Genomic DNA, 57,671 nt, shown 5'->3' on the forward strand with positions numbered 1-57,671 from the left:
CATTCTCTTCGCGCCGGATCAAAGCGATTGCATGTATCCCTACAGCCCATTCAGTTTGCGGGCATTGCTGGAGAATCGGGTGGTGGACAGCAAGATAGACTGCCAGAAGCTGGACCTGGAGGCCTTCCCGAAGTTGGGGAAGGCAAAGGGTATTACCGGCTGGCTGGAAGAAGGGCAGGCGCTTTTTATTCCCGCCGGCACCTGGCACTTCATTGAAGCGGAAGGCCGTAATGTGTCCGTCAACTACTTCTGGCTGCAGAACCGTGTCAGGGACTGGCTGCAGCAACCATTGCTTGATTTCTGGCTGAAACGACGCGCTATTGATGTGCTGGACCAGCTTCGCAAGGTTAAACACAAGTTGTCTGCAGCTGCTTAGGAAACACTAATACTGTGGAACTAAGAATTATCAGAACTGAGGAGGCATTCAACCGGATTAGACCACAGTGGGACGAATTGCTGTCGACCCTGGACCCTATTCCCCTGCCATTAACGCATGCCTGGCTGCAGGCTTGGTGGCGCGCCTTTTCGATCAATATGCAGTTGGAATTCCGGTGTGTCTATATCGAGGGAGCCTTGGTTGGCGTTGCGCCGCTTGTCCGGGTTCGTGAGCGCTATCGGGGAGTTCCGGTAACACTCCTTAAGCTTGCCGCCAACGGTCACACCCCCTATTCGTCCATCGTCGTTGATTCAGCGGTGATTGGTCGGGACAGGGAAGCAGTGTTGGGGTTGCTCACACAGCTAAGCGGTGACGAAGTCGGTCTCTTCTTCAAGATACACCAGAACAGCGACTTGAAGCGCTTTTTGCTGGACCGCTCTATACCTGGGCACAATCGGGTCGGTGAAAAACCCAGCCTATACACGCCTGTTATTCGCATTGATCAACCCTGGGAAGCCTTTTACCGGTCCCGACCGAGGAAGTTGAAGAAAAGTCTCAACCATAAATTGAACCGGTTTGGAAAAAATGCCGGTTTTTCCATTCATGAAGAGGTCATTTCAAGCCCGGATCAGGACACTGTCCGGGAGTTGGTGGAGATTTCCGCCAACAGCTGGAAGGCAACTGTTGGCAATGATCTGCGCTCGAACGAACGAAGCCGCCGATTTCTGTACAACCTGATCGAATCGTTTGGGCCTCCCGGTCTGGTGTCGGCCTGGATCGTTCGTGACGGTGAGCGCCCGGTGGCATTCGAAGTGCACCTCAAATACGACGACATTGTTTATCCGATCCGTGCAGATTTTGACGAGTCTTATAAAGCCTATTCACCAGGCTCTGTTCTTGAGTACACGGCGCTGAAGCGGCTATTTGAAAAGGGGCTGGCAAAAGAGTACTACACCTGTGCGGACGACTACTGGTATCTGAGTAACTGGACATCAGAGTACCAGTCATATTGCACCGTTGAGCTTTTCGGAGCTAGCCCAAAGCTTCGTCTTTTGTACCTGCTCGAATACCGACTCATTCCCATATTAAAGCGCTTTCTGGGGAAGCGCGCTAAACAACGCCGCCGTCCCGATGGACAGAAAGGAGAGTGAATCAATGAGGACGCTGGTGATTGTCAGTCCTGACAAGTCTGATATCTATTTTGCCAATCAGTTGGCCAATGCCTTGAATGTAGTGGGGATTGTTGTTGAGAATCAGACGCCGGATAAAGATCGCTCTTCGCTGGCTACCAAAGCTATAAAGTACCTGTCCACGCCCGGTCAGTTCTTTCGCAAGGTGCTGGAGGTTATGGACAGGCGGTTTATTGAACCGCGCCAGCCCTACAATGATCCTGCGAATTCACTGGATTTTGGCGAAGAAGGGCGTGTTCTGGTGGTGAAAAAGGGTGTCGAAATACTCCGTACGCAAGGGGTGAATGCGATTAACAGCCCCGAATACCAGTCCTGGATTCGAGATCGGCGGCCTGATGTCATTGCCGTTTGTGGTGCCTCAATTCTAAGAGCGGATCTACTTGCGATTCCGGAATACGGTGTCCTCAACCTGCATGGGGGGCTCTCTCAGTTTTACCGTGGTCTGTTTACAACAGACTGGGCGATACACAATCGCGAGCCGGAGTGCGTTGGTGCCACCGTGCATTTTGTGTCTGAAGGGGTTGATGATGGCGATGTGGTATACCAGGGTCGGCCACGTATCGAAGTAGGTGACCATCCCAACAGTCTGTATGAGAAAGTGGTTCGCCTCGGAGTGCAAATGATGGTGCGGGCGATCTCGGACATCGAACAGTCCCGATGCGTGAGAAGCAGGCTTGAATCGAAGGGGGATCTATACCTCCACAATATGTTCCATGTCGCGGCAAAGCGGACTACCTGGCGCCAGATTGAAACGGGCGCGATTACTGATTATCTGGCCAATCAGATCGAACGCGACCAGAGGGTGAGGGGGGCGCTCATCAACGAGTTCAGCACTCCGACGAAAGTGAGTTAAGGCAATTAAGGTCGCGAGTTTTCAAGAAACCGGCTGAACGCTTTTCGTTGCTGGTCGCAATCAGCGATTTCGTTACCCTCGCAGCGCCCTGCCAAGGCCCATAGCGCGCCGCGGCTGTCGCCGGTGATTTTGTTGAAAGCTCCGGTGATTTTGGCTTTGATCCGCGAGTCCGTAAGGGTGTCGCCGACGCCATACCATGACCAGATGATGATCTGTTCTCCACCTGTCTGGCGCTTGATGATGGTTTCGTTAATACGGTTCAGACCGGGATACGAATCGATATCCAGTTTCTGACCGCTCTGGGATACGAGTGTCCATTCATCCCCGTTGAAAAGCCGGTTACGGTAATAAATCAGTTCTTTGTCCTGGGACTGGAGACGATAGCCGGTGATTTGCAACTGTACCTGTTGCAGATCATCGGATACGTATACCCCACCCAGGTTTATGTCCGGATTTTGATAATCGGGTTGCCAGATGTTGGCGTGTTTGAGCGGCCCCCGCCACTCTGGTAAGGATTCCGGCAGGGATGGGTTCCACTCCACAGCCATCCTCTCGGTTTTCGCTTGAACGGCGAGTGGCACCAGGGAAGGCCAGACAACAAGCACAGAAGCAATGACCGGCCAGGCGATGGATGAGCGCACCCGTTCCGGAGTGCCGGCTGAGGCCGGCGTGGCTGCAGTGTCTTCAGATGGCTTATCCAGCCTCGCTGAAATATAGAAGAGGGGGACCAGGGTGAAGATCACAAACACCACCCAGCCAAAGAGTTCATGGTCTTCAACCAGTGAAGTTTCCATATTGGTGTAATGGCCGGCCGCAATAATGCCGAAGACCCGAACCCAATTGGCCAGCATCGACAGCAACGCGGAGATGAGTACTAGCTGAACCGTGGCCCTGTATGAGCGGTAATGGAGCTGCCCGTAAAAGCTGGCGAGAAAGAGCGCGACCATAAGGTATCGCACACCGCTGCAACCGTCCTCGACCAGGAAGGTGCCCACTTCCAGCATGATATAGAATTCCTTGATGGTGGCCTGTATCCCGGCCAACTGAAGGAAGATATTGTTGAAGAAAACGGTGATGTGCTGAAGCAGCGGAGACAGGTCATCCCAAACCGGTACCGCGAATATGAGCAGCATGATGGGGCCACCGGCGGCTTTCAGAAAACCCTTGCCCCAAATGGACCAACCCCAGAGAGTAACAATCAGGGGAACCAGCAGCAGACGGAACACCCGGATGTCCGCAGCCTGGGACAGCAGCAGGACGACACTCGCACCGGCCAGCAGGACCAGAGGCAGTGGCGCGGCGTTGATGCTGAGCTTTGCCAGGGACTCCTTTCTCAGGTAGAGCAGAAACAGGGTGCCGGCCAGCACCAGGAACCCGTGGTTGTAGATGATGGAGTCATACCAGAGGCTAAAAAAGGCCTGCCATTCGGCCCAAAGCCCAAAGACGAGCAAAGGCACCGATAGCAACCACAGGTACTGCCGGGAGAATCCTGTAACCGTTTGCATAAAGTCCTTTTATCCCTGGCCACCAAATTTTTCCAGCACCTTCCTTGCTGCAGAGTTCTTGCCCACGCTTCGATACGCCTCTGCCAGATGCAGTGCGATTTCTTCCGACTCTGGTTGCAGTTCATGAGCCTTTTCGAGAATCGGTACGCTGGCTTCGTGGTTGCCAGCCTTGAGCATGATCCATCCATAGGTGTCTGCCACTGCTGCGTTGTCAGGGCTAAGCTCGTAGGCTTGCTTTGCCAGACCGATTGCACGCTTGTCTCCACCTTCGTGATAAATCCAGGCCAGGTTGTTCAGCACCACAACGTTGCCAGGTGAGGTTTCAAGCAGGGTTTCGTAATTCGATTTGGCGCTTTCCTGCTGCCCCTCGGATTGCTGCAGCAACGCCAGGGAAAGAAGCAGTTGATTGCTGCCGGGATACGTTTTACGGGCAGTCTCAAGGAACGAGAGCGCTTCCTGCGTCTTACCGGATCGTTGCAGGTTTGTCGCGTATCCATTTGCGAGTTCGGCACTGGGTCGCTTGTTGAGGGCGAGCTGGTAGAGTTCAGCCGCTTGCTGGTACTCCTGCTGTCGTTCAAAATAAGCGGCTTCCGTCACGTAGGGCGCGGCTGACTCCGGGTGTTGTTGTTTGGTCTCTTGAATAATTCGTCGCGCTTCGTCTTCCTTGCCTTCGTTGAAGGCTTGTTGCGCGGCTTGAAGAGCGATGTCCTGGTTGTCAGGGAACAGTGCTCGTGCACGATCAAGGAGAGCGACTGCGCGGGCTGTTTCCCCCGAGTTCTGGAATGCGGACGCCGTGCTGCTATAGATGCCGGCGACAAAGGGCGTTGCTGGTGACGGTGTCGTTTGCTCTTTTCGCTCCAGTAGGGAGGCGGTTAAATCGTCCGCTTCCTGCCGTTTGTTATCCATAAGGGCAGCTTCAAGCAGGATCAGGCGGGGGCCAGTCGCTTCCGGATTCTCTTTGAGAATCTCCCGCATGAAACCTGTGGTTTCTTCGCGGCCCAGAACGGTCGCCAGCCCCTGAAGTGCCTGACGACTATCCGGGGCGAGCCTGACCGCAGCCCGGAACTGCTTCTGCGCTTCTGCCTGATCGTCCTGAGTCAGCGCCAGTCTACCAAGCGAGATCAGCGGGGCCGGCGATTCGGGCGCTTTCTCCCTGGCCTTGTTGAAATATGTTTTAGCCGCGTCCGCATTGCCTGCGGTGGCCGCAAGGCTTCCCCTGGTCATCAGGGCATTGATGCTATCCGGAACCTCCTCAATCCACTGAGAGGCGGTTTTCACAGCCGCATCCATATTGCCCGAGCGTGCCTGGGCTTCAACGATGACGCTGCGTGCCTGCTCCAGCTCCGGAGCGCTCTCAAGAACCCGGGTTGCCTCGGCGATCGCCCGGTCATGTTCACCCCGCTGGTTGAGGTAGGTCGCATACCGTAGCCTCAACTGGTGGTTGTCTGGGTTGCTTGCCAGGGCCTTGTCCATAAGCGTTTCGCCCGTTTTCAGGTCGCCACTGGCAAGCGTGGCAATGGCCACCATGGCAAGAGTTTCCGGATCGGAATCCTTGTCTTCCAGGTTGGAAAGTATCGCCTGTGCGCCTTCCGGGTTACGCATTTGCAGCCGTGCGGCGGCCAGTAACTTGCTGGCGGTCTCTGAATTTCCCGCTTCTGCGATGGGGGCCAGCAGCTTTTCAGCATCCTCGACCCGGCCTTGCCTGAACCGGACAAGGCCGAGCATCAGCGATGTCTGTTCATGGTTGGGAGCTTGTGTCAGGACTTCTTCCAGATAGCGCGCGGCCTCGTCGAGGTCGCCCTGTTCCACGGCCGCCTGGGCTGCCATGAGGTTGCTTTTGATCGTACCGGGGGCGGACTTGGCCAGTATTTCTTCATACACGAAGGCTTCTGACTGCTTTCCCTGGGCTCTAAGGACGCGAATGAGGGATGAAATCGTGGCGTACTTGCGCTGGGTCATCACATCGTACTGCCCGATGTCTTCAAGGGCCTTGATATAGGCATCTTCCGCTTTTTGCCACTCTTCCTGAGAAGCGGCGAGCTCGGCTTTCCAGAGCCACAATTCACCACTTTCACCATCAATACCTTCCGCCTCGCTGACCAGCGTTCGGGCCTTCGAAACGTCTCCGCCAGCGAACGCTGTTTTCGAGAGTCCTATCACTGATTCAACGTCCCCGGAGTCTATTTCCCGTGCTCGGTTGAATGCAGTGCGGGCTTTATCGAGTTCATTGGCTGCCAGGTAAATCTGGCCTTCCAACAATGCCGCCTGGGTTTCCACGGGCCGATCTGGCGAGGTGATGTCATCGAGAGCTGCCAGCGCATCGTCAAAGTCTTCCTGAAGAAGGTTGGCTTCTGCGAGGATCAGGCTGGCGCGGTTCCGCACCTTCGCATCGATTTGCTCTGCGGGGAGGCGTTCCAGGATCTGGTTAAGGTGCCGTTCGGCGTTGGCTGCATCGCCTGCCTTGAGGAGATTGTTGACGATCAGGAAATACGGTTCGATTTTTTCCGGCTGAAGTTCGATCGCGCTTCTGGCTTCCAGTGTGCTGGCCTTGAGCTCACCCTGACGCTGGAAAAAACGCGATTGGTCAATGTGACTCAGGTACTGAATGTCGTCCTGGCTCATCTCATCGTTGTCGCCACAACCGACGAGAGCAAACGAAATGGCGACTGAGAGGAGGGTGGCGCGTACTGCTATAACTGGCTTCATGGCCCTGTTCCTTTTCCTTATCGGGTCTTGTTCTGGATTCCTTGCCTGCTATTCAGGCACCTGAAGATTCGGGAGATGTTTCAATCCGATATTTATCAGTCAGGTTATACAGCGTTGGGCGGGTTACGCCGAGTAGGCGTGATGCCTGCGCCATATTGAAACTGCATGACTGCAGCGCCTGTACGATGGCGGCACGTTCCGCGTTTTCCCTGACCTGCCTGAGATTCAGTTGGCTTTCGGGGCCTTCAAAGTCGCAGTTTAGCTCAAGGTCAGCGGCGGTAACACGTTTGCCATCGGCCATGATGGTGGCCCGCTTCACCTTGTTGATCATTTCACGCACGTTGCCAGGCCACGGATGAGTCTTGATGGCTTTGATGGCATCTTCGGTAAAGGCCAGGTTGGGCCGGTCCATCTGTTTTCCCAGCGACTGCAACAGCGACTGCGCAACAACGAGGGCATCGCCTTCGCGCTCACGGAGTGCGGGGACGTCGAGGGTAATTTCACTGATACGGTAATACAGATCCTCACGGAATGTTTCCTGATCAATCAGTTGCTGCACGTCCCGGTGGGTTGCACAAACCACGCGGACATCGACAGGAACCGGCTTGACCGAGCCAACCCGATCGACCACGCGCTCCTGGAGAAAGCGAAGCAGCTTGGCCTGGAGCGGCATGGGCATGTCACCAATCTCGTCCAGGAACAGGGTGCCGCCATTGGCACTCTCGATCTTGCCTTTCTTGCTCTGGGTGGCGCCGGTGAAGGACCCTTTCTCAAACCCAAAGAGTTCGCTTTCAAGGAGATTCTCAGGAATTGCAGCGCAGTTAATGGCTGCGAAAGGCTTTTCGAAGCGGTGGCTCAAGTCATGAAGTGCCCGTGCCAGAAGCTCCTTGCCCGTACCGGTTTCACCCGTAATCAGTGTGGTGACGTCGGTGGGTGCTACTTTTTCAAGGGTTCGACAGATGGCAAGCATCTGCGGGCTGGCCGCAACGATACCTTTGATGTTGGTGCCATTTCGCTGGCGGGCCAGCTCACGGTTGTCACGTTCCAGTTCGGCTAATCGAAACGCCCGGTTAACCACGAAGGTCAGGATGTCCGCATCAAGTGGCTTCTGGTAGAAGTCGCTGGCACCCATGCCGATGGCTTTGACGGCGTTTTCCTTGTCTTCCCGTCCAGTGACCACAATGATTTTGGTCATGGGCGACAACCGAAGAATTTCTTCGAGCAGCAGGAAGCCTTCTTTCGCGCCACCGGGATCCGGTGGCAGGCCCAGATCCAGAGTAATGACATCGGGTTCGCTTCGACGCAGTGCCGCCAGAGCTGACTCCCGGTCAGCTGCAACGCTCACGTCCAGATCTTCGCTGAAACACCAGCGCATCTGGCTCTGCAAACCCGGATCATCTTCTACGATTAGCAGTCGTCTACTCACAACGGTTACAAATCCCTTTCTGTAATGGTGACGGTCTTGCGATCAATCCTCTAAACCATGATTCTTAACCGAAGATTGACACTTTGCAATGATAGTGTTCGCTGTATTTCGGTTTCGCCAATTATTTGGCATTCTGCTGCGGCTGTGGGTCGCCGGTAATCAATCGTTCGGGTTCTTCCGGGGCCTGTTCCGGTTTGAGCCGCACAAGCGGGAATCGGATTGAGAAACAGGAGCCCAGCTCCGGCTCGCTGGTAACATCGATATTGCCCCCGACATTGCGCACATATTCCCTGGCCTGATAGGCGCCAATGCCCATGCCTGTCAGCCCCTTGGTGCTTTCGAACGGCTTGAATAGCTGGGTCTGGATAAAGTCTTCGGTCATGCCGGAACCGGTGTCCTGGATGAACAGCACGACGTTGCCCCTGGCGGTTTTCAGGGTGAGGGTTACTTCACCATCGGGTGGTGTGGCATCCTGCGCATTCTGAATCAGGTGGCCGAGAATGCTGTAGAGCTGCTCCTTATCAGCATTGATGAAAATTTTTCCGGGATTATCGGCAACCCTCGGCGCGGGTTGGCGACGGGAGTAGTGCTCCGCCAGTTGGCTGACAACCTCCGTGATGTCGATCACCTCAGTCACCAGGGTTTCGTCCGCCGGTTTACGGATGTGATCCACCAGGTTCGACATTTTGCGCACGGCGTGGTCGGTGGTGTGAATCATATCGTCGATAAAGGCCGGGTTATCCCGGTGTCTGGGGGCGTTCTTTACCAGCAAGGATAATTGAGCAATCAGGGTTTTCAGGTCATGCACCATGAAGGCGGACGCCTTGCTCACCGCCTCAAACTGCATGGCTCTGGAAAGCCGGTTCTGGGCGTCTGTTTGAGCAAGCAGGTTACAGGTCTGCCGGGCGACGACCTTGATCAGGTCAAAATTCTCCCAGTTGAGTTCAACGCGTGCGTAAGGGTTGCCGACCATGGCAATACCGTATAGATCGTTACTGAGGTAAAGGGGAATGACCAGCCAACCATCCGGGGTATGTGAAATCGGGTCCGGGATCTCCAGCAGGTTGTAGCTGACCGGATCACCACGATATTCATGAAGGTCGATGATCCACTCCCGTTCCCCCAAAAAGCGGACAAGCTCGGAGTTGGCGTCGATGGTCGTGTACTTTGGCGTGACCATGTTGACGGCATTCTTGAGGATGAAGTCGCCCCTCTCTTCCCGTATCCATAGTGCCCCGGCGTTGCTTTCAACCAGGCTGGAAAGAATACGGATGACCCGTTCCGGCAGCGGTGGGCTGTCGCTGAGGTCGGCCATTTCCCGGGTCATTTTCAGCCATTCGTCGCGGTAGTCGTATTTGTAATCGAAGAAGTTCTGGCTGATAAACACCATCAGTCGTGAACGCACACGGCGGGAGACCAGCAGGGTGACGAGAAACACCAGTGCAATGGTGAGGAAGAGTACTTGCAGGGCGTCACCCCATTCGCCTCCCAGGGTTTTGACGTAGTAGCCACCCAGCGAAAGGAACAACAGGTAACCACCGGCGAGTATCAGGGCCCCGGCATGGAAAACAGCTGAGCGGGAGAGTTGGAAATCCACTGGCTGTTTGCGGGTGTTGATCACGTTAACCGCAAACAGAGGCACCAGGGCGGCGTTTACCAGACCACGGGCGTTCCAGAACGCCTCTGAGACCTGTCCGAAGAGTAGGGCGTCGGCGTACATGAAGAAGTCAAAGGCAAACAGGCTGCCAACGGCAATGCAGACATACTTCATACTGGAGCGGCCGAACGACACGGAGTTACGCCATATCTGCTCGATCAGCGATAAGCCGAGTAGCGATAGCGCTATCTGGCCAACCACTTTGGTTTTTCCGTCCAGAATATTGAGCCCGAAAAAATATTCCAGGGCGCCGCTACCGAGCAGAAGGGCGATCAGAATAAGCGTGGCTGCAGCCAGCACCCGTCGCAGGCGACCGACGAGGTTGGCAGACCGAAACGAATCCCGAAGTAAGGCGAAGAGCACAGTGATCCAGGCGGCGTCACGCAGGAGTTCCAGCAGGTAACGAATAAAGAAGCTTGGCTCGCCCCAAAGGCTTTGGGTAATTAGCGAGCCCGCCCACAACATGGTGACCAAGGCAGCGAGCAACAAGGACCGGTCAATGTCACGGCGCAAGTATCGTGTGGCAATCAACAGGGACAACAGCCCAAAGGCAATGGCTGCCGTAGAATGACTGATCAGGCTGAAATTATTCAACATGCCTCGCTTCCTGCGCTATGCGCCACTTTCCATAACGGCACCGAGCTCGATCCTGTGCCGTTCACACCGGCTTCTTGTTCTCCCGGTAGAACCGGAATATCTCTTTCAGCGGGCGCTTGGGGCTGAAACCGAACTCCCTGGCGAACGCTCTGCCGTCGATGACTACAGGATACTTGAAAAAGTGCATCAGGTACGAAGGAAAACTTCGCAGGTTAAGTGTGCGCAGTATCATCCGGGGCAGCAGGGGGGGAATGGATGGAATTGGTATACGGGCGCAGCCGCAGAGTTTCAACGCATGCTGGTAAGCCACCCAGTCTTGCGGCGCAACATTGAAAATCCCCCGCTGGGTCTTGTTGTAAGTCAGCACGATGGCGTCGGCCATGTCATCAATATGGATAAATTGCATCATCGGTGAAAAGCCGGCCAGCACAGGTGCCCGCTCCATACCCAGCAGGGTGCTGATGGAGTTGCGCACACCGGGGCCGACGATGTTGCAGGGGCGCAGAATGGTGATATTCAGGTCGGGGTAGCGCCACAGGTAGATGTTGGCGAGGTTCTCCAGTTCCACGGAATCAATCAGGTCTGCGCTCAGGCCGGCGCTTTTAAGCGGCGCTTCCTCATCAATCAGCGCCGGGTTGTAGGCCACTGCACCATAGACGTGAAAGGTGGACAGGACCACCACTCGCTTGATGTGGTATTTGTGGCTCAGGTCCAGCAACTTCTGGGTGCCGAGCACGTTGGCATTGTAACGGCGCATTCGGGTGAGCTGGCTCGACATGATGCGGCCGAGGTGGATGACGCCATCAAATTGGTAACGCCGGAAAAGGTCCTCGAAGGAGCGCTTGTTGAAATCGATGCAGTAGCTGGGGATATCGTCGCCAAGGTAGACCTGTTCACGGAAATCCACGGCAACGAGGTTGCAGGTATCCCGCAGTCGGTTGATCACCTGTTGGGCCAGGGCACCGGCTGCGCCTGTCACAAGAATCTGGGGTCTGTTTTTTTCAACCATCAGAACAGCCTTTTCCTTTCGCTCAGTCCGGTATCGATCAATTCACTGATCGCTGCTTTCACCTGTTCCACTCGTTCGGTCACCTGCTCTTCGGGAATTTCCAGGTCGTCAAACATCATTGGGTCGCCAAAGTTCAGGTGGACCTTGGCCGGCAGGACAAACGGCATGGCGACCGGAGCGTAGGGAATGCCCAGCCATCGAGCCAGTGGTTTGATGTTGGCGATGGCCGGTATGGTTTCCTCACATCCAACCACGCCCACCGGCACAATGGGGGCTTTGTATTTCATGGCCAGGTGCATGAAACCATTGCCGAACCGCTTGAGCTGGTAGCGATCCTGATACAGCTTGCCAGACCCACGAATGCCTTCGGGGAATACAATCACGGCCTCGCCGTTGGCCAGCATCTTGGCACAATTGGTGGGGTCGCCCAGAACCGCACCAAACTCGTTCAGTAGATTGCCGAGGTAGGGGACTGTTGGGAAAAAACGTTCGATCATTGCCCGGGGGATGCGCGGGTTTTTCTCGCGGGAGGCCAGGGCGTAGGCTATCAACAGGCCATCAACCGGCAACTGCCCACTGTGGTTCGGGACGATCAGTACCGGGCCCTCAGAGGGAATCTTGTCAACACCGGTGGCTTCCACCCGAAAATACTTTTCATAGATCTGGCGGGTCAGGGAGAAGCCGTACTTCATCACTTCGTTGTTATAGCCCCAGGGATCGTAGCCCAGAGAGCCAATCGGCTTGCGGATGCGATTGATGTGGTTCTCCAGCTCCGCCGGGACCAACCGAGATTTCAGAATCGATGTTAGACCCATGTGGTTTTTACTCTCTTCCTATCATGACGCCAAGGGTATGACTCTGACCTGCATTCAGCACGCGGTAATCGCCAAGGGCGTTGGCGCTTTCAACACAGAGCATGGACTGCCACGCGACGTCAGGGAAATCCGACAATCGCTCCGCCTTCTCCGGCCCCGGATTCCAGACAACCGTGGAGTCGCTGCCGATGGCGGTGATGCGTCGATTTCCGGACGGAGTTTCAACAATCAGCGAGTCACCGCTTTCATAGATGCGGTCGGTTTCACCCTCGAAGCTCACTGGCCCTTGCTGTGTGTGGTAACTCCAGTCTTTCAGGGAATCCACGTATCCGCAGTTTTCGAGGCCTTTGACCAGCGTTCTGGAAATGTCCGGGGTCGGAAGATAGGTGTGAAGTGCCTGGGTAAAAGCCAGTGGCTCCGAGCCCGAGTTGGTTGTGGTCAATGCCAGTTGGCAGCCGTCAGCAGAAAAGTGGAAGGTCATTAGTAACCGGGCGCGGCCGTCCCAGGCATCGGAAAAGTCACTGTTTGCGTTCAGAGACAGGCTGATTTCCACATCGTGCGCGGTTTCCCGTACATCCTCCAGCTCCCACACCGCGGTTCGGGCAAAACCGTGGGAGCTGGAGGTCAGTAGTCTGCGGCGAACTTCCGGGGGATTTTTCTCGGGCACCCCAAACCAGGGCCAGCATATGGGAATGCCACCACGGATGGCTACGCCGGGTTCAAAACGCGCGGTGTCGCTCATCCATAGCCAGTCCCGTTCATCACGGGCGGCAAAGTGGGTAAGGTGAGCGCCCTGCAGGAAAAGGCGGGCGCGGAACAAGGGGTGATGTACCTCCATGGCTTCCAGTTGCCCGATGGTTGTCCATCGGGTGAACGACCAGTGCCCGGGTTTTAGTGTCACGTAGTGCCTCGTTACAGCGTTCTGGGTGGTCAATAGTCTGTCGGTCTGAGTTCGGCCGTAGTTCCAATCATAGTTCCGATTATCGTTACGGCATGTCCTTATGCTCAGGGTAAATTAAAACTGTCCTTACGGCGAGAAACCATCATAAAATCGGCCGTCCAAGTCGGAGTTTGATGAATGATTGACCAGATTGTTGCCTCTATCACCGGGTCTCTTCAGGTTGGAGTCGATCTCGAGTCGTCGGCGCCGGGAATTGATCAGTGGCTGGATGATCTGGCCGATGGTCTCACGGAACATGGCTGGATGAGCCAGGATGTGTCTGTGCAGTTAACCCCGTCCCTGTTAAATGGCCTCCGCAATGAAATTCGAATACTGGACCGGACCGATGCGCTGCGCAAGGCGGGTGTGGGGCGTGGCCAGGATATGCTCCGGGACAGATCCGTAAGGCGAGACAAAATTGCATGGCTGCAGGGGGTGACGCCGGTTCAGGCGGCCTTGTTCGAGTTCTTTGAGTCGGTCAGGGTTGGGTTGAATGAGCGGTTGTTCCTGGGGCTGAAACGGTTTGAGGCACATTACGCCACCTATCACAACGGTGACTTCTATCGTCGCCATGTGGATAGCTTCCAGGGCAGAGCGTCGCGGGTTGTCAGTTTGGTACTGTATCTCAATGAGGATTGGCAGGAGGCCGACGGCGGCGCGTTGCAGGTTTTCAATCGTGAAAACGAGAACGAGGTATGTGGCGTCGTATTGCCGCTGGCGGGACGGATGGCGCTGTTCATGAGCGAAGAGATTCCCCATGAGGTGTTGCCGGCCCATCGTACCCGTTACAGTGTTGCCTGCTGGTTCCGATGCGATGAAGTGCCGCTGCCATTGTAGTGCCGGAACCCTTTTGCTAATATGCGCGCCGCTTTGAGGGATTTCGCCCCAAAGCCCGTTATGGTGGCTCCATTGGTGCCTCCGCAACGATAAACCGTGAACCCGGTCAGGCCCGGAAGGGAGCAGCCGAAGCGGTGGACTTGTGTGCCGGAGTGTCGCTGGTGGAGTCACCCCCAGATTTTCGTTGTTACGCCCCTGAATATCCCTTCCTGATTGCGTCTTGCTGGCTTCTTCTAACACCCTCACCGTGCTATGGTTAAACCCATTTTTAACGGCAGTTGGCAGAACATGAGCTACCAGGTACTTGCCCGCAAGTGGCGCCCCCGGACATTCGAAGATATGGTCGGCCAGGAGCATGTGCTCCAGGCACTGATCCACGCCCTGGACAACCAGCGGCTGCACCATGCCTATCTGTTTACCGGCACCCGGGGCGTGGGTAAAACCACCATTGGCCGCCTGTTGGCCCGGTGCCTGAACTGCGAAACCGGCGTTACCGCCACACCGTGTGGAACCTGCTCCAGTTGCCAGGAAATCCAGGAAGGGCGTTTTGTTGATTTGATTGAAATCGATGCAGCCTCCCGCACCGGCGTGGACGATATGCGGGAGCTCACCGATAACGTCCAGTACTCGCCAACTCGTGGCCGCTTCAAGGTGTACCTCATTGACGAGGTGCATATGCTGACCAATCAGTCCTTTAACGCCTTCCTCAAGACCCTTGAAGAGCCCCCGGAACACGTCAAGTTCCTGCTGGCGACAACGGATCCCCAGAAGCTGCCTGTTACGGTGTTGTCCCGTTGCCTGCAGTTCAACCTCAAGCGGATGACGCCAGAACACATTGCCGGGCACCTGCGCTACGTTTTGACCCAGGAAGGCATCCCTTTCGAGGAGCCGGCCCTGTGGCTGCTGGCTCGTGCCGCGGACGGCAGCATGCGGGACGCCCTGAGCCTGACAGATCAGGCCATTGCCTTCGGCAATCAGACGCTCAGCGGCAGTGATGTCAGCAACATGCTTGGTACGATTGATCAAAGCGATATCGAGAACCTGGTGAACGCGCTGGTGGAGGACGACGGGCCCGCGCTGCTGTCTGAGATCAATCGTATTTCCGATTTTGCGCCGGACTACAGCGTGATCCTGGCAGACCTGTTGTCACTGTTCCATCGCGTGACCATGGAACAGGTAGTGCCGGGCAGTGTCGATAATGCCCTCGGGGATGCCGCGCAGGTGGAATCCCTGGCGCGCCGGTTGAGCGCGGAAGACGCGCAACTGTTCTACCAGGCCGCACTGATGGGCCGAAAGGACCTGGCGGTCACTCCCGATGCCCGCATGGGGTTTGAGATGACGCTGCTGCGAATGCTGGCCTTCCGGCCTGGTACCGACCGCCGTGAGCCTCCAGTAGTGGCCTCCGGGGCTTCACAGGCCGGGCAGGAGTCCCGGGAAGACCCTGAGCCTGGCCCGGCAGCGGCGGAGAAAGAAGCAGCGGCTGCCGGGTCTGAACAAGCGCCTCAACCAGAGCCGGAGCGGCTTGCGGCACCGGAACCTGAGCCGACGCCTCAACCGGAAGCCCAGGAGCCCGTACCGGAATCCCAACCCGCTCCCGCGTCAGAGGAGCCTGACGCTGCCTGGCTGGCGAGCCTGGATGAGGCGGCTGAATCTGCAGCGGCCGAGGCTGCCGGTGCTGAGGATTATGATCCCGAACCTGTGACGCCTGAGCCGGAATACATTGAAGAGCCCAAGGCCGAAGCATCGCAGGCTGAGCCCGCGAAGCCCGAAGAACCGAAAGCGTCAACAGGGCCAGTTGAGCCGGCCGAAGAGCTCGTGGATAACGGCGAATTTGCCTGGGAGCGTGATTTCCGCAGCCTGGGCATTGTGGGTATGCCAGGTAACCTTGCCAGTAACGCGGCCATGACCCGCCAAGGCGATGAAATCGTGCTGACCATCGATGAAGGTCACGCGCGGTTACTGAACGCCCGCCATGAAGAAAAAATTCTCGAGGCGTTGAGGAATCGGTTCGGTGCCACCATAACCCTGCGTGTGGAGCAGGGCGATGCGGGTGGCAGAACGCCGGCCGCCTGGGAAGAGCGCCAACGACAGGCGCGCCAGAAGGCAGCGGAAGACTCAATTCGCAATGACCCCGCAGTGCAGTCGATTGTTGAACGATTCGAGGCTCGGGTCGTCGAAAACAGTATCCGGCCGCCGAATCAGGCAAAGTCCGGCTAAGGGCTGCGGTTGGAGCCACATGGTGGCAACTCTCTAAGGCAATTCTGTAAAAGGTGAGCGTGATGAACAATATGGGCGACCTGATGAAAAAGGCCCAGCAGATGCAGGAAGAAATGAAGAAGGCCCAGGAAGAGGCTGCCAAGGCCGAGATTACCGGCGAAGCCGGCGCGGGTCTGGTCAAGGTGACCATGAATGGCCGCCATGACGTGCGGAAAGTGGATATCGATCCATCCCTGCTGAGCGAAGACAAGGAAATTCTGGAAGACCTGCTGGCGGCTGCTATCAACGATGCCGTGCGCCGTGTTGAGGAAAACCAGAAAGACAAAATGTCCGGCATGATGTCCGGTATGGGTATGCCTCCGGGCTTCAAGATGCCGTTCTGATTGAGGATAGCTGATGGCTTTTAGTCCGTTGGTAGACGAACTGGTGGAGTCTCTCCGCTGTCTGCCTGGTGTCGGCCAGAAAACGGCCCAGCGCATGGCGTTCCACTTGCTGGAGCGGGGCCGTTCCGGAGGCTCGCGGCTTTCCGACGCACTGGATCGCGCTATGACTGGTGTGCGCCGCTGTGAAAGCTGCCAGAACTTCGCCGATACGCCTACCTGCAATATCTGCGAAAACCCCGAGCGACGTACTGGTACGCTCTGTGTGGTGGAAAGCCCCTCCGACCTCCTTGCCATCGAGCAGGCGGGCGATTACCGCGGCAGCTATTTCGTGCTGATGGGGCACTTGTCGCCCATCGACGGCGTGGGCCCCGAGGAAATCGGTATTGAGCGCCTGCTGAAACGCATCCACGGAGAAGGGGTTACGGAGCTCATTCTCGCAACTAATCCAACCGTGGAAGGTGAGGCAACTGCCCACTACATTGCCGACAGGCTGGATGGACGCGATATCCTGATTACCCGTCTTGCCCATGGTATCCCGGTGGGGGGCGAACTGGGTTATGTTGACGGATTCACCCTGACCCATGCCTTCCGTGGCCGAAAACCTCTGACTGAATAAACCTGACCGGGATTATTATATGGATTCCAACTCCCCGGCCGCTTCCGTTCCTGCGGCTCCCGACACGGTTACCTGGATTCGGGAGCCGGACGACCTGGACCGCTGGCTTGCCGAAGGGCAGGGCGAACCGCTTGCATTGGATACCGAGTTCGAGCGCGTAAACACCTTCTTTCCGATTCCGGGCCTGGTCCAGTTGGGGTTGGGGCAGCGGTTCTGCCTGGTGGACCCTTCGGTTGCAGAGGCTTCCGAGGGCTTTCGCAATGCGCTTACCGACCCGGGCACTCCAAAACTGCTATACGCCATGAGCGAAGACCTGGAGCTGTTCCGACATTGGTTGCAGTTGGAACCGGAGGGCGTTGTCGACCTTCAGATTGGTGCTGCGCTGGCTGGCGCCGGCTTTTCCGTCGGTTATGCCCGACTGGTCGAAACCCTCTTCGGTGAGTCACTGGATAAATCGGCGACGCGATCGGATTGGGTCTCTCGCCCGCTTTCCGCGGCTCAGGAACGCTACGCTCTGGATGACGTTCGCTTCCTTGTTCCCTTGTATCACTGGGTGATTACTCGGTTGCAGAAACGGGGCCTTGAAGCGGCATTGGCTGACGAATCCACTCGATTTTCAAAGGAACTGGCAGCCCAGGATAATCCCGACAACCATTACCTGAAATTGCGAGGCGGCTGGACATTGAGCCGCCAGCAACAGGGGGTGCTGAAAACCCTCGTGTGTTGGCGGGAACACGAGTCACGCACCAGGGATCGGCCCCGCAACCGGGTTGTGGCCGATGCACTGCTGATTGCCATCGCCCAGAGATTGCCACAGTCAGTACGGGAGCTATCGAATATCCAGGGCTTGCCTCCGGCCGTGGTCAGGCGCTATGGGGATACGATCATTGATAAGGTTGCGGAGGCATCGACCGCGGACAATTCCGGTATTGATGTTATCGCCGCTCCCCTGAGCCGCCAGGACCAGATGTTCTATAAACAGCTCAAACGCCTCATGGTGAAAGCGGCGGAGGAGCGGGATGTGCCGGTGGAACTGCTGGCGCCTCGCAAGCGTCTTGAGGCTGTTGTACAACAGCGAAAGCTGGCTGCCGGGCTGTTTGATGAGGGCTGGCGCCGTGACCTCCTGGCGCCGGTTCAGGAGCATATTGAGGACCTACTGAAATCATGACCGAAAAGACCTTTGTGTCGGTGTTTCGCAGCAGTAAAAAGCCGGATACGTATATCTATGTTCGACGGGGCCAGGCCTGGGATGACCTGCCGGATAGCCTGCGGGGTATATTCGGCCAGCCAATACATGCCATGGACCTGATCATGACGCCGGACCGGAAGCTTGCCCGAACCTCCGGCAAGCAGGTTCTGGAGGCAATTGCGGACAAGGATTTCTTCCTGCAGATGCCTGAGGAGTCCAGCGGCTACGTTGTAGACTTTCGCCGTAAACCGGAGCCTCGCCGGGAATGATCGCAGAGATTCCATTCTGGCAACGTAAACGTCTCCATGAAATGACCGCCAAGGAATGGGAGTCCCTGTGTGACGGCTGCGGCAAATGTTGCCTGGCCAAACTGGAAGACGAAGACACCGGCGATGTCTACTACACTGAGCTGGTATGCCGTTACATGGAGCAGGAAACCTGCCAGTGCAGCGTGTATTCCGAGCGCTTGCAGAAAGTGCCGGCATGCACGGTGCTGACACCGGATACGCTGAACGACTACCATTGGCTGCCGTATACCTGTGCCTACCGCACACTGGCGGAAGGCCGTGCGCTAGCAGACTGGCACCCGCTACGGTCGGGTGACCCCGATACGGTTCATGAAGCGGGTGTATCGGTGCGTAATCGCGTGATTTCCGAAGCCGATGTGCCGGAAGACGATTGGGAAGAACACATAATTCACTGGATCCTTTGATGATAGACGCAGAAACAAACCTTGCTTACGGAATATTCTGGGCCCTGTACGCCGTTGCATTCGTGGTGTTCTTCTACACCATATCCCGCCTGTTTCGGGTAATTCCGGTTTATGCCATCCGTACCCTGTTGCAGGCGGCGTTGATCGTCATCCTGCTGACCCCGGTCGAGTCCGGTGAGGTAGCTGGCTGGTGGATGCCAGCCTGGTTGCACGGCGGCTACGAAACCATACTGGGCGATGCCGCCAATGCGGGTCGAGCCTTTGTGAATTTGGGCATAGCGTCCCTGGTGATGGTGTTGGTGTGGGTTCTCGACCTCGTCAGATACCGTCTGGTTAAACGCTGAGACCTCCCTTAACCAATACCTCGCGTGGAGCTGCCCTGATGCGACTTCTGAGCCGCCTGTTTGTCGTTTTACTTGCCCTGCCAACTACGGCGCTTGCCCAGCAGGCGCCAACCTTGCAGTTGCCTGACAGCGCCGATGTCCGAATCATTGTCGACATCTCCGGCTCAATGAAAACCAACGATCCGAACAACCTGCGCCGCCCGGCTGTGCGTCTGTTGGCGCGTATGCTGCCTGGGCAAGCCAATGCCGGAGTCTGGACCTTTGGTCAGTACGTCAACATGCTGGTACCCCATGGCAAAGTCACTGATGACTGGCGGGGGCTGGCTGTCGAACGCTCGGACGAGATCAATTCGGTCGCCCTTCGGACCAACCTGGGAGAGGCGATTCAGGTTGCCAGTGATGACTACCTCCTGGGTTCGGACAGCCTCGACAACACCGACTTCATACTACTTACCGATGGCAAAGTGGATATCTCTGACAATGAGAGCGCCAATGATCGCGAGCGTGAGCGGATTCTGGGGGCGTTGCTGGATGAGCTGAGCAGCCGTGGTGCCACCCTTCATACCGTCGCGTTGTCCGAGGAGGCAGACCTTGCCCTCTTGAAAAGCCTTGCAGAACGCACCGGAGGCCGATATGCCCTGGCGTCGTCTGCTGATGCACTGACTCTGGCTTTTCTTGAAGCGCTGAACACCGCTGTACCGCAGCAGCAGATTCCCATTGAAGACAATGGCTTTCAGGTGGATAGCGGTGTAGAGGAATTTACCGCGCTGATTTTTCGCGCGGGTGATGAGTCTGCCGCCGACCGAACGCTTGAACTGGTCAGCCCCGGCGGCGCCAAGGCGGGGCCGGAGTCCGCCGTCGAGGGAATGCGTTGGATACGCGAAACGGAATACGACCTGATTACCATCACCAACCCTGAGGCGGGTGACTGGAAGATCAATGGCGAATTGGGTGAGGGAAGCCGGGTCACTGTCGTCAGCGATCTGCGGATGGTTGTGAGCCCGGTCCCACCGACGTTCACGGAAGAGGAACCAATATCCCTTCAGGTAGCCTTCTTCGAGGAAGACCGAAAAATTGATAACCCGGACTTCCTGGGGGTCATCGATGTCAGCGTGTCATTAACCTCAGAGGACGGGCGCCGCGGCAACAAGATTTTGTCGCAGGATGAGCCGCCGCAGGACGGGGTGTATACCGACGCCATTACACGCCTCCCCGATGCCGGTGAGTACCAGTTCAGCATTGTTGCGGACGGCCAGACATTCTCCCGGCGCTTCAGTACCGTTACCCGATATATTCAGCCCGAGGGCGAACAAGCCCCAATTGAGGCAGTCGTTTCTGACGAGCCCTCGCAGGAAACGCCGGTGATGGAGGATGAGTTGCCGGAGGCCCCACCCGCTCCCGAAATTGAGCCACCTCTGTCCAGTTCCGGGCCGATCGATATCAGTCAGGTTGAGGCGCCAGAACCGGAGCCGCTTGAGGAGCAGCCTGTCGACAAGGCAGAGGTGGAACCGGAAATGCCGGCTCCTGCTGATGAGCAGGCCAGCAGCATTCCGTTCTGGGTATGGGCCGCAGCCGGCACCTTGGGCGTCGTGGTAGTTGCCGGGGCGGCATTCCTGTTCGTCAAGCGCCGAAAATCAACGCAGGATCAGGGAAACGACGAGGAACCGCCGCTGGTCGCTGAGGAAACGCCGGAGGGAGAGGCTACTGACGCACCCGAACCGGAACCGGCGCCTGAAGACGTACCCGAAGAGATACCTGAACCAGAACAGGTGCCGGAACCTGAACCCGAAGAGTTGCCGGAACCTGAAGAAGTGCCGGAACTTCAGCAAGACGAAACGTTGCCCGACGACGATATTCCCGTTGCTGATGCGGAGGTGGAGGATGGTGACGACGAATTCGGGCTGGAGGACTTTGACCTCTCCGAGTTCGACGATTTGCCAGCCACCGATGAGGAGAGCGACCCCGCCGACGATGAACCTGAAGACGATGACAAGGATGGGGGAAAGGATCGGTAATTGGCGGTTAATCGAACAGGGCTCTTATCAGAACGGCTTCGGTTCTCTATACTCTGAGTCTATTTTCAAACAGACGTTTAACCGTTAATTGAACAGGACACTATCAGCATGAAGTTTACCGGTACCGAGAAGTATGTTGCCACTGATGACCTGCAGATGGCCGTCAACGCAGCGATAACGTTGCAACGCCCGCTACTGATCAAGGGTGAGCCCGGCACTGGTAAAACCCTCCTGGCTGAAGAAATGGCCGCGTCTCTCGGCCTGCGCCTGATTCCCTGGCACATCAAGTCCACCACCAAGGCCCAGCAGGGGCTTTACGAATACGATGCAGTCTCCCGCTTGCGGGATTCCCAGCTCGGTGACGAGAAGGTCAAGGACATCAGCAACTACATCGTCAAGGGCAAGCTGTGGGAAGCCTTCGAATCCGAGGAGCAGGTGGTACTGCTGATCGATGAGATCGACAAGGCGGATATCGAGTTCCCCAACGATCTTCTGCTGGAACTCGACCGCATGGAGTTCTTCGTTTACGAGACTCAGCAGTCTGTGCGTGCCAAGCATAGGCCGATCATCGTGATCACCAGTAACAACGAAAAGGAACTGCCAGACGCGTTTCTGCGCCGTTGTTTCTTCCACTACATCAGCTTCCCGGACCACGACACCATGAAGAGCATTGTGGACGTGCACTTCCCGGGTCTGCAGCAGCAGGTGGTTCGCGATGCGCTGGAAGTTTTCTTCGACGTTCGCAAGGTGCCAGGGCTCAAGAAAAAGCCGTCCACCTCGGAACTGATCGATTGGCTTAAACTGCTGATGGCGGATGAACTGTCTGCCAAAATGTTGCAGGAGAAGGACACCAGTTCCGCCTTGCCGCCGCTCTATGGTGCACTGGTGAAGAACGAGCAGGATGTCCACCTGTTGCAGAAGCTGGCCTTCATGGCCCGTCGTCGCGGCTGAAATTCAGCAAGAGCAGCACCCTATGTTGATTGATTTCTTTCTCGAAGTCCGGCGGGCCAAGGTGCCCGCCAGTCTGCGCGAACTCCTCGATCTGCTTGAAGCTCTGCAGAACAGGCTCGCCTTTGCGAACATGGAAGAGTTCTACTATCTGGCCCGTGTCTGCCTGGTCAAGGACGAGCGCCATTTCGATAAATTCGACCGGGCGTTCCAGGCTTATTTCGAGGGCATAGAAAACCTCGACGACCTGATGCAGGCGTTGATCCCGGATGATTGGCTGCGCGCGGAATTCGAAAAGCAGCTGTCTGAAGAAGACAAGGCCAAAATCGATTCCCTCGGTGGGCTGGAAGAACTGATCGATACCTTCAAGAAACGCATGGAAGAACAGAAGGAGCGTCACCAGGGCGGAAACAAGTGGATTGGCACGGGTGGCACGTCACCCTTCGGTGCTAACGGTTACAACCCGGAAGGCTTTCGCATTGGCCAGAATAAGGGGCGTCACGGCCGGGCTGTAAAGGTCTGGGAAAAACGGGAGTTCAAGGACCTGGACGACAGCGTTACCCTTGGCATCCGCAATATCAAGGTTGCCATGCGCAGGCTGCGTAAGTTTGCTCGCCAGGGTGCTGCGGACCAGCTCGACATGGACGATACCATCCGTTCCACAGCCCGCAATGCCGGTTACCTGGACCTGAAAATGGTTCCCGAACGGCACAACGCGGTGAAAGTCCTGATCTTCTTCGATGTGGGCGGCTCTATGGACCCACACGTGCGGGTCTGCGAGGAGCTCTTTTCGGCTGCCCGACTCGAATTCAAGCATATGGAGTACTTTTACTTTCATAATTTCATCTATGAAAGCGTGTGGAAAAACAACATTCGCCGGATGAACGAAACGACGAGTACCTGGGACATTCTTCACAAGTACACGCCGGACTACAAAGTGATCTTCGTAGGGGATGCCACCATGGCTCCCTATGAGGTGTCACACCCCGGCGGGTCCATCGAACACTGGAACGAGGAAGCCGGCGCAACGTGGTTTCAGCGAATTACCGATCACTTCCGCAAGGTGGTGTGGATCAATCCATTGCCAGAGAGCTACTGGGGCATGGGCGGGTCGCTCGGTATGACCCGCCAACTGGTGAATGACCACATGTATCCGCTGACCATTGAAGGCCTGGAATCGGCCATGAAACAATTGAGCAAATAAAAAAAGCCGATGCGGTTGAGAGCATCGGCTAAGCTCGGCATATCAAACGGGGTGGCCAAAAGGCTATCCCGCGCTGTTCTCAGAGCAAATCCGGGGCCAGTTCAAAATAGTATTTATAAATCAGTCAACTAACCTGAATTCCAAGCGTCTCCGTTGAACGGGACATTCCTCAGCGTTTTTCCCCTGTCAAAAAAACCGACGGTTTCGGATTTCCAATTGGTGATCTGGATACCGTTCTTGCCTGTTACCAAGTGTTACTCTTTCCGCCGGTTTGTTACAGAATATTTCGAAAGGCAGGAAGCGTATGGTCGCCGGAGCGCAGCAAACAGTAACGGTTGGGCGCCAGGTCAGGGTGGCGTGGCCGGTCATTGTGGTCATGGTGGTGGCGTCCCTGCTTGGTTTCACATGTAGCGCCTTTGCGGAGTCGCTGGACGAGGAAATCGACCGCCTGAAAGCCGATGTGGCGGACCTCAGTCAGGCGTTATACCAACTGGAGGAGGACGTACTCTATCCGGTCGACACGCAAGTGGCAGTTTTCCTGACACTCAGGAATCGGGAGGGGTTGAATCTGGACTCGGTGGAGCTGTACCTGAACGAGACGCCCGTCGCTTCCCACCTCTATACCGACCAGGAACGTGACTCCCTGAAGCAGGGCGGTGTCCAGCGGCTCTATATCGGTAACCTGCCTCATGGCGCCCATCAACTAAAAGCGGTTCTGACGGCGCGATCGGCAAAAGAACGCTTTGTTCGCCGGGAAGCGACCCACCAATTCCGGAAGCGGCCCGGCGAATCCCGCATACAGATGACTCTGGATGCTGCGGCGCCGGACTACGAACCAGTGGTTTCGTTTCAGGAATGGAAATAGGGCGAAAGGATGGTCGTGCGCGCTAAGCTTCGGAAAGTCTTCACTGTGTTTGCCCTTAGCCTGGCAACGGCCTTTGCCCCGGGGCTGGCGTCTGCAGGCAGCGATTTGGCGTCGTTACGCTCGGGGCTCGCAGAATTCGCCCTCGACACCCATGACCCGGCTGCAGCATTACGTTACACCCGGAATGCCACTACCGAAGCCGAACGCCTGGTTCGCGCTAAAGCACTTTTGGTCACGGGGAGTCATCAAGAGGCTGAACGGCTGCTGAAAGAGCTGCTCGAAGGACAGTATTACCGGGGGCAGGCAGCATTATTGCTGGCGGAACTGCCGACGGGCCCTGGAGACAACAAAACCCGGGAATACCTTGAAACCGCTGCGAAGCGGGCCAGTGGCAGTGACCGGCAAAAGGCGCTTTACCGGTTGGCCGAGATTGAACGGGAGGCGGAGCATACCGATCGGGCCGGGAAGGTGCTGGCGTCAATGGAGCCAGGCTATTGGGCTGCGATGGGTTACATGAACATTGCGGCTGATTACGGCAGGCAGGACCGGAACCCCTCGCGAGCACTGGTTGCACTTCGAGTGGCACTGGCCATGTCCGAGGAAGACGTTGATAGCCAGCGCAGCCAGGAGCTCAGAAGCCGACTACTGGTTCGTGCCGGCTACCTTGCCTACGATCACGGAGACCATGAAAAGGCCATCGGTTTCCTGGAAAAAATCCCCCTGGAAAGCTACAGCACGTCTCACGGCCTATACCTCCACGGTCTTGCGCTCTCGGCCAGTGGCAACCAGCGGGCGGCCATGCAGTCCTGGCATCGGGCCAAAAAGTACCCGCTGGCCTATCCCGGAGTGGCCAATGCCTGGCTTGGGACGGGCAGAGGGTACGACCTCGCCGGTTACCTGGGGCAGGCGGGTGAAGCCTACCTTGCGGCAAATGCTTCCTTTGAAAGCGAACGGGTGACACTTCGAAAGCTGGCGGATCAGATTCGTCAGAAGGGTGCGTACCAGGCGTTGGTACTGGACGCCCGGAACTCCGAGGCCCAATGGTTCCTTGCCGATAACCGCACGCTCACTCAGCCCCGTACGGCCTATCTTATTCGTTTCATCGAACAGCCCACTGCCCAGGCCGACGTCAACCGGGTGGCTGAGCTGAGGGAGATCAGGCAAACACTGAATCAGCGGGAAGACAGCCTTGCTGTTTTTCGGGGGGCTATCAGTGAGCGTCTGGGGCCTGTGGACCATGACGTTGATGGCGGTCCCTACCAGGAGAATATTGAAGCGCTGGTGCAGCGTTTAGCCAACCTTAAAGCCCGGACTCTCTCTCCCGCACAACAAGAGGCGCTGAAAGGTGCAGCCAGAACATTGGCCGATCTGAAAGCGTCCGTCGCCAGGCTTGATGGCAGATTGAAAAAGAAAGATCGCCAGCTCAATGAGCTGATGACACGCACCGACCATGCGCTGGAGCGGATACGGACGGTTCGTCGCACGGCCGATGCACTTTTGAGCAGGGCGGAGTCAGAACTGGATGAACGGGCTCTGGCCTATGTCGAAGCGCAGGATCACCGTATGGCGTTTGCGTTGGATCGGACCGAGCAGCAGATTGCCCACCTCTACGAGTACCTGGCCTTGGAAAACCTTGAGCGAGGTCAGCCATGAAGCCAGTGGTGTCGATTTCCCTGGTGGCGCTATTCACAGCACTCGCGGCGGGTGCCCTGGCGCAGGAATCGTTCCGGGTGGAGCTGGGGCGCGACGGCGAAACCATCGCTGATATGCGCCCGGTTTTCCTGGAATTCCAATCCCGCCCGATGCCGGCCATATCTCCAACAGAAGTTGCCCGTCGATACCAGCGATTGTTTGAACACTCTGATGAACCTGAAGTACGCATTGATGCACTCAATCGGCTTTCCAATATCCAGACGGTGACTGACGAGGACGTCAGCTTCAGCGAAGAACGCGAACAACAGGTCTATCGGCAGGCGCTGGAAAGTTACGAATCCATTCTCGACAGGGGTGCCTACCAGGGCCGACTTGATGAATTGCTGTACCAGATGGCGAAGGCTCATGCCTACACGGGGCAGGCGGAGGAGTCTATTGATCGGTTACGTCAACTGGTTGGCCTCTATCCCTCGTCTTCCCTGGTGCCTGAGGCCCGTTTCCGCATCGCAGAGGCCGCGTTTTCGGCGCAAGACTATGCCGAGGCTGAGTCCGAATACAGCCGTGTGATATCGGGCGACGGCACGGATAGCCTGAAAACCAAGGCCCGATATATGCAGGGCTGGAGCCAGTACAAGCAAGGGGCTTCTGCCCGGACAAGGGCCGCAAAGACCTTCCTGGCAGTACTGGACGGTTTCGGTGAGGATACCCGTGGATTTCGCCGCATTCCTGCCAGCGACGCTGAACTGGTTGACGACACCTTCAGGATTGTCGCCCTGATGGCGGCGGAAGACCGGGGCGTTGAATCCCTGGCAGGCTGGTTGACCGATGCGGGTGGCAAAGACTTCGGGTACCTGCTGTACGACCGGTTGGCGGATTACTATGCCAGCAACCGGCGCTTTGAAGACAGCGTGGCGGTGAACCATGCCTTTGTCCGCGATTTCCAGGCGCATAACGCCGTACCGGCCTTTCTGGCCCAGAACGTGGACGTCTGGCGTATGGCTGGGCAAATTGATCGCGCAAGGGCCGCCAGGGCTGAGTATGTCCAGGCGTTTTCCCGCGATGCAGTTTACCGGCAGCTCGCCATTCCAGATCAGGAGCGCTGGCGGGATTTCAGTCGGTCACTGGCGGACTATCACTATGATCAGGCCGAAGAGGGGCAAGGAGAACGCCAAGCCGCCGCGTTCCGACTGGCAGGGGGTTACTACAGTCAGTTGGCTGATCGGAGCAGCCAGAAGGGTGAAGTTCTTCGCCTGGCCGGTGATGCCTTCCTGCAGGCAGGCGACCACGTTAACGCCTTCGAGCATTACCAGCGGGCGGCCTATGATACCGAATATGAGATAAAAGCGTATCCGGCGGCAGCGGATGCCGCCTGGGCTGCCATCGTGATTCAGCGCGACGCACTGGACAATCTAAATTCGCTTCCCGCGACACTGGACGATCTGGCTGCTGCCGCCGACCGCTTCGCGGCTGAGTTCTCCGACGACAAGCGTCAGCCTGGTCTGACGGCGGATATCGCCAACCGAATGCTCGAGGAACATCGTTATGCTGACGCCCTTCGGTTTGCCGAGAATGCCATAGCCCATCCATCAGTCGGCGCAGCCGAGCGCTACAGTGCCTGGGTCGCAGTGGGTGAAGCGAACGTGGCGATGGCGTCTTATGGACTCGCTGAAAATGCCTGGCGTCAGTCACTGGCGTTGATTGCAGAGGGGCCGCCAGGGGATGTACCGGCCAAAGATACCGACAGCCTGCAACGGCAGCTGGCCAGCAGCGTTTACTATCAGGGGGAGAAAGCGGCGAGCGAGGGCCACATTGACACCGCCGTAGCGCATTTTCAGCGTGTGGAGTCTGCATTTCCGGGCTCGGATATTGCGATTAAGGGTCGCTACGACGCTGCGAACACACTTCTGAAGGCAGAGCGATGGCAGGCAGCTGTTAATGAACTGACCCGGTTTCGCACGGATTACCCGCAGCACGATCTAGCCAGAACCGTAAGCGAGAAGCTGGTGTTTGCCTATCAGTCATCGGGCCAACTGGTGCGGGCGGCGGATGAAATCATGCGTACCGAAGGTACAGAGTCGCCGTCCTGGGATCAGCAGCTGAGGGCGGCGGAGCTTTACCACAAGGCAGAGGCCCACGAGCGTCGCAATCGCATTTATGTCGCGTGGCTTGATCGCGATTCCGTTACCGCCGATTCCCAGAGTCATATCCGTAATCAGACATTGCGCCAGCGTCTTGTGCTCGACAATGTGGCGCCGCGTCGATATCGAATCGAGCTGGTAGAGCAAGAGCTCGCCAGCCAATGGCATTCGGAAGACACGCTGACCTGGGCCGGGCGGGCAGCCATCGTGCTCGGTGCGGAGGAGGCTGGTCGGTTTGCCGATGTCCCGTTGCAAATTCCATTAGCCGAATCCCTGACGCGCAAACAAGCGGCCCTCTCGGCTGCGCGGGAGCGCCTTGCACAAGCCGAGAAGCTGGTTGGAGACGGCGCTCGTTCGGAAATCCTGTTCCGCCGGGCTGAGCTGTACCGGGTGATGGCGCAGGACCTCATGACGTCAGAGGCGCCGGCGAATCTGAACGACCTTGAGGCAACCCAATACCGGATGTTGCTTGAAGAAGAGGCCTACCCATTCGAGGAAAAAGCCATCGACCTGCACGCAAAAAATCACCAACGCCTGGCGGAAGGCCTGTTTGATGAGTGGGTGGAGCGCAGCCTGCAGGTGCTGGCCGATCTATTCCCCGGCAGGTACGACCGGGAGGTGCGTTGGATGACCTGGAATGAGGAGGTGAATGATGATGCCTGAAACAGCACGGGCGGTTTTACTTACTGGGTGTCTCGCGTTGCTGGCGGGGTGCGCCAGCCAGCCCAAACCGGAGCCAATTGTTGTCAACACCGCTGAGGCCAGTGAACTGACGCGTCGGGCCTGGGAGGCACACCAGCAGGGACGCAAGAAAGAAGCCCTCGAACGGTACCGGGAGGCCTTTACTATGAACCCGGGCAACGCACTCACGGCCAACAACCTGGCGTTGTTATTGAGAGAGCAGGGACACTTTGACGAGGCGGTGACGGTGCTGGAGACGGGGCTCAGGCATTCCCCGGCTACTGCCGAACTGCATTACAACCTTGCGGTTATCTCCGAGCTGTATCTGCTGGAACTGGACGGCGCTCTGGCGCATTACCGCCGTTACCGCGAACTGGCGGGCACCGAGGAGAAACAGGTGGCCGGGTGGATCGCGGATCTGGAACGGAGGCTGGACTGAATGGGTTTTTATCGACGATTGGCGTCTGCCAGCGTGGCCTTGATGATTATTCCCTCGATCGCCTTTGCGAATGAGGCGTCCAATGCCTCGGGAGCAGCTGTCCCTCAAGCCGCGGATAACACCGTCGCACTGGGTGTAGACGGCATCAACCGCCACACCGGAGACCATGATCCCGGCGTACTTTACATTTTGCCCTGGCAGCCACCGACCTTGCCCCGGCGTTCACGCGCTGAACTGGATGCCGGAAGCGAGGAACTGCTCGAACCCAAGGACCCGCTGACCCTTGAGCGTCACCGGACGTTTCGTGAAACCCTGAATCCATTGCTGGATTCAACCCTTTCCCTGCAGTAGAGAACCGGGAGTCTGAATATGCTGGAAACTGTTGTTCGTTTTTTTCAGGAAGGTGGCCCCTTCATGTACCCGATTGCCATTGTGCTGGCTGTTGGTCTGGCGATTACCGTTGAGCGTTTTATTTACCTCGCTTCGATACGCCGCCGGAACCGACTTGCCTTCGAGAAGGGCATACTGCCGCTGCTCAGGAAGCGGGATTACCAGCGTGCGATGAAAGCAGCGACAAGCTCCGACAGTGCCATCGCGTCGATCATGAGCGCCGGCATTGGTCGCCTGCTGAACAATCACCCCCGGGAAGACGTCGAGTACGCTATGGAAGAGGGGTTGATGGAAGTACTGCCACGGCTTGAAAAACGTACCCAATACCTGGCAACCCTGGCCAACATCGCCACGCTCCTCGGCTTGCTGGGCACCATCATCGGTCTCATCGCGGCGTTTACGGCGGTGGCCGCTGCAGACCCGTCCCAGAAGGCATCGCTGTTATCGGAAAGCATCTCCGTTGCCATGAACACCACGGCGTTCGGGCTGATGTCGGCCATTCCCCTGTTGATGTTTCATGCACTGCTGCAGACCCGTACCAATGAAATCGTCGACAGTTTCGAGATGGCCGGGGTGAAGCTGCTGAACATTATCTCCGAGCAGCCTGCCCCCCAATCCGCCTGAGCCAGGGTTTGCCGCATGAGACGAAAGCATCGCAGGCTAGTCAGCAATCCGGAACTGGATATCACGCCATTCCTGAACCTGATGATCGTGTTAGTCCCGGTATTGCTGTTGGGCATGGTCTTTAGCCAGATTCGTATGATTGAGCTCGACTTTCCCGAGATGGAGTCGGGTGAGGCGCTACAGGCTGACGAACTGCGGCTGGTGGTGGCGCTGATACCTCAGGGCCTGGAAGTGCTGGACAGTGAAAGAGGCGTGATCCGAACGCTGCCGTTGATTGAGGGTGAGCAGGACTTCGACGGCCTGAGGGAAACTCTCAAACAGATCAAGAAGCGGGTCCCGGAGAAGACCGACATCGTCCTGGAGGTGAGCCCTGACATCGACTATCAAACGCTGGTGACCGCGATGGACAGACTGCGTTCCTATCCGGCAGTTGTGGCGGCCAGTGTGGTGGAAGGTGAACTTTTTCCGGACGTGGCCCTGGCGGATGCACCTGAAAACCGGACGCTGTCCGGTGAAGGAGAGGGTGCATGAAAACCTCCCGCCGAGCTCGTCGTATCCAGCGCCACTACCGCCGTATGCACCGCCCGGGGGGCCTGAACCTGGTCTCACTGATGGACATCTTCACAATTCTGGTGTTTTTCCTGATGGTGAATTCGTCCGATGTAAAGGTTATGCAGAACACGGCCGATGTCCCACTGCCGCAATCGACCGCGGACAAGGAGGCGGTAGAAACCCTGATGGTGCAGGTAATCGGCCAGTCCATTCTGGTGCAGGGCCGGGAAGTAGCACGGCTGGATGGGATTGAAACCGGGGACAGCACCATTGGTGGACTGGCGGATGAGCTTGCCTGGGTGCGTAACCGACGGGGCCAAGTGCCGGAACTGGGGCATGAGGTGACCATCATGGCGGGGCGCTCCACCGATTACCGGTTATTGAGAAAGATCATGCAAACCTGCATCGATGAAGATTTCCGCCGGGTCCGGCTGGCCGTTGAGTCAGCGAAGGAGGTAGGCAATGGCTGAGCGTCAGAGTCTTTCTTTCAAAAAGCGCTCTCTCAACAACCTCGCCTCCAGTCACCTTTCATCTGGATTGCCATGGGGGGCGGAAAAGGGTGAGAACCGCCGCTTTGTGCTGGCATTGTTGGTGATGATGGCGGTGTTTCTTCCTCCAGCGCTGCTTATTCCGGCGCTTCAACTGCCGGAACCCGATCGCAGTGAGGCGGAGAAGATCCCGCCCCAGTTGGCGCGGCTGGTAGAGCAACGGGAGCCGCCAAAGCCGATTCCAGTGCCTGAGGTTGATCCGGAACCCGAGCCGGCCCCGGAACCTGAGCCCGAACCTGAAAGTACAGAACCTAAAGCGGTGGAGCCGGAATTGGCTGAGGAAGTGTCCCCACCCGAGCCTGTGCGCCCGGCACCCGCTCCTTCACAAACGGTCGAACAGGCGCGTGACACTGCCTCCAAGTCAGGCCTGATGGCAATGCAGGACCAACTCGCCCGTATGCGGGCACCAGAGCCCGATGCCGTGGACACCCTGGCGGCCAACGTCGGTGCTGAGGCCGCCAGCAGCGGGGGGGATTTGTTCGGTGCCGAAACTGACCCCGATAGGGCACTTGCTGGCAGCGGTGGCGTCACTCGGGAAGCTGCGCCTGAAACGGAGGTGGCGGTGGCTGGCCATCAGGTTCGAAACGTGGAGGTGGCGCAGGAAGCAGTGCCAGAACCTGCGCCGGAGCCCACCGGCGGACCGGGCCAGCGGGGTATGAGCAACATCCGCCAGGTGTTCGATGCCCAGAAGACGTCACTCTATTCCCTCTACCGGCGTGAGTTGCGACAGGACCCGACGCTGGAAGGAAAGGTGATGCTGGAGTTGGTGATCGAACCGGATGGATCGGTATCGAGTTGCGAGGTGGTGAGCTCCGAGCTGGGCAATCAAAGCCTGGAGCAACGCATTGCCATGCGCGTACGCCTGTTCAATTTCGGCGAGGACGATGTGGAACCCAGGACGGTGCGATTCCCCATCGATTTCCTGCCGGGTTAGGGGCGTATACGTTAGTGCGCTATGGTAATTTTTGGCAGTTGCGGCTTACTCAGGGACATCTTCTGGGTAGGGGCGATCACTTTTGCCTCACCGGTCACAACCCGCTCATCGTTCTGGTTGCGGACGTCGCAGGATAGGGTTACGCGGTTTTTGCGCTCCTTGGCGAGTACCGTCAATGTCACCGTCAGGGTGTCGTCCAGCTTTACCGGGCGCTTGAATGTCAGGCTCTGCTCCAGGTATATGGTGCCGGGACCCGGCATTACGGTGGCCAGGGCCGCGGAAATCAGCGAGCCGCTCCACATGCCATGGGCAATCCGTTCCTGGAACATGGAGTCGGCGGCGAACTCCGAATCCAGATGGACCGGGTTTACATCTCCGGATACAGCAGCGAATAACACCAGTTCGTCCTCAGTCAGTGTTTTCACATAGGTTGCGGAGTCGCCTTCCTGGAGTTCGTCGTAGGTGATGTTCTCAAGCGTGTCCAAAGTGTCGCTCATGATGGGCTCCAGTGTTGGGTGTGATTAGGTTGGTGGCTACAACCGCTACAGTTCTGCTTTGAAAACTACCTCATCGTTCACAAAACTGCTATTCTCTCCCGACTTTTCGAGGCTGATACTTTTGTCTGGTTGATTTTTCGACCAAAACGACATTGGTAAACATTATAAGCACAAATGCCAAACAGGAGATGGTGATGGATTTTGAGCAGTTCTATCAGGACAAATACCCCGCTGGCGTGTCCCTGAACGTAGACCTGGATAAATACAGTAGCATGGTTGACGTCTTTGACCAGGCCGTGAACAAGTACGCTGATCGCCCCGCGTTCAGTGCCGTTGGCGCCACTCTAACCTATCGCGACCTGGACACCCAGAGCCGGAATTTTGCTGCCTGGCTGCAGAACAAGACTGACCTCAAGCCGGGCGACCGGATTGCGGTGCAAATGCCCAACGTGTCCCAGTACCCTGTCGTTGTTTTTGGTGCCATGCGTGCGGGCCTGATCGTGGTGAATACCAACCCGCTGTACACCACTCGTGAAATGGAGCACCAGTTCAATGATTCTGGTGCCAAGGCGCTCGTAGTGCTGGCAAACATGGCTCACAACGCCGAGAAAGTGCTTCCTCACACCGGTATTGAGCATGTCATTGTTACCGAAATTGCCGACATGCATTCGCCGCTGAAGCGTACACTGATGAACGCAGCCGTGAAGCATCTGAAGAAAATGGTGCCGGCTTTCAGTTTGCCCCAGGCACACAAACTCCCTGCTGTGCTCAGCGCAGGGGCCAGGGAAAAATTCTCCCCGGTGGAGTGTAAGAAAGACGACATCGCCGTGCTGCAGTACACCGGTGGCACCACCGGTGTGGCCAAGGGCGCCATGCTGACCCACGGCAATCTGGTCGCCAACCTCCTGCAAGTTCGGCCGATGATGGAAGATTCCGTGGAGGAGGGCACGGAAGTGGTTATTGCTCCGCTTCCGCTGTACCACATCTACTCGTTCACACTGAACTGCGGCATCATGCTTGAAGCGGGCGCCCACAACGTTCTTATCCCGAACCCCCGTGATATCCCCGGATTTGTGAAAGAGCTCAAAAACCATCGCTTCACCGCGTTCCTGGGCCTGAACACGCTGTTCGTCGCGCTGTGCAACAACGAAGAATTCAAGGCCCTTGATTTCAGTGCTCTGAAACTGACGTCGTCCGGCGGCATGGCGCTGACCAGCGACACCGCGAAAATGTGGCAGCGTGTTACAGGGTGTGAAATCAGTGAAGGTTACGGAATGACTGAAACCTCGCCGGTTGTGACCTTCAACCCCAATAGTGCGATCCAGCTTGGCACCATTGGCCTGCCGATTCCCGGTACCCAGGTCAAAACCATCGACGACGACGGCAACGAAACGCCTCTCGGCGAGCCTGGCGAATTGTGCGTGAAGGGACCACAGGTGATGCGTGGATACTGGCAGCGCCCGGAAGATACTCAGAAATCCTTCACTGACGACGGCTTCCTGCAGACGGGTGACATTGCCCTTATTCAGGAAGATGGCTACATCCGAATCGTTGATCGCAAGAAGGACATGATTATCGTGTCGGGCTTCAATGTCTTCCCCAACGAGATCGAAGACGTGGTCAGTGGTCATCCGAAAGTGGTCGAATGTGCCGCGGTTGGTGTTCCCGATGACAAGAGCGGGGAGGCGGTGAAGGTCTACCTGGTGGCAACCGCGGAAGGCGTTACCGAAAACGAACTGAAAGAGTTCTGTCGCGAACGCCTGACCGCTTACAAGGTGCCCAAGTCCTTCGTGTTCCGCGATGAACTGCCGAAGACCAACGTAGGCAAGATCCTGCGCCGCGAACTGCGTGACGAAGCCAACAGCAAGTAACCGGTTCGCCTGAGGGGACTAATCACCCCTAACGGACGTCTTGAACCCCGCCTCGGCGGGGTTTTTCCGTTTAACGAGGCGCGGTATATCGTTAGACTGTCGCCACGCCCGAATCGAACCGGGTATCCAAGATTCAACAACGGTAACACGGACCGATGACGCAAGCCCCACCGGAACAGCCCACGAATACGCCAGATAGCAAGGCCGCTGTAAAAGCCATCATGGAGCAGTTGGATGCCTGCAACCAGTTGGAAGCCGCCCGTATTCACAAGTTGGTAGCCCGAAAAAAAGGGCGTCCGGGTCAAAAGGATCTGGAGAAGATGGCGCAATGGCTTGATCGGGGGCAGGCGCGTGTCACAGAGCGCCAGGCGATGCATAAGTCGGCCACCTTTCCTTCATCGCTGCCGGTGTCTGAACGGGTTGATGATATCCGTGAGGCTATTGAGCAGAACCAGGTGGTGATCATTGCCGGCGAAACCGGTTCCGGTAAGACCACCCAGATTCCCAAGATCTGTATGAACAGTGGCCGGGGTATCCGTGGGCTGATAGGCCACACCCAACCCCGCCGGATTGCTGCTCGCACGGTTGCCGGCCGTATTGCAGAGGAGCTTGGGGAACAGACTGGCGGCCAGGTGGGATACCAGGTGCGTTTTACCGACACCACGTCCGACCAATCCCGGGTCAAAGTCATGACCGACGGCATCCTGCTGTCCGAAGTCCAGCATGACCGGTTCCTGGACCGTTACGACACCCTGATTATTGATGAGGCCCACGAGCGCAGCCTTAACATCGATTTTCTGATGGGCTACCTGCGGCAACTGTTGCCAAAACGGCCCGATCTGAAAGTCATTATTACCTCCGCCACCATCGAAGTGGAACGCTTCAGCCAGTTCTTTAATGGCGCGCCGGTCATTGAAGTCAGCGGGCGAACCTATCCGGTTGACGTGCGTTACCGTCCGCTTACCGGCGACGAGGACGATCGGGACCAGGGTTGGACGGACGGCGTGCTGCGTGCGATGGAGGAAATCGAGCAGCACGAGCGTGCAGAAAAGCAGCCACCGGGCGACGTACTGGTATTCCTGCCCGGAGAGCGGGAAATTCGCAGCCTCAGCAAGGTGCTGCGACATGCCGATCTGCGCCATACTGAAGTTCTGCCATTATATTCGCGGCTCAGTAACCAGGAACAGAACCGGATATTCCAGGGCCACCGGGGGCGTCGGATCGTGCTCTCCACCAACGTGGCGGAAACCTCCCTGACCGTGCCCGGCATACGCTATGTTATCGACACCGGCGTGGCCCGAATCAGCCGTTACAGCGTGCGTTCCAAAATTCAGCGCCTGCCCATTGAACCGGTATCCCAGGCCAGTGCCAACCAGCGTGCCGGGCGCTGTGGCCGGGTGGCGCCGGGAATCTGTTTCCGACTTTACGACGAAACCGATTTCATCAATCGGCCCGAGTACACTGACCCGGAGATACTGCGCACCAACCTGGCCTCGGTTATTCTGCAGATGACCACCTCGGGGCTGGGGGATATCCGTCACTTTCCGTTTTTGGAACCACCCGACCGTCGCCTGATCAACGATGGCTACAAACTGCTCGAAGAGCTCGGTGCCGTGGATGACAAACGGCGCGTGACACACCTTGGCCGCACTATGGCGCGCCTGCCGCTGGACCCAAGGCTTGCGCGCATGTTGGTGACTTCGTCGGAACAGGGCAGTCTGGCGGAAACGCTGGTGATCATTGCTGGCCTGAGCGTTCAGGACCCGAGGGAGCGACCCCAGGACAAACAGCAGGCGGCTGACCAGGCGCACGCACCGTTCAATGACAAGGAATCGGATTTTCTGACCTTGCTGAATATCTGGAATTTCTACGAGGAACAGCGCCAGGAACTGTCCCAGAATCAGCTGAAAAAGGTCTGTCAGAAAAGTTTCCTGTCGTGGATGCGGATGCGGGAATGGCGCGACATTCACCGGCAACTGACGCTGATCTGCCGTGAGCAGAAACTGAAACTGAACAGAGATGCGGCCAGTTATGAGTCTTTGCACAAAGCCATTCTCGCGGGCTTGCTGGGCCAGGTGGCGGTAAAACTCGAAAAGAAGGAATATCTGGCCACCCGCAATCGCAAGGTCATGATCTTTCCAGGCTCAAAGGTCTCGAAAACCGGCCCGAAGTGGATTGTGGCGGCCGAAATCGTCGAAACCAGTCGGGTATTTGCGCGGGTGGTGGCCAAGATTGAGCCGGAATGGATTGAGCCCCTGGCCGGGCACGTGGTGAAACATCACTTTTTCGAGCCGCACTGGGAGCAGAAACGTGCCCAGGTGATGGGCTATGAAAAGGTCAGTCTCTACGGGCTGGACATCATTGCCAAACGCCGCATTCCCTACAGCAAGGTCGACCCGGCGGAGTGCCGTAACCTGTTCATCCGCCGTGCCCTGGTGGAAGGCGATTATCAGTCCAAAGCTCCCTTTATTGCCCGTAACCGGGAGCTACTGGACACCGTCGAAAACCTGGAGCGCAAAACGCGGCGGCGGGACCTGTTGGTGGAGGACGAAGTTCTGGTGGCGTTCTACGACCAGCGTCTACCGGCGGACATCGTCAGCGGCCGTCATTTCGAAAGCTGGTGGAAGCAGCTCAGTGCCGACCAACTCCGTGACATGGAGTTGACGGAGGCCGATATTCTCCAGCGTCCGGTGGATGAGCAAGCGGGCTCACTGTATCCGGACTATCTGGAGTGGGAAGGCGTGAGATACCCCCTCAGCTATGAATTCGAACCCACCAGTGAGCGCGATGGCGTTACGCTCCAGGCACCGGTGATGGCCCTGAAACAGCTTCCGGCACGACGGCTTGAATGGCTTGTGCCGGGGCTCTTGAGGGAGAAGTGCATCGCACTGGTCAAAGGCCTTCCGAAGGCGTTGAGGCGCAACTTTGTACCGGTACCGGATTTCGTGGATGCGGCTCTGGAAAACCTTCAGGCTTCAAACGAGCCATTGGCGCTGCAGCTGGGTGAACAGCTCCGGCGAATGACGGGTGTCAGGATTGACGCCGATGCCTGGCCACAAGAGGACCTGCCGAAGCACCTTAGAATGAATCTCCGCGTTGTCGACGACGCCGGCAAGCCGATTGCCGAGGGTCGGGAAACCGAAAAGCTGCAGAACGAACTGGAAGGGCGGGCAGAAGCTGCGTTGTCGTCGGCAACCCGCAGGGAACCCTCGACTGAGACAGCGAGGTCGTCAACGCGCTGGGATTTCGGGCCGCTGCCCGAATCCGTCAGGACCGAAAAAGGCGGTATGGAAGTCACCGTATACCCGGCATTGGAAGATACGGGGGATTCCGTTCGCCAGACACGGTTCCTGGACCGGCTTACAGCGGAGGATTCAACCCGCAAGGCGGTGGCGCGACTGATATTGATTCGGTTGGGCAATACGCTGGAGGACATCGAGCGGCGGCTAACAAATTTTAAGTCATCGGCGTTGATGTTTGCGCCGGTCGGCAAAGCTCGGGTGCTGCTGGACGACCTGCTACTGGCCACGGCGATGCAGCATTTTGTGCCCGACGACGTGCCCCGGGACGAAAACGCGTTTGAGAACGCGTTTAACGCAGGGCGGGCGGAGTTCATACCGTCGCTTGAACAGGCCGATGAGCGGCTGCACCAAGCCATGACGGGCTATCATGGCGTGATGAAACAGCTCAAGGGCAAAATCAATCTCGCATTCGCGAACAGTATGGCGGACTTGAAATTTCAGCTGCAAAATCTTGTTTATCCGGGCTTTATTGTTGCCACGCCACCGGAATGGCTTGCTCATTTCGGACGTTATTTCGAGGCTGCCAGCATCCGTTTCGAGAAAATGCCCAGGGAGCTTGGGCGAGAGCGGGAGTTCCTGAACACCATGGAGCCGCTGTGGTCCCGCTATGCCAGCAAACGTGATGAGCAACAGCGCCAGGGAATAAGAGACCCGGAGCTGTCGCTGTATCGCTGGATGCTTGAGGAATTTCGGGTCTCTTTCTTTGCACAACAGCTGGGCACGGCCGTGCCGGTATCGGTCAAGCGCCTCGACAGGCAGTGGGAGCAGACGCGAGTGTAAGCCGGTCACGTTTGCGGGCAAAACGTTTAGACTGTGTTAGTATTTGGGCAATATTGGTGCAGTTAGATTGTTTGTTTTTACAACTATAACGTGGGGTTAGCGTGATTAGAGCCGTTATCAGCGGGACCGGGTTGTACACACCGCCAGCAACCATTACCAACGAAGAGCTGGTGAAGGCCTTTAATGCCTTCGTCGAACTTCACAACGCACGTCACGCTGACGATATTGCCCGTGGCGATCTTGAGCCACTGCAGCCGTCTTCGTCCGCTTTTATTGAAAAAGCGTCGGGTATCAAACGTCGCCACGTGATTGATAAACAGGGTATTCTCGACCCTGAGCGGATGTGCCCGAACATACCGGACCGAACCAACGAAGAGGCCTCGGTGCAATGCGAGATGGCGCTTGCAGCTTGCAACGAAGCGCTCAAACAGGCCGGTAAGAGCGCAGCCGATGTCGATGCGGTTATTGTCGCCTGCTCCAACATGCAGCGCCCCTACCCGGCTATTTCCGTTGAGGTTCAGGACGCGTTGGGTATCGACGGCTTCGCTTACGACATGAACGTGGCGTGCAGTTCCGCGACCTTTGGGCTGCAGGCGGCTGCGAACGCTGTAGAGAATGGCACGGCCAGGGCGGTCCTGGTGGTCAGCCCGGAAATTTGCTCAGGCCACCTGAATTTCCGCGACCGGGACAGCCATTTCATTTTTGGTGATGCCTGCACCGCTATCCTGGTAGAAAGAGATGCCGACGTTGCCGAAGGGCAGGGCTTCGAAGTTCTCGGAACCAGCCTTAAGACCAAGTACTCCAATAACATTCGCAACAACTTTGGCTTCCTGAATCGGGGTGACAAAGAGGGCATCAACAAGCCGGACAAGCTGTTCGTACAACAGGGGCGCAAGGTGTTCAAGGAAGTATCGCCGTTGGTGGCGGAGACGATCCTCAAGCAACTTTCCAGCCTGTCGTTGTCGCCGGATGACCTCAAACGAATGTGGCTGCACCAGGCCAACCTGAACATGAACCAACTGATTGCCCGCAAGGTGCTGGGACGTGACGCGGACACAAAAGAGGCACCGGTGATTCTGGATGAGTACGCCAATACCAGCTCCGCGGGCTCGATCATTGCCTTCCACAAACACAAGGACGACTTCGGCTCTGGAGAGCTGGGCGTGATCTGTTCGTTTGGTGCAGGCTATTCCATCGGCAGCGTTGTGGTTCGCCGCCGATAGGGTCAGGGTTGGCGATAGGCGGTTTTAGCTGGCCGCCAACGCCCTGAGCTTTTCAGGCAATGCCATTGATGTGCGTTTGGTGCGGTCAAACCAGACAATTTTCGCATAGCCTTCCGCGTAGAGTGTGCCGGTCTCAGTATCGGTCAGTGTATGGTAGGTATCGAGGCTGGTATTGCCGGCTTTGTCGGCGTATGTTCTGACCTCAACCGTTGCCGGGTGGGCCAGTTCCTTCAGAAAGGTGGCGCTGGTCTTTATAATGACCGGGCCGTCGGGGTCGTGTTCCGCGCCCAGCTCCAGGGATGCCAGCCAGGTGATGCGGGCTTCCTCGAAAAAGCGGAAATAAACCGTATTGTTAGCATGGCCGTATGCGTCCATATCTCCCCAGCGCAAAGGCATGGAGAGTGTGCTAACCAGATTCCCGGGTACTGACATCGGGGCTACTCCTGAAGCAAGGGGTTAATAATAAAAAAGCAGAGCGCCGGTATTTTCGACGAACAGTAACAGTTTTAACAACCTCAGGTCTGACGATGAGAGACATTTTTTTCCGGCACCCAGCAATCGGCGCCCTGATTTTTATATGCCTGTGTTCAGGTGGTGCGGTCGCGCAAACCGTGCAGCCGGTCGATCCTGACATGGCAGAACGGAAACTTGATGCCGCTCCGAGCGAGGTCGATCCCTACGAAGACTGGAACCGCAAGGTCTATGGCTTCAATGAAACCATCGATAACTGGTTCCTCCGCCCCGTTGCAAAAGGGTATCGCACTGTCATGCCCGGCTTCGCGGACCGTGCTGTCACCAATTTCTTCAACAACCTGACTGAAATACGTAACTTCGCCAACAGTATCTTCCAGTTGAAGGGAGAGTCTGCTGTTGTGGCGGCGGGGCGATTTACCTACAACACGGTTTTTGGCCTGGGTGGGTTGATTGACGTGGCCACCATGTTCGATCTGCCTGAACGTCCGGAGGACTTTGGCCAGACCTTGGGCTACTGGGGCTCGGGCTCAGGACCCTACCTGATGCTGCCGTTCCTGGGGCCCTCTAATCCCCGCGACTTTGGAGGGTTTGTATCCGACAACCTGTTGTTACCTTCAGCCTGGGACCTGGCTGAAACGCCGGATGTCTATTACGCGAGGGCGCTTCAGATTGTTGACAAGCGTGCGGATCTGATTCCCGCGGAAGGGTTCATTTCCGGTGACGGCTATACGTTTGTGAGAAACGCGTACCTGCAGAGGCGGGCGTACCTGATCAACGATGGCAGAACCCTAGACGATCCTTTTGCCAGTGATGACGATGAGGATTTGATGCTCGAGGATTTCTGACGCATCAAATCGGCTGGAACAACGGAGGTTTACCAGATGGTTGATGACCGAATCCGGAAATTCCGCAAAATGCTGGCGGAGGCGCCCAATTACGAAGTCTGGAAAGCGGCGGCGCTGGAACTCGACTTCCTTGAGGGTAACGTGGAATGGAAAGAGGAGTTTGGCTCCGATCTCTACCACTACGAACTCATCTACGACCGACTCAGCAACCTTCGCGCCTACCGCCAACAGAACGATTTCGAGCGCCTGAAACGAGCATTGAGGGAAGGGCTTCATCACGACCTGGGCGACATGGGCAATACGGCCCTGTATACCCGCTCCCGGGTTGGCACCAAGCATCTGATCGAGGAATACATCACCCAGGTGTGCGAATCGCTGGATTTCCTGTGCGACACCAAGGTGGCGGGATTCCCGGTAGCCGACAAACTGCAGTTCTTCCGCGATACCCTGACCAGTTACGGCCGTCCGGCCTTGCTCCTCAGCGGCGGTGCCACGTTGGGCATGTTTCACTTTGGCGTTATCAAGGCACTTTGGGAAAAAGGGTTGTTGCCGCAGGTCATTGCCGGCTCCAGCATCGGCGCCATCATCGCCGGAATACTGGGTGTCCACAGCGATGCGGAAATACCGGACATGCTGGTGCCTGAAAACCATGACATGAGAGCCTGGAAGTGGCGGGGGCTGTTCAGTGCCATACGGGGTGATGGCCTGATGGACCAGGAGCAGTTAAAGGCGTGCCTGCGTGCCAATATTGGGGAATACACCTTTGAGGAAGCGTTCCAGAAGACCGGACGGTCCATCAACGTGAGTGTGTCACCGGTCCAGACCCACCAGAAAGCCCGTTTGTTGTGCGGCTACACGTCACCCTACCTGTTGGTCTGGAGCGCCGTGCTGGCGAGTGCGGCGGTACCGGGTATCTTCCCGCCGGTGCCACTGATGAAAAAAGACATTCACGGCAACGTGCTGCCCTACATGTCGCGGCTGAAGTTCGTGGACGGTTCGGTGGTCAGCGACTTGCCCATCGAACGGCTGATGCACCTCTACGACGTGAACTTCACCATTGTCAGCCAGACCAACCCCCATGTGGTGCCTTTTCTGAACCGGCGGGGCCGGGATGAAAAGATCAGTGTCGCCAATCTGCCGATGCACCTGCTGAAATCGGAAATCCAGTTCCATGGCCAGGGCCTGTTCGATTACCTGCGAAAACGCGTTCAGCCGGAAATGCTGCGACAGGTGGCGGGCCAGATGTACACCATTATGGGGCAGCGTTACTCGGGGGATGTCACCATCTCGCCGACGTATCGTCTTCGTGATTACCGACGCATGTTATCCAACCCCGATCCGGCGTGGGTCCGGGAGATGATCCTGCAGGGCGAGCGTGCGACCTGGCCCAAGATCTCAATGATTCGCTCCCACGCCAGAATCTCCAAAACCCTGGAGCGATGCATTCACCGGTTAAAATCCGAACAACGCCGGTCCACGGCCGAACTGAGACTGGTAAGCAATGCGGATTCCGGCACTTCATGAGATGACAGCCCCGGGAGCCGGGCGGTATGATACCGCGATAGCCGGGGAGCCCGATGGCGGCTCCCGCAAGCTCCGCCTGAGCACCTGACTGGATACGCATGTACTACGATTTCTTCGGTTTTCGGGAGCCCCCGTTTTCGATAGCCCCGGACCCCCGCTATCTGTATCTCAGCGAACGCCATAAAGAAGCGCTGGCGCATCTGATGTATGGCGTGCAGGGGCAGGGCGGTTTTATCGTGATCACCGGAGAGGTCGGTACGGGCAAGACCACGGTCAGCCGCTGCTTCATCGAGAACGTGCCGGATCATGTAGACATTGCTCTGATCCTCAATCCCAGGTTGTCTGCCCGTGAGTTGTTGTCATCCATCTGCGATGAGCTGGAAATAGCCCATCCGGTCGGATCATCCATCAAGGAATTGGTGGGACTGATCAACGATGACCTGCTCAAGGCCCATGCGGCGGGCCGCCATAAGGTTCTGATGATTGATGAGGCCCAGAACCTGTCTGCTGAAGTGCTTGAGCAGCTCCGATTGCTGACCAATCTTGAAACCGCAGAGAAAAAGCTGCTGCAGATTGTGTTGTTGGGGCAACCTGAACTGCAGGAGATTCTGGCGCTACCAGAGCTCCGCCAGTTAAATCAGAGGGTAACCGCCCGGTATCATCTCGACGCCCTGGGTCGCGCAGAAATAGAAGCCTACCTGCGTTATCGGCTCAGCGTGGCTGGCCTACGAGGCGAGATTTTTACCGATCGCGCAATCCGGGCTTTGTACCGCGCCAGCCAAGGTGTACCGAGGCTGATTAACCTGATCAGTGATCGTGCATTGCTGGGCGCTTATGCCGAAGGTGAGCACCAGATCACCGCCCCCCATATCCGTAACGCTGCACGGGAAGTGAACGGCCAGAATCTGCCCGGACGCGCTGGGCGATCTCGCAGATCCCAGGCGCTGATACTTACTGCCGGCCTGCTGATGGCCGTCATCATGACGACCTGGCTGTTCATGGGCCTTCCGGGAAGCGAAGGAACAGCGCCCGACGCTGGCGTTGAAAATCAGGCCAAGCCGCTTGCCGGTACCATCGAACGACTCGACCCGGCTGAGCCTGTTTCCGGGCTATCGGAACTGATTCCCGAAGCCAGCCAGGAGGTTAGTGCGCCATTGGAGCAAGAGTCGGTGCCCGCATTTGAGTTCCCGGCCCAGGCTGTCTCGTTGCCAGTGGCTTTTCGCGAGCTGTTTGAATTATGGGGGCTTGATTACCGCGCCTCGGAAAGCCCGGTGGCGTGTGATTTTGCCGAAGGGGAAGGGCTGCGTTGCCTGCAGAACAAGGGCGCACGCCGAAGCCTGGAATTTCTGGACCGGCCGGCGATACTTCAGCTTCGCAATGGTAACGGGGACAGTCACTATGCCGTTTTGAGCGGCCTACAGGACAATCGCGCCACTATCGAACTCCCAAGTGGTCGCCGGGAGGTCACCTTCTCCAGCCTGGAGCCCTATTGGTTTGGCGAATTTACTGTACTTTGGGAAGCGCCCGCCTACATCTTAGGCGACGCGGCCGGCAGCGAGCGAGGTAATGGCAGGTTGGCTGAGCAGATCTGGATGGGCTCAAAAATGATGGAACTCGCCAGCCGATACGCCGAGAGCCGGCAGGAGGAGAGCCGCGTCAACCGAATGCCGATCGAAGAACAGGTCCGTTGGTATCAGCAGCAAAGAGGCCTGACGGTCGATGGTATTGCCGGCGCCATGACCATCATCCAGATGAATAACGATCTGGAATCTGCCGTGCCCCGGCTGACATCCGGAAGGATGGTAAACTGACATGTCCTATATCCTCGATGCTCTCAGGAAATCTGAAACCGAAAGGCGGCAGGGACGGATTCCGGACCTCGGCCAGCAGGTGCAGCTGATCCACAAACCCCGGAAAAAATCGATTCCGATTCTGGTGTGGGTGGCGCTGGGCCTGGTGCTCAACGCGGCTGTATTGGCCTGGATCTTCTGGCCCCAGGGGCGTCAGGCTTCCCTTACGGATCAGACAACCCCGTCGGCTGGTATGACTGCGCCTGCCCCCACACCCACGGTTGAACCGGTGATTGTAGAGGACAAGCCGGAACCCCCACCTCGGGTATCCGCGCCCGAACGTGTGCAATCTTCGCCGACCAGTGACACGCTTGAGGGGGCCATCGAGATTCCAACACCAGGAGCGAATACCGACTCTCCGACGGATGCGGTAGCGGAAACCGGTGACGCGGATGAGCTCGAGCGGCCTACGGTGATTGTGCCCAGGCCACGAACGCCAAGTGCCGTCAACCCCAGTGAGACGGACGGCGCCAGCGCGCAAACGGCGCCGCATCTTGTCGAACTTCCACTTGCCTTCCAGAAAAGGGTGCCTGACCTGATTTTTAACAGCCATATCTATGCGTCCGAGCCGTCGGCCCGCCGGGTCATGATCAATGACAACTACCTGCGCCCCGGAGAGTCGTTTTCCGGCATCACCGTCGAACGGATTACCGAGGAAGGCGTGGAGCTGAGCATGGATGGCCGTCGTTTCCGGGTGGGTGTGGTCCGCAATTGGGTGAGCCCGAACTAATGGCACTCACCGAGGACGTCAAACAGCAGATTCAGCAAACCTATCGTGACGTGCTGGCCGGCAAGAACATCCGCGCCCGCTATGGCCAGCGCCTGATGATCGCCGAGATTGCCCGCTACATGGGCGAGATCACCGAAAATGACGGCCAGCGCACTTCGCCAGCCGGCACCTGTGTGGTGGAGGCGGGCACGGGCACGGGTAAAACCCTGGCTTATTTGATTGCCGCCATACCCGTGGCTCGAGCCCTTGGCAAGACACTGGTGATATCAACAGCAACGGTTGCCCTGCAGGACCAGATTGTCCACAAAGATCTTCCGGACCTGAAGAGGCACAGCAAACTGGATTTTTCCTGGACCCTTGCCAAAGGCCGCGGCCGCTACCTGTGCATGTCGCGTCTTGAAGCGCGCCTGCATGATGAGGGGAATGGCGACAGCGATACCATGCCGCTGTTCCTGCTGGATGGGCCCGGCAAGGAAGAGCCCGGCACCCGGGCCTATTTTGAAGACATGCTGGCCAGTTACGGGTCCCGCAAGTGGGACGGTGATCGCGATCATTGGCCGGATCAGATACCCGATGATATCTGGCGCCAGGTCACCACCGATCATCGCCAATGTACCAATCGCCATTGCAGCTATTTCGACAGCTGTGCCTTTTTTGATGCTCGAAAAGACCTTGATGATGCCGACATTGTGGTGGCCAACCACGACCTGGTGCTGGCGGATCTTGCTCTTGGCGGTGGCGCCATCCTGCCGGAGCCGGAAAACGCATTGTTCATCTTTGATGAGGCGCATCATCTCCCGGACAAGGCACTGAATCACTTTGCCGCGTCCGTACCGCTTAATGCCACGCGTCAGTGGCTCAAACAACTGTCCCAGGCACTGGGAAAGATGCAGCCGTTCCTCACGCCCGGCACTCAGGCCGCGAAGACCATCGACAGAATCAGTTCCGCTTCCCGTGAAGTGGATCTCTGTCTGACGAAGGTGTACGACGAGGCCGAACAGAATACCGGTTGGGAGTTCAATGAGGAGCGACGCTCCGCCCAGTGGCGCTATCCGGAGGGCGAACTACCCGAAGTGTTGGCTGGTCTGGCGGTGGAAACCCGGGTGGCAACGGCCACCCTGGTTCGCCAGCTTGGTGTGATGGTGGACGAATTACAGACGGCGTTCGATGAGCGCAAAGCCAGCGATGTGGATCGTGATACCGCAGAATCCTGGTACCCCGTTATAGGATCGTTCCATAGCCGTGCTGAGGACCAACTGCGGTTGTGGGCCGCGTGGTGTGATAATCCGGGCCAACCGGCCAGTGAGCCGGCAGAAGGTGAGGAGTCAGCGCCTGAGCCTAAGAAGCGGTCCGGGCCACCGGCCGCCCGTTGGTCGGTGCGACAGCGCTGGGAACACGCGGAAGACATTACGCTCTACAGTAGCCCGGTTCTGGCGGATAATCTGCTTTATTCCAGACTCTGGTCGCGGGCCTATGGCGCTGTGTTGACCAGTGCAACCCTGACCGCCCTTGGGCGCTTTGATCGGCTCAAGGCCAGAGCAGGTTTGCCCGAAGCAAGCCGCTTCGTGGTGGTGCCCAGTTCCTTCCGCTATGGCGAAATGGCAACCGTGGAAGTACCGGCCATGACCGCCATGCCCACGGACGATAGCTTTACGGACCAGGTGGTATCGCGGCTACCGGCCTTGTGGGCCGGGGAGAAGGCGACACTGGTACTGTTTACCTCCAGGCGCCAGATGCAGTTGGTGAGGGATGCCCTGGCGCCGGAATACCCGGAGCTGATCACCACCCAGGACGACATGGCCAAGGGCGAGGTACTGCGCCGCCATTGCAACCGTGTGGATGAAGGGTTGCCCAGTGTGTTGTTTGGTGTGGCGAGTTTTGCAGAGGGCATTGACCTGCCTGGCAAGTACCTGAGCCATGTGGTGATTACCCGACTGCCGTTTTCGGTACCGGATGACCCCATCGAAGCCAGCCTGGCCGAGTGGGTGACGCACCGCGGTGGAAACCCGTTCATGGAAATCACCGTACCCGACGCCTCTATCAAGCTGGTGCAGGCCGTTGGCCGACTGCTTCGGACCGAGTCGGACACTGGTCGCGTCACCATCCTTGATCGTCGCATCATCGCCCGTCGCTACGGGCAGTTGTTGTTGGACGCCTTACCGCCTTTCCGGCGAATCATAGAGCCCTGATAATAAAGAGAGCCATAAAAAAAGAGCCAACCCATTCGGGTGGCTCTTATAGAGTGGGTTCTTATCGAACCCGGGCGTCGAAACAACGCGGAACAAGAAGTCTGAAGGCCTGAAGTTTCAGAAATCTTACCGAGGTTTCCCTCAGCGTTGGGAGAATAGTAAAGGAGGAGGGGGCGTATCCGGATCGTCCAAAGGGCGTAGAGGGCGTATAAAATCCTGGAAAAGTGTGACGTGCGTCACAAAATTACCTCGAAAGACAGGGTTCGTTGATCACGTTCAGGCCAGTAGCCGAAGTTCCCTTGCCTTTGCCAGAGCCTCGGTGCGAGAACCGACTGCAAGTTTGCCGTATAGGTTACGAATGTGAGCTTTTACGGTGGTAGGTGCCACCCCCATCGTGTTTGCAATATCCTTGTTGGCGAGACCCTGGTTGATTAAATCTAGCACTTCCAGTTCTCGCTGACTCAGGGGTTCAGGGAGAACTGTATTGCCAGAGGCTTGCTGCGTATCCGTCAACGCCTCTTCCGGGTTTGTTTCAGGGACTTCTGCTTCTTCAAGTTCAGAGAGCATGGCAGTGACTCGGCTGTTCCAGCGGCCCGGTGCCTTAAGAACCGGGAGCGCCCTGCACAACTGGCGGATGGTTGGACTCTCCTCCGCAAGAAGGCGCATAAATCCAGCCTCCGATGCCCGTTGGACGGCCTGGGCCAGCACCTGTTCCGCTTCTTTCGTTTTCCCTTCGGCGAATAACGCTTCGCTGTAGACCAGTTGGATTTCCACCAGATGTCGGTAGTGCTGATCCTGCTCGGCGCTGAGTCGAAGGGGGGCCAGCGTTGCCATAGCGTCGGCCGGGTGCCCCAGCGCTACCTGAACACGGGCAATGCTGATTTGGTTCTGCTCCCGGTTCAGCGGGTTGGTGAACCGGTCATTGCTCACCTGTTGTATCCATTCTTTCGCCAGATCCATATGGCCGGTGGCGAGATAGCAACGAGCCAGCATGGCGGAACAGGCGGGTGGTTCGAAAACGATATGTTCCCGACGACGCCTCGCCACGCTGGCTGCATCCTCGAGCGCCTCTATTGCCTCCTGGTAACGCCCCTCACTGAAAGCGAGATGCCCGCGCACGTACTGGATAACCACGTGCTGCCCGGGTTCGGTGCCATTGTTGACGTGGTCCAGTAGCGGGGCCAGATAGGAGGCGGCCAACTGGGGCTCGTTGCGTTCCCGGTAGATCTCGATCAGGGCACTGTTCTGCCAGCATGAAATCAACATGGGTTGGCGGGGGTCGCTGTGATGTTGGTCGACCCATTGCCGTACCCTGGTGCAGGTATCCAGGGCCTCGTCGATATCTCCCCGGTTGTATTGAATCCAGGCGAGCAGGCCACCGCTTGAGAGCACGGTACTGGGCTTGCGTTCAAGCTCCCCGTAACGTACCGCCGAGGTTAGTGCATCCTCGGCTGCGGCCAGGTTGCCTTTGCCGTAGTAATCCAGCCCCACCCCATAGTAAGTGACCGACTTGAGGGGGATCCGGGTGTGGTCAATGTCGCGCAAGACCTGTTGGGTCAGGTCACTGGCGCTCTTGTCGTCGCTTTTTGATCGCGCAAGGTAGGAGCGGATCAGCGAAATTTCACTCTGCAGCCCCAGGGCTCCTTCGGCGTCCGGGTGGGAGTCGGCGACCTGTTTGTCGAGCATGTCTTCCAGTTCGCCAAGGAGCGGTTCCAACACGTCCACGCGGTTGGCGAAGAACAGTGCCCATACTCTTAGCATCAGTAGTTGCGGGCTGTCCTGCAGCGTGTTGGTGGGCAGGGAATCCAGCCAACTCAGCACGGGCAGGTGAAACCCTCCGTGGATCAGGTTATTTCCGTGTTCCGCCAGCACCTTTGCAAGCCAGGACCAGTCCTTGTGTTGGACGATCTGGGAAATGCCCTCCTGAACGTGGCCATGGACCAGCAACCAGTGGACCGCTCGCTGCCATTGCCTGTCGATATCTTCCGGCTTGAACTGTCTGGCCCGTTGCAACAGCGCGTCCCGGAAAAGGTCGTGATAGCGGAACCATTCATTGTGGGTATCCAGCGGAATCAGGAACAGGTTTTCCCGCAGCAGCTGTTCCAGCAGGACCTGGCTATTGGTGGTGCCGCGAACGGCATCGCAGAGTGAGGCACACAAGCGGGGACAGCAGGCGGTATCGAGCAGAAAGTCACGCACCGGTGCAGGTTGCTGTTCAAGGACTTCGGTCAGGACATAATCGCTGATGCGCCTCTCGTCCAGGTCGACGCGTTGGTGGCCAGCCCCCGATTTCTGATCGTCGATGTTGCCGCCGGACAGCGCGGACAGTTGCATGGCTGCCACCCAACCCTCGGTTTTGCTGCAGATCCTGCGGATTTCCTGTTCGGAAAGTTCAAGCCCCATGGTGTCGTGGAAGAAACGCTGGCACTCATCCTCGGAGAACGCCAGCAGCCCAGGGTGTATGTCTTCCACCCAGCGGCGCACCCGCCAGCGTGAGAGCGGCAGGGCTGGTTCCGTGCGGGATGCCAGGGTCACCAGGATCCCAGGCGGCAGATAGTCCATGAAATACGACACCTGGCGCTGTAACTGTGGGTCGCGGATAAAATGATAGTCGTCCAGGACCAGGGACCAGGGTGCGCCATCGGCGGCGAGAACGTTAATCAGTCCGGTAATGGGGCCTTCCAGTTCCTGGAGGCTACAATGGCTGAGTTGTTGACGGCATTGCTCCAGACCTACGAGGCCATTGTGTTCAAAGGCCCCCACCACGTACTGCCAGAATCGGCGGGGCTCGTCATCATGCTCATCCAACGATAGCCAGGCAACGGTAGACGGTGACTGGGAGCACCATTGGCTGACCAGCGTGGTCTTGCCAAAACCTGCTGGCGCCACGACCAGATTCAACCGCTTGGCACCTTCCGGCTGCAGCAGGGTGCTCAGGCGATCCCGTTGTACCGAACGGGGATCCGCGGTTGGTCTGAGAAATTTGGTGGTTAGCAGCATCGTTTCCCTGAATGCCGGTGAATGGCAAGTGTCCCGTCTGGTTAATGAATTAACCAGACGGGACACCAGATAACGGATTGTGTGCTTTGTCACCGTTAAGTCAAGGGCCGCAAAGACAAATGACGCCGTCGTCATGCTGCGTTCTGAAGTTTTTGGTCTAAACTGTGTTGGAAGGGATTCTGTATACTCAATAAGAATGAAAAATCACGTTTTTATGCGTATTCTTCTAATAAGACCAGCGTATACATGCCCGGTCGTTACCGGGCCTTATGGGGAGCGACAGGGTAGATGAAATTACAACAGTTGCGCTATATCTGGGAAGTTGCGCACCATGATCTCAACGTATCCGCCACTGCCCAGAGTCTTTTTACGTCACAGCCGGGAATATCGAAGCAGATCCGTCTTCTGGAAGACGAGCTGGGCCTGGAAGTTTTTGCCCGCAGCGGCAAACACCTCACCCGGATCACACCGGGCGGCGAGATCATCATCCGCGAGGCCGGTGAAATACTGCGCCGTGTGGAAGGCATAAAGAAGATTGCGCAGGAATTCAGTAACCAGCGCAAGGGCGACCTGAGTATTGCCACCACCCATACCCAGGCCCGCTATGCGCTGCCGCCTATCATCCAGGGGTTTATTGAGTCCTACCCCGAGGTGTCCCTGCACATGCACCAGGGAACCCCTATGCAGATTTCAGAAATGGCCGCCAATGGTGCCGTGGACTTCGCCATTGCCACCGAAGCCATGGAGCTGTTCAACGACCTGATTATGATGCCGTGCTATAAATGGAACCGCAGCATCATTGTGCCAAAGGATCACCCTCTGGCGAAAAAGTCCGAACTGACGTTGCCGGATCTGGCGGAGTTCCCGCTGGTCACCTACGTGTTTGGCTTCACCGGCCGTTCGAAGCTGGATGAGGCTTTTCAGGCCCACGGACTGACACCGAAAGTGGTGTTTACGGCCGCCGATGCCGATGTGATCAAGACGTACGTACGGCTGGGCCTTGGGGTTGGCATCATCGCCAGCATGGCGTTCGACGAGCAGAATGATCCCGATCTTGTCTGCCTGGACGCCAGTAAGCTCTTCCGTCCGAGCGTGACCCGGATAGGCTTCCGTAAGGGAACCTTCCTGCGCGGCTATATGTACGACTTCATCCAGCGATTTGCGCCACATCTGACCCGTGAGCGGGTGGATGAGGCCGTGACTCACCAGGGCAGCAGGGCGGAGATCGAGGAATTGTTCAACGACATCGATCTGCCGACCTACTGACGGCACTGGGCGGTTTATTCGCGGGCGATCAGGTTTCCGGCGTGTAGGCCGCATTCCTTCTGCGTGGCTTCTTCCCACCACCAGCGGCCCTCGCGTTCATGCTGCCCAGGCAGGATAGGGCGTGTGCAGGGTTCGCAGCCAATGCTGACAAAGCCCTTTTCGTGCAGTTTGTTGTAGGGGGCCTCCGTCATACGGATATAGTCCCAGACTTCCTTCGAACTCCAGTTCGCCAGCGGATTAAACTTCACCAGCGTTTTCTCGTCCGTAGAGAAGGCGTCGTCAATCTGCACCACAGGCACGTCATTGCGGGTGCCGGGGCTCTGGTCCTTGCGCTGGCCGGTAATCCACGCATCCACGGTGGCCAGTTTGCGCCGTAACGGATTGACCTTGCGGATACCGCAGCACTCGCCATGGCCGTCCTCATAGAAACTGAACATGCCCTTGCGGGTGACCAGATCCTGCACTTCCGCCGCATCGGGGAACATCACCTCAATGTTAATGCCATAGTGCTCGCGGACCCGATCAATGAATTGATAGGTTTCCGGGTGAAGGCGCGCCGTATCCAGGGTGAATACCTGAAGGTTGTCAGTCAGCTTGTGGGCCAACTCAATCAGTGCGACGTCTTCCGCACCGCTGAAGGAAATGGCAATGTTGTCGTACTTCGCCAGAGCGGCCTTGAGGATAGCCCTGGGGCTCGCGCCTTCAAGCTCGGCCTGTAACTGTGCAATGTCCGTCATTTGAAAGGATCACCTGGAGTGTAAATGTGTGATAAATCTACCATTAACCGGCAACAGTCTGAAGGAATGGGGGAGTATATCGTTATAGCCGCACAGATGTACGATGCATTCCGCCCCGGTTTTTCTTATCATACCGCCTGATTCCAATCCCCGGCGGCCTTCGCCGGGCTGACCAGCGTTCAACTATCAGGAGACCATTGTGGAACTCGCGTGCCTTGACCTTGAAGGAGTACTGATCCCGGAAATCTGGATCGCGTTTGCGGAAAAAACCGGCATTGAGGAGCTCAAGGCGACCACCCGAGACATTCCCGATTACGACGTACTGATGCAGCAACGCCTGAAACTGCTGGACCAGCACGGCTATGGCCTGCCGCAGATCCAGGAAGTGATCGGCGAGTTGGACCCGCTGCCCGGTGCCCGGGAATTCCTGGACTGGCTGCGGGAGCGGTTCCAGGTGGTGATTCTTTCCGACACTTTCTACGAATTCGCCATGCCTTTGATGGCAAAACTGGGCTATCCGGCACTGCTGTGTCACAAACTGGAAGTGAATGACGAGGGCCGGATTACTGATTACCTGCTGCGCCAGCGAGATCCCAAGCGCCAGTCCGTTCGTGCCTTCCAGCTGCTCAATTACCGTGTTATTGCGGCGGGTGATTCCTACAACGACACGACCATGCTCGGTCAGGCGGAAGCGGGTATTCTTTTCCACGCACCGCAGAACGTGATTGAGGAATTTCCCCAGTTCCCGGCGGTACATACCTTTGAAGAGCTGAAGGGCGAGTTCCTGAAGGCCAGCGCCATTCATAACTGAGTGCGCAGATCATAGGCCGGGGCAGGTTCTCCGCCCCGGCTTTCCCTCCTAAAGCGCCTCTAGTACGTCCATCAGCTTCCGAACTTTGTCTACGGATTCGCGGTATTCGTCTTCCGGGTCTGAATCCGCAACGATCCCACACCCTGCCCAGCAGTGAATTCGGCCTTCCGAGTCTGTCATCAGGGTGCGGATTGCAATATTGCTCTCCAGATTATTGGAAAAATCCCAACGGAAGACCGAGCCGCAGTAGGGCCCGCGACGATGTGGTTCCAGGTCGTTGATGATCTCCATCGCCCTGCGTTTGGGCGCACCCGTGATCGAGCCGCCCGGGAAGGCAGAGAGGAGAGCTTTTAACGGAGTATTCCCTGGCTGCAGTCGTCCTTCCACCGTGCTGACCAGTTGATGGACGTTTTCATAGCTTTCGATACTGAAAAGCTGTGGCACCGTGACAGAGAAAGGCTCGCAGAATCGCGACAAGTCATTGCGAATCAAATCCACGATCATCAGGTTTTCGGCCCGGTCCTTTTCGGCGGCCGCGAGGGATCGGGCAATCCGTTGATCATTCTCAGGCGAGTTCAGATCCCGGGGTCGGGTGCCCTTAATGGGTTTACTGATGACTCTGTTGCCATTCTCAATGCTCAGGAACAGCTCTGGTGAAATGCTGAGGACCTGATAGGAACCAGCGTTCACATAGGCACTATGGGGAACGGGAACGGCCTGGCATAGCGCCCGGAACGCCGTGTATGGCTCGCCCAGATAGCCTCCTGTGTATTTGTTGGACAGGTTGACCTGGTAGCAGTCCCCGGCATGGATGTAGCGTAGCACCCGGGACACACCACTGCGGTAGTGTTCGACGGGTTGATCGGCTGTAAAATCCGAGCTGATGTGAAAAGGAGTCGGGCGTCCCGGTTCTCCACTGCTAAGGCGCAGCACCCGTTCCCGGGTTTGCTTGTCGCATTTGGCGTGGAAATCCAGGCGGGGTGGATGGCTACCCGTAATATCCAGCGTTAGCTGCCAGAGGTAGAGCCCAACATAGCCATAATCCCCCGCACTGGCCTCGCAAGAAAATCCGGGCACCGTGTGGTTCCCAGCCTCATAGAACAAGGTGCCCATGATGCCGCCAGCCGGTTCCAGACCCTCTTCTTGGGCCAGTCCCGCCCACGCCTGTTCCAGTTCTTCCGTCAGGCATGAAAAAGCGAGTGCATCCTTGGGTATCGGCCAATGTTTTATCGGGAAGGCCGTGATGATCCGACGTTGCCTGCCAGCGTCGGCGTAGTCAATAAACCCATGTTGGCTGCTGATCTGTGAAACAAGGCATTCCGCCTCTTCCGCACTTAATGTTTTCACGATGTTACATACTTAACAAAATCTTGCATGGGTTCACGGTAGCCTGTGCGACAGCCATAGGCTCTTGAGCGACCGAAGGCCTGGAGCCGGTGCATTCTAAACAATAATCCCGAGGGCAGTAACCAGTATGAAGACTTGTAACGGCATTGGTAAGCGAATTGTCTTGGCGATGATCGCAGGATGTGCGATTTCAACGGCGGCGTTGGCGCAGGATGCGATTGATCGGGAGGATCATGTGCTTTCGGATGGCAAGCTGGACGACAAAGATCTGGCCGCGGTGGTTGCGGTTGCGCAGCGACATCTCACGGAACTGACCGACTCGGTGGTTAAAAATGCAGGTACGGAACTTGAGGAAGCCGGCATTTTCCGTCCAATGGCGTTCATGGTGATGAAGTCCGACAAGGTTCAGCAAATGAGGCTGGAGGAAAAGGCTGAGGAAGCACCGGGGCAGGTCAAGGTACTGATGTATCGCGCAGGTCTGAAATCGATTGCCCGCCGCGGGGAAATCCATGCCTCTGCGATCGCATACCCGGGCAGCGTTGAGAAAGATGGGGAGACCATTCGTGCGCTGGTTCTTGAGCACGAACATCGTCTTGGAATTTCGGGGTTCAAGCTAATACCGATCAACCTGGAAAACGGTAAAGCCAGCTTTGGAAAACCGATGTCGCAGGAAAAGCCGTTCCAGATTTTTTACGACGACAAGGCTGAGGGCGATTCTTCAACTAGCTGATATTTAAGAATATATCGGCTTATTATTACGAACCGAGTTGTTTTGTGACAATTTGTGAATGCATTCACGGAACCAGACTGTAAAACAATCTTAAATGGAGTGGTGAGGTTGAGCCTCACAACCAAGTTAAAAGTTCAACCGGATAACAATAAGTTCAATCAAGGAGAACAATATGAAAGGCCTGAAGAAAATTGCATTGGCAACAGCCGTTGCCGCTGCGCCCTTCGCCGCTCAAGCCGAGCTGCAGGCGATGGACGACAGCATGATGGGCAACGTCACCGGTCAGGCCGGTGTGACCATCGAGCTGGAAACCCAGGTAAGCATCGGTCAGTTCACCTACACGGACGAAGGCACCTTCGCTGTGAAGGATATTGAACTGGGTGGTGCGCTTACTAGTGGTCATCAGTCTGCTGCAGACTATGCTGCAGCAACCGGAGCTGGCGCTCTGTTGGACCAACTTAAGATTGATATCGACATTAACGAGCAAGGTGACGCGATTATTCACGTTGGCTCCCTCCAGACTGATGGAAGCGGCAACCCGATTCCCATCGACTGGGGTATGACTGCAGGCTCCATGGAGCTTGAAGGTGACAACGGCCAAAACACCGTTCTCGTTTCCAACATGGATGCTTGGGGTCTTCTCGGCGCCCTGGACATCGTTGTCGACACTGACAACGTAGATAACCAGGCTGGTACCGGTACCCTAAACATTGACGCAGCGTTCACCGTTGAAGAAATGAGCTTCGACGTTGATTTCCTGGGTGTTGGCATTGCTGGCATGACCATCAAGGGCTCTGAGTCTGGTGGTGTAGCACTCGGTGCAGCCGGCCTTGCGCAGATCTTCGGTGAAGATCCTGCCAACCTGACTCCTGAAGAACAGCGTAAAGTTGGTCTGGCTCAGGCTGGCTTCGCGATTGTTGGTCTGGGCATCTACAAGGGCGACGGCCTGGGTGCTTCCACAGCGACCGACGTACTGCGTATCGATGTTGATGATGTCCTGATGGATATCAACGTTGCCGAAACCAACATCGGCGGTGCAAACATCGGTACCATCGGTATCGACAACCTGCACATCAGCAACACCAAGCTGGCTGTATACGGTCACTAAGCTGATCGCATAACACCTTTGGTGTGAACGCCCCGCCCTGCGGGGCGTTTTTTTGTGCGCCTGAAACGTGCAGGCAAAAAAAGAGCGGTCACTCGCCAGGAGTCACCGCTCTTTCTGTTCCGGGCGTTTGGCGACCGCCTTACCGGTCCGGCACCGCTATAGACAGATCAAACCCGCCGCCAGGGCGGGGCGTTAATGTGATCGGGCCTTCGTTAATGCCGTGGGGCACCTGGATCGTATCAATACCCGGCGGGTTGCCAATGGTGAAGTTCAGGTTCTGGCCGTCAAACCCAACCCCCAGTTGATCGTTCAGAAAGGTCTGACTGAACGGTTCGTCCGGTATCTCGGCCTGCTGACCAAAGATGATCGGCGGAATCGTGGGTGTAAATTCAGCCGGAGGCTGTGCCCGGGCCAGTTCTTCCTGGGGCAACAGCAGGGCACGGCGGAGGAATTCTTCTTCCGCGCTCTCAAGGGCACCTTTCTTACCTTCCCGCTCAAAGCGTTCAAGGGCTTCGCGATAGGCTTCCTCTTCCGCTTCCGTCAGCACGGGTTCGCCGGGCGATATCGTCAGAGAGCGGATGATCTTCTGCCGGTCGGCATCGGTTTGTTGCCGCTCTTTGGGTACCACGATGACAGCAGAATCCTTCACGTAGGTTTCAACCATCTCATCGGAGGTCAGGGTCTGCACCCCGGCCATCAGCGGGGTGCTAAGCGAAACAGCCAGGCTGGCCGTACCAGCCAGGGCGATGTACAGGGGTGTTCGGCGGTTCATGACGTAGCCTCTTGCCGTGTCCAGACGCGAAATGGAGGCGCTTCCGACACTAAACTGCAGTCAGCATGCTCCTTAGTAGCAGTATTCTTCTCAAAGAATTCGATTTCAAGGCGATTTTGTGGCGTTTGTGATCAGAATCGGACTATTTTCAGTATTCTTCTGTTAAACCCGGAAAACGTGTTTATATAACAGGCGTAACCATCCAGTGTTTATAACAGGACTCTTATGTTGAAGGCATTTCGTTCGCGATGG

At 57.1% G+C, this 57,671-nt stretch carries 49 protein-coding genes and 1 other RNA gene (2 of these 50 only partly in view); 37 read left to right on the top strand and 13 right to left on the bottom strand.

Features of this window, described 5'->3' with window-relative positions; all coding sequences use genetic code 11:
• The 3 genes in view from MDG893_RS20450 to MDG893_RS04540 are tightly spaced (at most 14 nt apart) and all read left to right on the top strand, a layout consistent with a single transcriptional unit that may run on beyond the window.
• Positions 1–376 carry the 3' portion of a cupin-like domain-containing protein gene (locus MDG893_RS20450; protein ID WP_050776460.1) on the top strand. 482 nt of this gene lie to the left of the window's left edge, so the window shows 376 of its 858 coding nt (coding positions 483–858); its start codon lies off the left edge, out of view; the stop codon is at positions 374–376.
• Between the two features lie 14 nt (positions 377–390).
• Entirely contained in the window at positions 391–1,527 is a 1,137-nt protein-coding gene (locus MDG893_RS04535) for a GNAT family N-acetyltransferase (protein WP_157132756.1), read from the top strand.
• Positions 1,528–1,531: 4 nt separating this feature from the next.
• Positions 1,532–2,419, top strand: a complete 888-nt coding sequence (locus MDG893_RS04540; protein WP_007152547.1) for a formyl transferase — start codon at positions 1,532–1,534, stop codon at positions 2,417–2,419.
• A 5-nt stretch (positions 2,420–2,424) separates the two neighbouring features.
• Here the strand turns inward: MDG893_RS04540 and xrtA are convergent, their stop codons facing one another.
• The 7 genes from xrtA to MDG893_RS04575 form a co-directional block, all read right to left on the bottom strand.
• Positions 2,425–3,924 carry an exosortase A gene (gene xrtA, locus MDG893_RS04545; protein WP_007152548.1) on the bottom strand — a complete coding sequence of 500 codons (1,500 nt, stop codon included), beginning with the start codon at positions 3,922–3,924 and terminating at the stop codon, positions 2,425–2,427.
• Between the two features lie 9 nt (positions 3,925–3,933).
• Entirely contained in the window at positions 3,934–6,630 is a 2,697-nt protein-coding gene (locus MDG893_RS04550; protein WP_007152549.1) for a tetratricopeptide repeat protein, read from the bottom strand.
• A gap of 52 nt (positions 6,631–6,682) precedes the next feature.
• Positions 6,683–8,056 (bottom strand): PEP-CTERM-box response regulator transcription factor, encoded by a 1,374-nt coding sequence (prsR, locus tag MDG893_RS04555; protein ID WP_040474289.1) that lies wholly within the window; start codon positions 8,054–8,056, stop codon positions 6,683–6,685.
• Positions 8,057–8,177: 121 nt separating this feature from the next.
• A complete protein-coding gene (gene prsK / locus MDG893_RS04560; protein ID WP_007152551.1) occupies positions 8,178–10,310 on the bottom strand; it encodes an XrtA/PEP-CTERM system histidine kinase PrsK in 2,133 nt (710 codons plus the stop codon).
• A 61-nt stretch (positions 10,311–10,371) separates the two neighbouring features.
• Positions 10,372–11,319, bottom strand: a complete 948-nt coding sequence (locus MDG893_RS04565) for an SDR family oxidoreductase (protein ID WP_007152552.1) — start codon at positions 11,317–11,319, stop codon at positions 10,372–10,374.
• Entirely contained in the window at positions 11,319–12,134 is an 816-nt protein-coding gene (locus MDG893_RS04570; protein ID WP_007152553.1) for a lysophospholipid acyltransferase family protein, read from the bottom strand. The genes MDG893_RS04565 and MDG893_RS04570 overlap by 1 nt, the downstream gene beginning before the upstream one ends.
• A 7-nt stretch (positions 12,135–12,141) precedes the next feature.
• On the bottom strand, positions 12,142–13,035 hold the full coding sequence (locus tag MDG893_RS04575; RefSeq protein ID WP_244264390.1) for a D-hexose-6-phosphate mutarotase: 894 nt from the start codon (positions 13,033–13,035) through the stop codon (positions 12,142–12,144).
• 177 nt (positions 13,036–13,212) lie between these two features.
• Between MDG893_RS04575 and MDG893_RS04580 the strand changes: the two genes are divergently transcribed.
• The 21 genes from MDG893_RS04580 to MDG893_RS04675 all read left to right on the top strand — a co-directional run bounded on the left by MDG893_RS04580 (position 13,213) and on the right by MDG893_RS04675 (position 32,363).
• Complete coding sequence (locus tag MDG893_RS04580) at positions 13,213–13,911, top strand: 2OG-Fe(II) oxygenase (protein ID WP_007152555.1); 699 nt, start codon at positions 13,213–13,215, stop codon at positions 13,909–13,911.
• A gap of 70 nt (positions 13,912–13,981) precedes the next feature.
• Positions 13,982–14,078: signal recognition particle sRNA small type (gene ffs / locus MDG893_RS20625), an RNA gene on the top strand.
• A 121-nt stretch (positions 14,079–14,199) separates the two neighbouring features.
• Positions 14,200–16,128 carry a DNA polymerase III subunit gamma/tau gene (dnaX, locus tag MDG893_RS04585; RefSeq protein WP_040474304.1) on the top strand — a complete coding sequence of 643 codons (1,929 nt, stop codon included), beginning with the start codon at positions 14,200–14,202 and terminating at the stop codon, positions 16,126–16,128.
• Positions 16,129–16,187: 59 nt separating this feature from the next.
• The gene (locus tag MDG893_RS04590; RefSeq protein ID WP_174447635.1) at positions 16,188–16,511 is read left to right on the top strand and encodes a YbaB/EbfC family nucleoid-associated protein; all 324 of its coding nucleotides are present in this window, start codon (positions 16,188–16,190) and stop codon (positions 16,509–16,511) included.
• Between the two features lie 13 nt (positions 16,512–16,524).
• Positions 16,525–17,127: a recombination mediator RecR gene (gene recR, locus MDG893_RS04595; protein WP_007152558.1), complete on the top strand. Its 603-nt coding sequence runs from the start codon at positions 16,525–16,527 to the stop codon at positions 17,125–17,127.
• Between the two features lie 19 nt (positions 17,128–17,146).
• A complete protein-coding gene (locus MDG893_RS04600) occupies positions 17,147–18,295 on the top strand; it encodes a ribonuclease D (protein WP_007152559.1) in 1,149 nt (382 codons plus the stop codon).
• Entirely contained in the window at positions 18,292–18,585 is a 294-nt protein-coding gene (locus MDG893_RS04605) for a YcgL domain-containing protein (protein ID WP_007152560.1), read from the top strand. Before MDG893_RS04600 ends, MDG893_RS04605 begins: the two co-directional genes overlap by 4 nt.
• Positions 18,582–19,028, top strand: a complete 447-nt coding sequence (locus MDG893_RS04610; RefSeq protein ID WP_007152561.1) for a YcgN family cysteine cluster protein — start codon at positions 18,582–18,584, stop codon at positions 19,026–19,028. The genes MDG893_RS04605 and MDG893_RS04610 overlap by 4 nt, the downstream gene beginning before the upstream one ends.
• On the top strand, positions 19,028–19,372 hold the full coding sequence (locus MDG893_RS04615) for a hypothetical protein (RefSeq protein ID WP_007152562.1): 345 nt from the start codon (positions 19,028–19,030) through the stop codon (positions 19,370–19,372). Before MDG893_RS04610 ends, MDG893_RS04615 begins: the two co-directional genes overlap by 1 nt.
• A 38-nt stretch (positions 19,373–19,410) precedes the next feature.
• The gene (locus tag MDG893_RS04620; protein WP_007152563.1) at positions 19,411–21,387 is read left to right on the top strand and encodes a vWA domain-containing protein; all 1,977 of its coding nucleotides are present in this window, start codon (positions 19,411–19,413) and stop codon (positions 21,385–21,387) included.
• Positions 21,388–21,495: 108 nt separating this feature from the next.
• A complete protein-coding gene (locus tag MDG893_RS04625) occupies positions 21,496–22,338 on the top strand; it encodes an AAA family ATPase (protein WP_007152564.1) in 843 nt (280 codons plus the stop codon).
• Between the two features lie 22 nt (positions 22,339–22,360).
• Complete coding sequence (locus MDG893_RS04630; protein WP_007152565.1) at positions 22,361–23,539, top strand: vWA domain-containing protein; 1,179 nt, start codon at positions 22,361–22,363, stop codon at positions 23,537–23,539.
• Positions 23,540–23,843: 304 nt separating this feature from the next.
• On the top strand, positions 23,844–24,404 hold the full coding sequence (locus MDG893_RS04635; protein WP_007152566.1) for a hypothetical protein: 561 nt from the start codon (positions 23,844–23,846) through the stop codon (positions 24,402–24,404).
• Positions 24,405–24,413: 9 nt separating this feature from the next.
• Entirely contained in the window at positions 24,414–26,057 is a 1,644-nt protein-coding gene (locus MDG893_RS04640; RefSeq protein WP_007152567.1) for a tetratricopeptide repeat protein, read from the top strand.
• Positions 26,054–28,858, top strand: a complete 2,805-nt coding sequence (gene bamD, locus MDG893_RS04645; protein ID WP_007152568.1) for an outer membrane protein assembly factor BamD — start codon at positions 26,054–26,056, stop codon at positions 28,856–28,858. The genes MDG893_RS04640 and bamD overlap by 4 nt, the downstream gene beginning before the upstream one ends.
• Complete coding sequence (locus tag MDG893_RS04650) at positions 28,851–29,315, top strand: tetratricopeptide repeat protein (protein WP_244264391.1); 465 nt, start codon at positions 28,851–28,853, stop codon at positions 29,313–29,315. The genes bamD and MDG893_RS04650 overlap by 8 nt, the downstream gene beginning before the upstream one ends.
• Positions 29,316–29,666 carry a hypothetical protein gene (locus tag MDG893_RS04655; RefSeq protein ID WP_007152570.1) on the top strand — a complete coding sequence of 117 codons (351 nt, stop codon included), beginning with the start codon at positions 29,316–29,318 and terminating at the stop codon, positions 29,664–29,666.
• 18 nt (positions 29,667–29,684) lie between these two features.
• On the top strand, positions 29,685–30,329 hold the full coding sequence (locus tag MDG893_RS04660) for a MotA/TolQ/ExbB proton channel family protein (RefSeq protein ID WP_007152571.1): 645 nt from the start codon (positions 29,685–29,687) through the stop codon (positions 30,327–30,329).
• 15 nt (positions 30,330–30,344) lie between these two features.
• The gene (locus tag MDG893_RS04665) at positions 30,345–30,860 is read left to right on the top strand and encodes an ExbD/TolR family protein (RefSeq protein WP_007152572.1); all 516 of its coding nucleotides are present in this window, start codon (positions 30,345–30,347) and stop codon (positions 30,858–30,860) included.
• On the top strand, positions 30,857–31,351 hold the full coding sequence (locus tag MDG893_RS04670) for an ExbD/TolR family protein (RefSeq protein WP_007152573.1): 495 nt from the start codon (positions 30,857–30,859) through the stop codon (positions 31,349–31,351). Before MDG893_RS04665 ends, MDG893_RS04670 begins: the two co-directional genes overlap by 4 nt.
• Entirely contained in the window at positions 31,344–32,363 is a 1,020-nt protein-coding gene (locus tag MDG893_RS04675; RefSeq protein WP_007152574.1) for an AgmX/PglI C-terminal domain-containing protein, read from the top strand. Before MDG893_RS04670 ends, MDG893_RS04675 begins: the two co-directional genes overlap by 8 nt.
• Before the next feature lie 11 nt (positions 32,364–32,374).
• On the opposite strand, the gene MDG893_RS04680 is transcribed toward MDG893_RS04675, so the two are convergent.
• On the bottom strand, positions 32,375–32,860 hold the full coding sequence (locus MDG893_RS04680) for a MaoC/PaaZ C-terminal domain-containing protein (protein WP_007152575.1): 486 nt from the start codon (positions 32,858–32,860) through the stop codon (positions 32,375–32,377).
• Positions 32,861–33,054: 194 nt separating this feature from the next.
• On the opposite strand from MDG893_RS04680, the gene MDG893_RS04685 reads away from it, so the two are divergent.
• From MDG893_RS04685 to MDG893_RS04695, 3 genes are all read left to right on the top strand, one after another.
• Positions 33,055–34,731 (top strand): long-chain fatty acid--CoA ligase, encoded by a 1,677-nt coding sequence (locus MDG893_RS04685; RefSeq protein ID WP_007152576.1) that lies wholly within the window; start codon positions 33,055–33,057, stop codon positions 34,729–34,731.
• Between the two features lie 155 nt (positions 34,732–34,886).
• Positions 34,887–38,813 (top strand): ATP-dependent RNA helicase HrpA, encoded by a 3,927-nt coding sequence (hrpA, locus tag MDG893_RS04690; protein ID WP_007152577.1) that lies wholly within the window; start codon positions 34,887–34,889, stop codon positions 38,811–38,813.
• A gap of 101 nt (positions 38,814–38,914) precedes the next feature.
• The gene (locus tag MDG893_RS04695) at positions 38,915–40,036 is read left to right on the top strand and encodes a beta-ketoacyl-ACP synthase III (RefSeq protein WP_007152578.1); all 1,122 of its coding nucleotides are present in this window, start codon (positions 38,915–38,917) and stop codon (positions 40,034–40,036) included.
• A gap of 24 nt (positions 40,037–40,060) precedes the next feature.
• Here the strand turns inward: MDG893_RS04695 and MDG893_RS04700 are convergent, their stop codons facing one another.
• On the bottom strand, positions 40,061–40,468 hold the full coding sequence (locus tag MDG893_RS04700) for an acyl-CoA thioesterase (RefSeq protein WP_007152579.1): 408 nt from the start codon (positions 40,466–40,468) through the stop codon (positions 40,061–40,063).
• Positions 40,469–40,668: 200 nt separating this feature from the next.
• Between MDG893_RS04700 and MDG893_RS04705 the strand changes: the two genes are divergently transcribed.
• From MDG893_RS04705 to dinG, 5 genes are all read left to right on the top strand, one after another.
• On the top strand, positions 40,669–41,355 hold the full coding sequence (locus tag MDG893_RS04705; RefSeq protein ID WP_157132759.1) for an MlaA family lipoprotein: 687 nt from the start codon (positions 40,669–40,671) through the stop codon (positions 41,353–41,355).
• Between the two features lie 36 nt (positions 41,356–41,391).
• A complete protein-coding gene (locus MDG893_RS04710; RefSeq protein WP_007152581.1) occupies positions 41,392–42,879 on the top strand; it encodes a DUF3336 domain-containing protein in 1,488 nt (495 codons plus the stop codon).
• A 98-nt stretch (positions 42,880–42,977) separates the two neighbouring features.
• A complete protein-coding gene (locus tag MDG893_RS04715) occupies positions 42,978–44,690 on the top strand; it encodes an AAA family ATPase (protein WP_007152582.1) in 1,713 nt (570 codons plus the stop codon).
• A 1-nt stretch (position 44,691) separates the two neighbouring features.
• Entirely contained in the window at positions 44,692–45,459 is a 768-nt protein-coding gene (locus MDG893_RS04720; RefSeq protein WP_007152583.1) for a general secretion pathway protein GspB, read from the top strand.
• Complete coding sequence (gene dinG / locus MDG893_RS04725) at positions 45,459–47,648, top strand: ATP-dependent DNA helicase DinG (protein ID WP_007152584.1); 2,190 nt, start codon at positions 45,459–45,461, stop codon at positions 47,646–47,648. Before MDG893_RS04720 ends, dinG begins: the two co-directional genes overlap by 1 nt.
• A gap of 276 nt (positions 47,649–47,924) precedes the next feature.
• Here the strand turns inward: dinG and MDG893_RS04730 are convergent, their stop codons facing one another.
• Positions 47,925–50,648 carry a winged helix-turn-helix domain-containing protein gene (locus MDG893_RS04730; protein WP_007152585.1) on the bottom strand — a complete coding sequence of 908 codons (2,724 nt, stop codon included), beginning with the start codon at positions 50,646–50,648 and terminating at the stop codon, positions 47,925–47,927.
• Positions 50,649–50,936: 288 nt separating this feature from the next.
• Between MDG893_RS04730 and cysB the strand changes: the two genes are divergently transcribed.
• Positions 50,937–51,914, top strand: coding sequence for an HTH-type transcriptional regulator CysB (gene cysB / locus MDG893_RS04735; protein ID WP_007152587.1), 978 nt, complete (start codon positions 50,937–50,939; stop codon positions 51,912–51,914).
• Between the two features lie 14 nt (positions 51,915–51,928).
• On the opposite strand, the gene MDG893_RS04740 is transcribed toward cysB, so the two are convergent.
• A complete protein-coding gene (locus MDG893_RS04740; RefSeq protein ID WP_007152588.1) occupies positions 51,929–52,651 on the bottom strand; it encodes a phosphoadenylyl-sulfate reductase in 723 nt (240 codons plus the stop codon).
• 199 nt (positions 52,652–52,850) lie between these two features.
• Here MDG893_RS04740 and thrH point away from each other — a divergent pair, with 199 nt between their 5' ends.
• Entirely contained in the window at positions 52,851–53,462 is a 612-nt protein-coding gene (gene thrH / locus MDG893_RS04745) for a bifunctional phosphoserine phosphatase/homoserine phosphotransferase ThrH (RefSeq protein WP_007152589.1), read from the top strand.
• 48 nt (positions 53,463–53,510) lie between these two features.
• Here the strand turns inward: thrH and pabB are convergent, their stop codons facing one another.
• Positions 53,511–54,809, bottom strand: a complete 1,299-nt coding sequence (pabB, locus tag MDG893_RS04750) for an aminodeoxychorismate synthase component I (protein ID WP_007152590.1) — start codon at positions 54,807–54,809, stop codon at positions 53,511–53,513.
• A gap of 127 nt (positions 54,810–54,936) precedes the next feature.
• Here pabB and MDG893_RS04755 point away from each other — a divergent pair, with 127 nt between their 5' ends.
• Positions 54,937–55,539, top strand: coding sequence for a hypothetical protein (locus MDG893_RS04755; protein WP_007152591.1), 603 nt, complete (start codon positions 54,937–54,939; stop codon positions 55,537–55,539).
• A gap of 172 nt (positions 55,540–55,711) precedes the next feature.
• A complete protein-coding gene (locus MDG893_RS04760; RefSeq protein ID WP_007152592.1) occupies positions 55,712–56,647 on the top strand; it encodes a DUF6160 family protein in 936 nt (311 codons plus the stop codon).
• Between the two features lie 139 nt (positions 56,648–56,786).
• Here the strand turns inward: MDG893_RS04760 and MDG893_RS04765 are convergent, their stop codons facing one another.
• Positions 56,787–57,419 carry a hypothetical protein gene (locus MDG893_RS04765; RefSeq protein ID WP_007152593.1) on the bottom strand — a complete coding sequence of 211 codons (633 nt, stop codon included), beginning with the start codon at positions 57,417–57,419 and terminating at the stop codon, positions 56,787–56,789.
• Positions 57,420–57,644: 225 nt separating this feature from the next.
• Between MDG893_RS04765 and MDG893_RS04770 the strand changes: the two genes are divergently transcribed.
• A protein-coding gene (locus MDG893_RS04770; RefSeq protein WP_007152594.1) for a DUF58 domain-containing protein crosses the window boundary here: on the top strand, positions 57,645–57,671 show its 5' end (the start). It continues 1,017 nt past the right edge of the window; 27 of the gene's 1,044 nt are visible here — the first part of the coding sequence; the start codon lies at positions 57,645–57,647; its stop codon lies beyond the right edge, outside the window.

The sequence above is a fragment of the Marinobacter algicola DG893 genome (assembly GCF_000170835.1).
GTDB lineage: Bacteria > Pseudomonadota > Gammaproteobacteria > Pseudomonadales > Oleiphilaceae > Marinobacter > Marinobacter algicola.

Excerpts from the sequence above, each read along its gene's own strand:
- MDG893_RS04540 (WP_007152547.1), top strand. The coding sequence starts at position 1,532 with ATGAGGACGCTGGTGATTGTCAGTCCTGACAAGTCTGATATCTATTTT.
- xrtA (WP_007152548.1), bottom strand. The coding sequence starts at position 3,924 with ATGCAAACGGTTACAGGATTCTCCCGGCAGTACCTGTGGTTGCTATCG.
- MDG893_RS04550 (WP_007152549.1), bottom strand. The coding sequence starts at position 6,630 with ATGAAGCCAGTTATAGCAGTACGCGCCACCCTCCTCTCAGTCGCCATT.
- prsK (WP_007152551.1), bottom strand. The coding sequence starts at position 10,310 with ATGTTGAATAATTTCAGCCTGATCAGTCATTCTACGGCAGCCATTGCC.
- MDG893_RS04565 (WP_007152552.1), bottom strand. The coding sequence starts at position 11,319 with ATGGTTGAAAAAAACAGACCCCAGATTCTTGTGACAGGCGCAGCCGGT.
- MDG893_RS04570 (WP_007152553.1), bottom strand. The coding sequence starts at position 12,134 with ATGGGTCTAACATCGATTCTGAAATCTCGGTTGGTCCCGGCGGAGCTG.
- MDG893_RS04580 (WP_007152555.1), top strand. The coding sequence starts at position 13,213 with ATGATTGACCAGATTGTTGCCTCTATCACCGGGTCTCTTCAGGTTGGA.
- dnaX (WP_040474304.1), top strand. The coding sequence starts at position 14,200 with ATGAGCTACCAGGTACTTGCCCGCAAGTGGCGCCCCCGGACATTCGAA.
- recR (WP_007152558.1), top strand. The coding sequence starts at position 16,525 with ATGGCTTTTAGTCCGTTGGTAGACGAACTGGTGGAGTCTCTCCGCTGT.
- MDG893_RS04600 (WP_007152559.1), top strand. The coding sequence starts at position 17,147 with ATGGATTCCAACTCCCCGGCCGCTTCCGTTCCTGCGGCTCCCGACACG.
- MDG893_RS04605 (WP_007152560.1), top strand. The coding sequence starts at position 18,292 with ATGACCGAAAAGACCTTTGTGTCGGTGTTTCGCAGCAGTAAAAAGCCG.
- MDG893_RS04610 (WP_007152561.1), top strand. The coding sequence starts at position 18,582 with ATGATCGCAGAGATTCCATTCTGGCAACGTAAACGTCTCCATGAAATG.
- MDG893_RS04615 (WP_007152562.1), top strand. The coding sequence starts at position 19,028 with ATGATAGACGCAGAAACAAACCTTGCTTACGGAATATTCTGGGCCCTG.
- MDG893_RS04620 (WP_007152563.1), top strand. The coding sequence starts at position 19,411 with ATGCGACTTCTGAGCCGCCTGTTTGTCGTTTTACTTGCCCTGCCAACT.
- MDG893_RS04625 (WP_007152564.1), top strand. The coding sequence starts at position 21,496 with ATGAAGTTTACCGGTACCGAGAAGTATGTTGCCACTGATGACCTGCAG.
- MDG893_RS04630 (WP_007152565.1), top strand. The coding sequence starts at position 22,361 with ATGTTGATTGATTTCTTTCTCGAAGTCCGGCGGGCCAAGGTGCCCGCC.
- MDG893_RS04635 (WP_007152566.1), top strand. The coding sequence starts at position 23,844 with ATGGTCGCCGGAGCGCAGCAAACAGTAACGGTTGGGCGCCAGGTCAGG.
- MDG893_RS04640 (WP_007152567.1), top strand. The coding sequence starts at position 24,414 with ATGGTCGTGCGCGCTAAGCTTCGGAAAGTCTTCACTGTGTTTGCCCTT.
- bamD (WP_007152568.1), top strand. The coding sequence starts at position 26,054 with ATGAAGCCAGTGGTGTCGATTTCCCTGGTGGCGCTATTCACAGCACTC.
- MDG893_RS04650 (WP_244264391.1), top strand. The coding sequence starts at position 28,851 with ATGCCTGAAACAGCACGGGCGGTTTTACTTACTGGGTGTCTCGCGTTG.
- MDG893_RS04655 (WP_007152570.1), top strand. The coding sequence starts at position 29,316 with ATGGGTTTTTATCGACGATTGGCGTCTGCCAGCGTGGCCTTGATGATT.
- MDG893_RS04660 (WP_007152571.1), top strand. The coding sequence starts at position 29,685 with ATGCTGGAAACTGTTGTTCGTTTTTTTCAGGAAGGTGGCCCCTTCATG.
- MDG893_RS04665 (WP_007152572.1), top strand. The coding sequence starts at position 30,345 with ATGAGACGAAAGCATCGCAGGCTAGTCAGCAATCCGGAACTGGATATC.
- MDG893_RS04670 (WP_007152573.1), top strand. The coding sequence starts at position 30,857 with ATGAAAACCTCCCGCCGAGCTCGTCGTATCCAGCGCCACTACCGCCGT.
- MDG893_RS04675 (WP_007152574.1), top strand. The coding sequence starts at position 31,344 with ATGGCTGAGCGTCAGAGTCTTTCTTTCAAAAAGCGCTCTCTCAACAAC.
- MDG893_RS04680 (WP_007152575.1), bottom strand. The coding sequence starts at position 32,860 with ATGAGCGACACTTTGGACACGCTTGAGAACATCACCTACGACGAACTC.
- MDG893_RS04685 (WP_007152576.1), top strand. The coding sequence starts at position 33,055 with ATGGATTTTGAGCAGTTCTATCAGGACAAATACCCCGCTGGCGTGTCC.
- hrpA (WP_007152577.1), top strand. The coding sequence starts at position 34,887 with ATGACGCAAGCCCCACCGGAACAGCCCACGAATACGCCAGATAGCAAG.
- MDG893_RS04700 (WP_007152579.1), bottom strand. The coding sequence starts at position 40,468 with ATGTCAGTACCCGGGAATCTGGTTAGCACACTCTCCATGCCTTTGCGC.
- MDG893_RS04705 (WP_157132759.1), top strand. The coding sequence starts at position 40,669 with ATGGCAGAACGGAAACTTGATGCCGCTCCGAGCGAGGTCGATCCCTAC.
- MDG893_RS04710 (WP_007152581.1), top strand. The coding sequence starts at position 41,392 with ATGGTTGATGACCGAATCCGGAAATTCCGCAAAATGCTGGCGGAGGCG.
- MDG893_RS04715 (WP_007152582.1), top strand. The coding sequence starts at position 42,978 with ATGTACTACGATTTCTTCGGTTTTCGGGAGCCCCCGTTTTCGATAGCC.
- MDG893_RS04720 (WP_007152583.1), top strand. The coding sequence starts at position 44,692 with ATGTCCTATATCCTCGATGCTCTCAGGAAATCTGAAACCGAAAGGCGG.
- dinG (WP_007152584.1), top strand. The coding sequence starts at position 45,459 with ATGGCACTCACCGAGGACGTCAAACAGCAGATTCAGCAAACCTATCGT.
- MDG893_RS04730 (WP_007152585.1), bottom strand. The coding sequence starts at position 50,648 with ATGCTGCTAACCACCAAATTTCTCAGACCAACCGCGGATCCCCGTTCG.
- cysB (WP_007152587.1), top strand. The coding sequence starts at position 50,937 with ATGAAATTACAACAGTTGCGCTATATCTGGGAAGTTGCGCACCATGAT.
- MDG893_RS04740 (WP_007152588.1), bottom strand. The coding sequence starts at position 52,651 with ATGACGGACATTGCACAGTTACAGGCCGAGCTTGAAGGCGCGAGCCCC.
- MDG893_RS04755 (WP_007152591.1), top strand. The coding sequence starts at position 54,937 with ATGAAGACTTGTAACGGCATTGGTAAGCGAATTGTCTTGGCGATGATC.
- MDG893_RS04760 (WP_007152592.1), top strand. The coding sequence starts at position 55,712 with ATGAAAGGCCTGAAGAAAATTGCATTGGCAACAGCCGTTGCCGCTGCG.
- MDG893_RS04765 (WP_007152593.1), bottom strand. The coding sequence starts at position 57,419 with ATGAACCGCCGAACACCCCTGTACATCGCCCTGGCTGGTACGGCCAGC.